This is a genomic window from Pseudorhodobacter ferrugineus DSM 5888 (assembly GCF_000420745.1).
GTDB classification, from domain to species: domain Bacteria; phylum Pseudomonadota; class Alphaproteobacteria; order Rhodobacterales; family Rhodobacteraceae; genus Pseudorhodobacter; species Pseudorhodobacter ferrugineus.
In genome coordinates this window covers 1-56,931 of sequence record NZ_ATVN01000005.1, presented here as the reverse complement: position 1 = coordinate 56,931, position 56,931 = coordinate 1, and the positions used below count along the sequence as shown (strand labels likewise).

Here is a 56,931-nt window from a genome sequence, read left to right as displayed (position 1 = left end):
TGTATCTCGGCCTCTATCTCTGCTGCTTTGTCCTTGAAACGCTGGGCCCATGCCTCTTCACTCTCGCCCGGCACCACGCGGAACCCGAACCCGAAGTGGCAATCCTTGGCGGTGATGTTTTCCGCCGTACCGCCCTGAATTTTGCCGACATGCGCCGTGGTCCAATGCGGCACAAACCCCTGCCCCAATGCGGTTGCAGGCTTGGCCGCATTTTCCGCGTTGATAATATTGGCCCAGTCAATCAGCCGCGCGGCCGTCATGATCGCGTTGACGCCGGTGTGCTGAAGTGACGAATGTACCTCAAACCCTTGCACATGTACGGCAAAGCCGTGGCCGCCCTTGTGGCCGTTGACCAGCCGCATCATCGACGGCTCGCCCACCACCACAGCCGCCGCGCGGGGCAAGGTCTTGACCATTTGCGCAATCATCGGCGGCGCACCCGTGCAACCCACCTCCTCGTCATAACTGATCGCGATTTGCAGCGGGCGTTTCACCCCTGCGGCCAGCGCCAAGGGCACGGCGGCCAGCGCCAGCGCCACAAACCCCTTCATATCGCAGGTGCCACGGCCATAAAGCCGCCCGTCCCGTTCGACCACGGTGAACGGATCGGTGGCCCAATCTTGCCCCTCCACCGGCACCACATCGGAATGGCCCGACAGAATCACCCCGCCTTCCACCTCAGGTCCAACATTGGCAAACAGCGCCGCTTTGGTGCCATCAGCGTTATAAACGCGGTACGATTTTACGCCGTGCGATGCCAAATACCCTTCTACCCAATCAATCAAATCAAGGTTGCTTACGTGGCTGACGCTGCGAAACCCAACCAGTTGGTCAAGTATTTCACGAGCGGACAAGTTCATAGGGTGCATGGCGTGGGTCCTTATTTTTCAAGCCACGCTCGGACATTCGCCCAGACAGGTCAAGATGCAAGCCAATAAACCACGCCGCCAAAACGACAAAGCCAAAGAAACCCTGTTGCGGGAGGGCAAAAAAACGATAACATCCCATCAACCAAGGCGGTCACTGGCTGACCTTGGACGATATAATTTAACGACATGGGAGTCGTCATATGCCCGATGGGGCCAAGCCCGTCCTTGATGTCCGGGGCTTGCAGACCGTTTTCCGCACCCGCGCGGGCGACGTTCATGCAGTCAATTCGGTAAGTTTTCACCTGGAACCCGGCGAATTGCTGGGGGTCGTGGGCGAAAGCGGGTCGGGCAAATCCGTGACCATGATGTCACTGATCGGCCTTTTGCCGATGCCCCCCGCCGAAGTGCTCGCGGGTGAGGTGATGCTGGGCGATGTTGATATATTGAAGGTCACGCCAGACCAGTTGCGTGATATTCGCGGGCGGCGGATTGGCTTTGTTTTCCAAGACCCGATGACCAGCCTTAACCCCGTCTACAACATCGGCAATCAGGTGGCCGAACCCTTGCGCCGCCATATGGGGATGAACAAATCACAGGCCCGTGCCCGCGCGATAGAGCTGTTGGAACTGGTGGGCATCCCAGATGCCGAACGCCGCCTTGCCGATTATCCGCACCAGTTTTCCGGCGGTATGCGCCAGCGCGTGATGATTGCCATAGCGCTGGCCTGCGACCCCGAAGTGTTGATCGCGGATGAACCCACAACCGCGCTGGATGTTACCATTCAGGCGCAGATCATCGAATTGGTTAAGGAACTGCGCACCAAGCTGGGGATGGCGATCGTCTGGATCACCCATGACCTTGGCGTGATTGCGGGCATCGCCGACCGTGTTTTGGTGATGTATGGCGGCCAAGTGGTTGAACAGGCCCCGGTCAAGGAATTGTTTGCCAACCCGCAGCACCCCTATACCCGCGCTTTGCTGAAAACCATTCCGTCCGTCACGGGCCAGCGCGAAACCCGTCTGCGGGTAATCGAAGGCCAACCGCCGATCATGGGCGCGGCCCCCGTGGCCTGCCCATTCATGCCCCGCTGCGCGCATGCGTTTTCGCGCTGTGGCGCAGAAAACCCGCAACGCCGTGCAATAGGGGCGGGCCGTGTGGGCTACGGTCATGATGTCGCCTGCCATTGGGATGCCAAAACAGGGGGGCCAGCCGATGCTTGATGCCAAGCCGGCCAAAAAACTGGTCGAGGTCAAAGACCTCAAGATGTATTTCCCCATCCATTCCGGCCTTTTGCGCCGCCATACCGGCGATGTGAAGGCGGTGGATGGCCTTAGCTTTGATATATTTGAAGGCGAAACCCTTGGGCTGGTGGGCGAATCCGGTTGCGGTAAATCCACCGTGGGCCGTGCGCTTTTGCGGCTTTATGAACTGACGTCGGGGTCGGTGACGATTGGCGATGAAGATATCGCCAAGCTGTCACCCGAAAAACTGCGCACCAAACGCCCGATGATGCAGATGGTGTTCCAAGACCCGCAGGCCTGTTTGAACCCGCGGATGACCGTGGCCGCAATCATTGCCGAACCCTTGGACGAACACACCAAACTCAGCGCCGATGAAAAGCTGGAAAAAGTGTACGAGCTGATGGATGCCGTGGGCCTGAACCGCGCTTTTGCCAACCGCTACCCCCATGCCTTTTCGGGTGGGCAACGCCAGCGCATCGGCATCGCGCGGGCCTTGGCGTTGAACCCCAAGTTTATCGTGTGCGACGAACCGATTGCCGCATTGGACGTGTCCATTCAGGCCCAAGTCGTGAACCTACTAGAGGATTTGCAAGAACAATACGGGCTGACCTATCTGTTCATCAGCCATGATCTGTCGATGGTCCGACATATCGCCGACCGTGTGGCCGTGATGTACCTTGGCCGCATTGCCGAACTGTCGCCCCGCGAACCGCTGTATGCCGACCCGTTGCATCCCTATGCCAAGGCGCTGCTGTCGGCGGTGCCCGACCCCGACCCTGAACGCGAATCTGGGCGCAAGCGCATCATCTTGCAAGGCGATGTGCCCTCGCCTTCCAACCCACCCAAAGGCTGCAATTTTTGCACACGCTGCCCCGAGGTGATCCCGATTTGCCATGAGGTAAAGCCAGATCTGGCCGAGGTCCGCCCCGGCCGTTTTGTGGCCTGCCATCTGGTCAAACCCGACAATAACACCGCCGCCGGATCAACCGGCCTGGCTGAGGACTTCGAGTACAACCAACAAGGAGAACCAAAACAATGAAACTGAAAACCGCCCTATTGGGTGCTGCCTGCGCGTTTGCTTTTGCACCCGCTGCAATGGCCGAACGTGGTGCTGACGGCAACGTCAAAGTGCTGTATTCGCAAGCCGTATCCATCATGAACGCCTATCTGTCATCCGGGACAAAAGACGTCGAAGTGGGCAGCCTTGTGCTGGAACCACTGGCAGGCTTTGATGAAGTCGGCACCATTTTCCCGCGTCTTGTCACCGAAATTCCAACACTGGAAAATGGCGGCATTTCCGAGGATCAAACTTCGGTCACATGGAAGCTGAAAGAAGGCATCCTGTGGTCCGATGGCACGCCCTTTACCGCCGATGACGTTGTGTTCACCGCCGCCTATTGCATGGACCCCGCAGGCGGTTGCGCGCAGTTGGCGAAATACGAAGGCGTAAAAACGGTTGAAGCGGTCGACCCGCTGACCGTGAAAGTCACATTTACCGGGCCAAAACCGAACCCGCTGGTTGCTTTTGTTGGCGCTGAATCGCCCATCATCCAAAAGGCACAGTTTGCAAACTGCCTTGGTGCGGCCGCGCCCACCTGTACAGATGCCAACTTCAAACCCCATGGCACCGGTCCGTTCTATGTCACCGACTTCAAGGTGAACGATAGCGTTGAATTGGCCGCAAACCCCAACTACCGCGACCCGGCAAAGCCTAACTTTGCCACGCTGTCGGTCAAGGGTGGTGGCGATGCGGCATCGGCTGCGCGCGCGGTCATGGAAACAGGCGAATTTGACTATGCCTGGAACACCCAGATCAACCCTGAACTGCAAGCACAGATGCAATCAGGTGGCAAAGGCCAGTTCGTAACCGGCTTTGGCACCTTGGTTGAACGCATCGAAATGAACATGACAGATCCATCCCCGGATCTGCCAGAAGGTGAACGGTCCACCGCGATGCACCCACACCCGATCTTGTCGGATGTGAACGTACGCAAGGCGCTGTCGATGGCCATCGACCGCAGCTTGCTGGTCGAAGTCGGCTATGGCGCATCGGGTCGCCCAAGCTGTAACCTCGTCCCTGCCCCGGCTATCTATGCCTCGCCCAACACCGATTGCATGACGCAAGACATGGACGGCGCCAAGGCATTGCTGGATGCGGCGGGCTGGGTTGTCGGCGCCGACGGCGTTCGCGAAAGGGACGGCAAGCGGTTCAAGCTGGTCTATCAAACTTCGGTAAACCCTGTGCGTCAGGATTTCCAAGCGCTGATCAAGGGCTGGTGGAATGAGCTGGGCGTGGAAGTAGAGCTGAAAACCGTCGATGCCGGCGTGTTCTTTGGTGGTGATCCGGGTTCGCCCGATACGTTCCAGAAGTTCTATGCTGACGTGGAGATGTATGCCAACAACTTCCCCGGCACAGACCCAGAACCCTATATCGTAGCCTATACCTGCGATAAGGCACCGCGCCCCGAAACCCAGTGGCAGGGCGAAAACATCAACCGCTATTGCGATCCGGTGTTTGATGAACTGGCAGCCCAGCTGATCCAGACAAAGGGCGAGGCTGAACGTGCGGCAATCGTTATCCGCATGAACGAAATGCTGACCAAAGACACCTATACCATCGTGCCATTGGTCGACCGTGGTCGTCTGTCGGCCCATTCCAACACCCTTGGCGGTGTGGTCCTGAACGTCTGGGACTCGGAAATGGGTAACGTCGAAAACTGGTTCCGCGTTAAGTAAGCTGACCTGATCTTTGGGCGGGGGGGGGCACTCTCCCCCGCCCTTTCCCCCAATACTGATGACCTAAGGCGCCGCATATGCTCACCTTCACACTCCGTCGGCTGTTATTCGCGATCCCGACGCTTTTGCTCATCAGTTTACTGATCTTTTTGCTCGTGGACCTTGCCCCGGGTTCACCCCTCAGCCAAATCCCCCTGACCGTGCCGCCAGACGTGCGCATGAAGATTATGGAGGCGATGGGCGCGAATGAACCGGTCTTTGTCCGCTATTTCTTGTGGCTAAAGCAGTTTTTTGTGGTCGAACCCTTGGTGCTGTGGGACCATTGGTGGGGCACGGCCTATTCCGCCGATATGCAGCGCATCGTCAGCTGGCAGTCGCGTTCGCCGGTTATGGATACCGTCGTCCAGCGCTTGCCCCAAACCATGACCGTGATCGGCACGTCCTACATCCTTGGCGTAATGATCGCACTGCCCATCGGGATCTATTCCGCCTACCGCCAATATTCATGGTTTGACCAAATCGGCACATTCATCGCGATGATCGGCTTTTCGGTGCCCACGTTTTTCACCGGCCTTGTGTTGATCCTTGTGTTCGCGGTCAACCTGCACTGGTTCCCGTCGATCTATGACACATCGCTGCGCGTCACCGATTGGGCCAGTTTCACCCAGCAGGTCAAACAAATGGCCATGCCGGTGATGGTGCTGGCGTTGTATAACGCGGCACAGATCAGCCGCTATATGCGCTCGTCCATGCTGGAAAACCTTGGGCAAGACTATGTGCGCACCGCCCGCGCCAAGGGGCTGACAGAACGGATCGTCGTGATGAAGCATGTCGTGCGCAACTCGATGATCCCCGTTGTCACCGTTATCGCCCTTGGCATCCCGTCCATCTTTGGCGGCGCGATCATCACCGAACAGGTGTTTCGTGTGAACGGCCTTGGCGCGCTGCTGATTGGCGCGATCCAAGGGTCGGACCTGCCTACGGTGCAAACTCTGACATTTATTTTTGCCGTGCTGATCGTGCTGTTCAACCTGATCGCCGATATTCTCTACGGACTGCTAGACCCGAGGATCCGCTATGACTGATGCCGCACCACAAGCCGTAAAACTGGCCAAACCGCGCAGTCAATGGGCCGATGTCTGGGTGCAGTTCAAATCGCACAAAGGCGCGTTGGTGGGCTTGTTCGTCTTCTTGTCACTCGCGCTATTTGTATCGGTCGGCCCGTTGGTCTGGACAAAAGACCCTACCTTCATCAATCCCGATGCGGTGACGATGATCAAAACCCGCAACAAACCGCCATCGTGGGAATTTCCCCTTGGCACCGATCAACTGGGCCGCGATATGCTGGCGCGGATGATGAAGGGCGGGCAAACCTCTATCGCAGTGGGCCTGACGGCGATGGTCATTTCCATCACTTTGGGCACGTTTATCGGCGTGATGGCGGGCTATTTCAAACGGCTTGATAACGTGTTGATGCGTCTGACCGACCTGTTCTTGGCGCTGCCCTTGTTGCCCCTTTTGCTGGTCATGGCCATGCTGTTTCGCGCGCCCTTGTCCAAGGCATTCGGCCCCGAAGGCGGAACCTTCCTGCTGATCGTGGTCGCCATCGGCCTGACCAGTTGGATGCAAGCCGCCCGCGTGGTGCGTGGCGAGGTGCTGGCCCTGAAGGAACGTGAATTCGTGTTGGCCGCGCGTTCCATCGGCACGCCCTCCCGCCGGATGATCCTGCGCCATGTGCTGCCCAACGTCATGTCACCCATCATGGTTGCCGCCACCCTTGGCATCGCCAACGCGATCATCACTGAATCCGCGCTGTCCTTCCTCGGCCTCGGCTTTCCGCCCGATTTCCCGACATGGGGCCGCCTGCTGTTTGATGGTGCCGAATATATCCAGCAATACCCCGAACGCGTGATCTGGCCCGGTGTTGCCATCTCGCTGACGGTGCTGTCGGTCAACTATATCGGTGACGGGTTGCGCGATGCGCTGGATCCACGCATTCGGGGCCGCTGATCTGAAATAAGACCACCCATCCAAGTCTTCCCGCCGCCCCTAGACAGATATTCTGTCTTTAGGGGCGGTTTGGTCTTATGTTCCAAACACCACCCCCAGATAGAATACCGTTCCTGCAAACTCCACTACAGCAAGGGCTACATCCCTTGCCACAGACCCAACCCTGAACCAGACAGAATAAAATTCTGATTGAACGGGACTCTGCAATGTTTGAAACCCTCGGCTTTGAAACCCTCACCCCGCGCGGTGCCTCGGTCATCCTTGGCCTGACCATCGGCCTTGTGTTCGGCATCTTGGCCGAGGTTACCCGTTTTTGCCTGCGCCGCGGTCTTGTTGGGCCAAGCGTTGAGCGCACACCCGCCCTCGCCCTTTGGGCTACGGCCCTTGCGACAGCGATCCTTGGCACCCAAGCCGCAGTCGCCGCAGGTTGGATCAGCTTTGACGGCCACCGCTTGCTGACCCCCGACCTGCCTTATGTAGCCATTCTGATCGGCGGGCTAGCCTTTGGTGCAGGCATGGTCCTGACACGTGGCTGCGCCTCGCGTCTGACCGTTTTAACTGGCACTGGCAACCTGCGCGCCCTGACCGTTCTGGTCGTATTCGCCATTGCCGCCCATGCGACGATGAAGGGGCTGCTGGCCCCGCTGCGCACCGCTTTGGGCGACATCACCGTGCCCTTGGGCGATGCGATCAGCCTTGGCAACCTGCCGGGTGGCGCGCCGCTTGTGGCGGGTGTTATGGCCGCCGCCGCCTTTGCCTATGCCCTATCTGCCCGTCTGCCGCTTCGCCAACTGGCCGCAGGTGTGGCCATTGGCGCACTTGTCCCGCTTGCATGGGTTGGCACCGGATTTGTGCTTCTGGATGAATTCGACCCCATCGGCATGGAAAGCCTCAGCTTTACGCTGCCCTTGTCTGAAACCCTGTTCTGGGCCATCGCGTCGTCATCCGTCGCGGCGGGCTTTGGTATTGGCTTGTTCGGCGGCTCGATTGCGGGCGCTGGCCTCTCCTCGCTAGCAGCTGGCCGCTTTCAATGGCAAAGCTTTGACACGCCAGCACAGACCGGCCGTTATCTGGCAGGTGGCGCGTTGATGGGTGTGGGCGGCGTGCTGGCGGGCGGTTGCACCTTGGGCGCAGGGCTTGCGGGCATTCCCACCCTGTCAGTTGCAGCGCTTCTTGCGCTTGCCGCCATCGCCGCAGGAGCGTTGATCACCAACCGTATTCTGGATGGAAGACCACAGGCCCAACCTGCCTTTGGCTAAACGTCACGCCTTAACCCATAAAGGCCCGCCCAACCGGCGGGCCTTTATCAATGAAACTTGTGCTTGATGCGCTGCACCATCGCCCAAACCCCTAAAATCACCACGGGCACCAAGGCGGCCATCGTCATCCCTTTCGACAGCCCAAGGCTTTCGGTCAGCGGATAGGCAACATAAGCCAGCAGGTTCACCGCGTAGTAACTGATCGCCACAACCGACAACCCCTCAACCGTGGTCTGCAACCGCAGTTGCACATCCGCCCGCGCATCCATGCTTTCCAACAGCTTTTGGTTCTGCGCCGACCGTTCCACATCGACCCGCGTGCGCAGCAATTCCGCCGCCCGCGTCGCACGTTCCGACAGGCTGCGCAACCGCGCCTCGACCGATTTCACCGTCCGCATCGCAGGATCATAGCGGCGCATCATAAACTCGCCAAAGGTTTGCCGCCCCTCAATCCGTGCCTCGCGCAGCACCGAAATGCGCTGGTTCACAATCGCCTCATAGGCCCCCGTCGCCCCGAACCGGAAACTGAACTGCACCGACAGGCTTTCCAACTCGGCCGAGATTTGCAGCAGCGTGTGCAGCACCTCTTCGGGGGAATGATCCGTGCTGTTCATCCCCGACACCAGCGCCGACAACTGCGGGTCCAAACCGTTCAGCCGCCCGCTCAACGTGCGCGCCCGCATCAGGCCCAGCATCGACATCGCGCGGTAGGTTTCCACCTCGCACAGTCGCTGCACGATCCGCCCAATCCGCCGCGCGCCAGTGCCCTTTTGCACAAACACGGCAAAGCGCATATGCCCTGCCACATCAATTCGGAAATCCCCCGCCACCACAGCGGCCCCGTCCACGACCCGCGACACCGCCAAACTGTCTGGCACAAACCACTGGTCCAGCTTGGCCAGCATCGCGGCCTCATCCTCGGGCATTTCCTCGACCCGTATCAGCACCGATGTCAGCCGCGCACCTGGGGCGTTGGCCAGCCAATCCTCGGGGAACACATCCGCCTCCATCGGGTCAAAGGCGCGCGAAGACACACCGCTGCCAAAGGCCGAATAGGTCACAAATTCCGTATGGCTTTCCCATTTCAAATCATGCCGCCCCATCTGCCCCGAAAAATGCGTGGCATCGGGCTGCGGGTGCGGTGATCCGTGGCGGTCCAGCAAGGCCAGCAAATGCCCAAGGTCCGCCGCACGGTCACGGTTCACCGCATGTTCGGGTTCCTTGATCGCCACATAAACGGCATGGCAAGGCACCGTCAGCGCCGGAAAGGGCCGCGCATGCAGCTCATTCACCAAATCATAGCGCAACGGGTGGTCGGTTATTTTGGGCATAGGATCCTCGGTCTTGCGTGCCCTTAGGAAACGAGGTGCTACACGGTTTGTAAATTCCCCAGACACCCTGCCAGCGGTGCGCAATGGTACACTGGTAAATCCGCCACGCTTGGCGCGGGCTGTGGGAAAACGCAAAACGCCCCGCCGTTGCCAGCGGGGCGCTTTATAAAACTGTATCAGCCCTTAGTCGATCAAGGGCAACAAAGCATCCAGCGACTTTTTCGCATCGCCATAAAACATCCGTGTGTTTTCTTTGTAAAACAACGGGTTCTCAATGCCGGAATAGCCCGTGCCCTGTCCGCGCTTGGACACGAACACCTGTTTCGCCTTCCAGCATTCCAGCACAGGCATGCCTGCGATGGGGCTGTTCGGGTCCTCTTGGGCGGCGGGGTTCACGATGTCATTCGACCCGATAACGATGGCCACGTCAGTAGATGGGAAATCCTCGTTGATCTCGTCCATCTCCAGCACGATGTCATAAGGCACCTTGGCCTCGGCCAGCAGCACGTTCATATGCCCTGGCAAACGCCCCGCAACGGGGTGGATGGCAAAGCGCACGTTTTTGCCCCGCGCGCGCAGTTTGCGTGTCAATTCCGACACGGCCTGTTGCGCCTGCGCCACTGCCATACCATAGCCTGGGATGATGACAATGCTGTCCGCCTCATTCAGGGCCGCCGCGACACCTTCGGTATCAATGGCAATCTGTTCGCCCGAAATTTCCATTGCAGGGCCAGTGGTGCCACCAAACCCGCCAAGGATCACCGATACGAACGAACGGTTCATCGCTTTGCACATGATATAGGACAAGATCGCACCCGATGAGCCGACAAGCGCACCAACCACGATCAGCAAGTCGTTTGACAGCGAGAAACCAATCGCCGCCGCCGCCCAGCCGGAATAGCTGTTCAGCATGGAAACTACGACCGGCATATCCGCGCCGCCGATGCCCATGATCAGGTGATAGCCGATGAAAAAGGCCAGCAATGTCATCACGATAAGCGCCATAGCCGATCCGGATTGCAGGTAAATCACCAGCATCAGCAACGATCCCAGCGCCGCACCCGCATTCAGCATATGACCACCGGGCAGCTTTTTCGCCACCCCGTCAACCTTGCCCGCCAGCTTGCCATAGGCAATCACCGATCCTGTGAACGTCACCGCCCCGATGAACACGCCAAGGAACACCTCGACCCGCAAAATCGTCAGCTCAACTGGCGATTTATGCGCCAAAATTGCTGCAAACCCTTCCAGCAGGTTGCGCTGATCCTCGGGCGTGGCAGCAACCAGTGCCGCCTCCAGATGCGCGTTATAGCCGATGAACACAGCAGCCAAACCGACCAAACTGTGCATCGCGGCCACAAGCTGTGGCATTTCCGTCATTTGCACGCGCTGCGCCACGACATATCCAATCGCGCCCCCCACGGCGATCATCAACACCGACAGCAGCCAATTGCCCGCCCCTGGCCCGATTACCGTGGCCAGCACGGCAATACCCATGCCGACAATCCCGTACCACACCGCGCGTTTCGCGCTTTCTTGCCCCGAAAGCCCACCCAGTGACTGAATGAACAGCACGGCTGCGACAACATAAGCGGCTGTTGTAAAACCATATTCCATAATATTCGCCTCCGCTTACGACTTTTGGAACATGGCGAGCATCCGCCGTGTTACCATGAAACCGCCGAAAATATTGATCCCTGCCATCAGCACCGACAAGGCCGCCAGCACCACAACCAGCCAGCTTCCCGACCCGATTTGCAGCACCGCGCCCAGAATGATGATCGACGAAATCGCATTGGTGATCGCCATCAACGGCGTGTGCAAACTGTGGCTGACTTTCCAGATCACCTGGAAACCAACGTAACAGGCCAGCACAAACACAATAAAGTGTGACATAAAGCTCGCAGGGGTGAACATCCCCGCCAGCAGAAGCAGCCCCCCCGCAATCGCCATCAACCCGACTTGGTTGCGCGTTTGCAGCTTGAACTCGGCCACCTCTTTGGCGCGCCGTTCCTCGGGCGTCAGCTCTTTCACCTTTTCCTTCGGCTTTTGCACCGCAATTGCGGCCACCTTTGGCGGCGGTGGCGGGAAGGTAATCTCGCCCTTATGCGCCACGGTCGCCCCACGGATCACGTCATCTTCCATATTATGGTTGATAACACCATCCTTGGCTGGTGTAAGATCGGCCAGCATATGCCTGATATTGTTGGAATAAAGCGTCGATGCCTGCGCCGCCATCCGACTTGGGAAATCGGTGTAGCCGACAATCGTGACGCCATTGTCGGTGACAATTTTCTCATCCATCACGGTCAAATCGCAGTTGCCGCCACGCTCGGCCGCAAGGTCGATAATAACCGATCCCGGCTTCATCATCTCGACCATATCCTTGGTCCACAGCTTGGGCGCAGGCCGGCCAGGGATCAGGGCGGTAGTGATAACGATGTCAATCTCGGGTGCCAATTCGCGGAATTTGGCCAATTGCTTGGCCTGAAATTCCGGCGTCGACGGGGCCGCATAGCCGCCCGTGGCCGCGCCATCCGGCAGCTCGCTCGCGTCAAATTCCAGATATACAAACTCGGCACCCATGCTCTCAATCTGCTCGGCCACTTCAGGCCGCACATCAAACGCGTAGGTAATCGCACCCAGCGACGTTGCCGTCCCGATCGCGGCCAAACCGGCCACGCCTGCGCCGACAACCAGCACTTTCGCTGGTGGCACCTTGCCCGCAGCCGTCACCTGCCCCGTAAAGAACCGGCCAAAGTTATTGCCCGCCTCGATCACCGCACGGTAGCCCGCGATATTGGCCATCGACGACAGCGCATCCATTTTCTGCGCCCGCGAAATCCGCGGCACCATATCCATCGCAATGACAGTCGATCCCTGCGCCTTCATCTGCGCCAGCAACTTGTCATTCTGCGCCGGCCAAAAGAACGAGATCAGCGTCTGCCCCTCGGTCAGGCGCTTTGCCTCCACAGGCTCGGGCCCGCGCACCTTAACCACGACATCGGCGGCCTTGAACAAGGCTGCGGCGGTTTTCACCACCTCGACGCCCGCGTCCGCATAGGCCTTGTCCGAAAATCCAGCCTTAGCGCCAGCGCCAGTTTCAATCACGCAGGTATGGCCCAGCTTTTGCAGCAGCTTGGCCGAATCCGGCGTCATCGCAACCCGCGCTTCGCCCTCGAATATTTCCTTGGGTGCCCCAATCTTCAACAGCTTCTCCCCCGATATTTGACGCAGCGTAAGGCGTCAGGTCCGCATTTCTGCATCCCTTAAACACCGCGCAACAATATTTCACAAGTCAGCAACGAAAGAACCGCATTCTAACGCCGCGTTTCAAACCCAGCGCCGCACCTTGGCGCACCATTCCCGGTACTCATCCCCGAACGCTTGGGTCAAATGCGCCTCTTCGCCCTCGATAAACCGCTGATTGATGACCCAGACAAACGCAGGCACCAAAGCAAAGCCCAAAACCGTATCAAACATCAGGCAAGCCCCTATTAACACTAGAGAATCGCCCAGATAGATCGGGTTGCGGCTAAACCCGAAAACGCCCGAGGTTATCAACTGGCTGGCCGCACGCCTTGGGATCACAGTGGTCCGCGCCCGCCCCATCTCCCACACCGCCATCGCCATAATGGCCAGCCCCGCCAACACCACCATCACGCCCGCCACATCGCCCACCGCGCCAAAAAGCCGCAAGGGCACCGCTTGCGCCAGCCCCCATGCGGCGGCCAAACACAGCCCCAGCCAAACCGGCGGCCAATCAAACAGCTTCAGCATAAATCGCCCTCATTCTCATCTTGAAACTCCTTCGGCAAAGCGCTTCAATGCCGCAACCCAGCCAAAGGATGCCCCATGCCAACCGATTTCGCCAGCCTGCGCAGCCAGTTTGATCTGCCCGAAGACATGATTTATCTTGATGGCAATTCGCTTGGCCCCTTGCCCAAGGCGGCGGCAGCCCGCGTGGCCCGCACGATCACGGATGAATGGGGCAAAATGCTGATTACCGGCTGGAACAAGGCAGGCTGGATGGCGCAACCCTCGGCTGTGGGCGACCGCATCGCCAAGCTGATCGGCGCCGAAGCAGGCAGCGTTGTGATGGGCGACACCCTGTCGATCAAGGTCTACCAAGCCCTCGCCTCGGCTTTGGAGATGAACCCCAAGCGCCGCGTGATCCTGTCCGATACCGGCAATTTCCCCTCTGATCTTTATATGGCAAACGGCCTGTGCCGTACCCTTGGCCCCGACTATACCTTGAAAACGGTCGCCCCCGAGGATGTGCTGGAGGCCATCGACGACACCATTGCCGTCACCTTGCTGACCGAGGTCGATTACCGCACGGGCCGCATGCACGACATGCAGGCCATTACCGACCGCGCCCATGCCAAAGGCGCGCTGACGGTTTGGGATCTGGCCCATAGTGCGGGCGCTTTGCCCGTGCATCTGGCCAAATGTGGCGCCGATTTCGCCGTTGGCTGCACCTATAAATACCTTAACTCCGGCCCCGGCGGCCCGGCCTTCATCTATGTCGCCCCCCGCCACCAAGACGCCGCCCGCCCCGCCCTGTCCGGCTGGCTCGGCCACGCCGCCCCTTTTGCCTTTGATCTCGATTATACCCCTGGCGCAGGGATTGAACGCATGCGCGTCGGCACGCCTCCGGTCCTGCAACTGGCAGCCCTTGAGGCGTCGCTTGATATCTGGGACCAAGCCTGCATCAAAGATGTCCGCGCCAAATCCATCGCGCTGACAGACCGCTTTATCAACGGGGTTGAGGCCGCCTGCCCCACCCTCACCCTCGCCTCACCGCGTGACGGCACCAAACGCGGCTCGCAAGTGTCGTTCCGCCACGCCGAAAGCTATGCCATCATGCAGGCCTGCATCGCCCATGGCGTGATCGGCGACTTCCGCGCCCCAGACATCCTGCGCTTTGGCTTCACCCCGCTTTACACCTCGGACCAAGACGTCGATGGCGCTATCAAAATCCTAAGCAATATCATGGCGCAAAACCTCTGGGACCGCCCAGACTACAAAACCCGCGCCCGCGTCACCTGATGCAAGCTCGCATTTCATCTTGGTCCAAATACCTATCCGCTCTCAGCCTCGCAAAACGGCCTGTCCAACTTGGCCCCCCTACCGGCGATAGTAGCGGCACAGTACCGCTGTGCGCCCCTTCGGCTTGGGCGGCACTGTGGCGGCGGATGTCTACCCTCTCGGTTCTGGCGGCGAAAGGCCTGTGTCACTCCTGACGCAGCATTCCCCCCGTAACCGGAGAAACCTCGATGAAATGCCCAATGAATACCCCCCTTGACCCCGCCACTGACGGCGCGGAAATGTCCTTTGACGGGCGCATGTCTTACGGCGATTACCTCGCTATTGACCCGATCTTGAACGCGCAACAGCTGCGCACCGATGCCCATGATGAAATGCTGTTCATCATCCAGCACCAAACCTCGGAACTTTGGATGCGGCTGGCCCTGCACGAACTCAATGCCGCGCGAACCTGTATCGCCGAAGGCCACGTTCGCGAAGCGTTCAAAATGCTGTCGCGTATTTCGCGCATCTTTGAACAGCTCAATTCCGCATGGGACGTGCTGCGCACCATGACGCCGTCCGAATACACCCGCTTTCGCGATGACCTCGGCCAATCCTCGGGCCTTCAAAGCCACCAATACCGTCTGATCGAATTTGCCGTCGGCAACCGCAACACGGCCATGTTGCGCCCGCATGCCCACCGCGCCGATTACACAGCGCTTTTGGTCGCCGAACTTGCCCGCCCCAGCCTGTATGATGAGGCATTGCGGCATTTATACCGCAATGGCCTGCCTGTTCCCGAAGATGTGATCAGCCGTGACCTGTCGCAGCCCTGGACCGCGCATGCAGGCGTGCAAGCGGTTTGGGAAACCGTCTACCGCGATCCCGAAACCTATTGGGAGGCGTATGAGCTGGCCGAGAAACTGGTTGATTTCGAAGACTATTTCCGCCGCTGGCGCTTTAACCACGTCACCACAGTCGAACGCATCATCGGGTTCAAGCGCGGCACCGGGGGCACATCTGGTGTCCAATACCTGCGCCGAATGCTAGAGGTAGAGCTGTTTCCAGAGCTATGGCACCTGCGCACAACGCTATAATTCGCCCTTTCGGCAAGACTCCCCAGCATTTTAAGGCAATCGGCTTTGACCCTAGGGGTTCTTTGTTCTATTTCTAGGAATAACCAAAGAATCCGCTCCGGCGGCAGTATGAAGGTATTTATATGCGCAGTTTCGGTTCCACCATCCGACTTGCGGGCCTGCCGGTCGCATTCGTACTCGCTTTGTCGGCCTGCGTTGCCCCGACACCCCAAGCAACAACCGCTGATCCCGCAGCCGCGCGCCGCTCGGCCGCCGTGGAACCCGCCGAAACTGCCTATGTCTCACGGATGGACGGGACTATCGCCGTACCCGCCATTCCCTTGGACAAACTGCCCGAGGCATATCGCCGCCAAGAGGTCGCTTATCAAACCGACCGGCCCGCAGGCTCTATTATCATCCACCCCGGCCAAAAATTCCTGTACTTTGTGACGGGCAAAAACAAGGCTATCCGCTACGGCATTTCGGTCGGCAAATCCGGTTTTGAATGGGCGGGTGAGGCTGTGGTGTCGGAAACCAAAAACTGGCCGACATGGACCCCGCCCAAGGAAATGATCGCCCGCAGCCCCAAACTGGAAAAGTGGAAAGACGGCCAACCCGGCGGCCCTACCAACCCGCTTGGCGCGCGTGCAATCTATCTTTTGTCGGGCGGCCGCGATTACGGCTATCGTATCCACGGCACCCCCGATTGGTGGTCCATCGGCAAAAACGCTTCGTCGGGCTGTATCCGCATGATCCAACAAGACGTGATCGACCTGAACAAGCGCGTGGCAACGGGTGCAACCGTTTTGGTGTTGAACGCCGATGGGTCCATGCCCAAAGGCCTGAAAATCCCGACACCGCCAAAGCCAAAGCAAACTGTGGCCAAGGCTAAAATCTTGCCCAAACCCGCCGTGCCGGAACTGGAAATCAAAACAGTGACCTATCAGGCCCCACCCCCCGGGGCTGCGCCCGTGGCATCCACTGAACCGGCCGCAACAACGACCTCGGCCGTGACGGCCCCCGCAACACCTTTGATTGTCGCGCCAGCCGCACCAACCAAAGTGACCCCATAACCCTACCTATCCGCGGCTAAAAAAGGCGTGCCCAAGCGCCCGCCTTTTTTAGCCGCCAAACGCCGCATCAGAAAATCCCGTTCGCCGCCTGAAGACTGCGTACATAAGCGACAATGCTCGTCACTTCGGCCTTGGTGATCCCGTCGACTGCAGGCATATCGCCATACGGCCAGTGATGCGCCCGCACCCCGTTCAATGCCGCCAAATGAAACGCCGCATCCCCGTGATGGGATGGCTCGTAAACCTTGTGCAAGAACGGCGGCCCCGCACCTTCAACCCCCACGCCATTCGTACCATGGCATTTTGCACATTTGGCCTCATAGGCCCGCGCTCCAATCACAGCGTCTCCTACCAACGCGGGTATCACGACATGCGGGCCCGTGGCTTTAGCAGCCGTCTTGGGCGGCACGACAGCAGGGGTCAACACCTGCCACAAGCCAATGCCTGCCACGGCCACCCCTGCCGCCAAGGCGGTCATAAAAATAGGCTTGCGCATAGAATTGTCTCCGGTTCAAACGTCATTCGAACTCACCTTAACCGCTTCCCCTTGGGGGAAGGTCAAGGCCAAACGTCAGGCCCCCGCCATTGCGCGCAGGGCGGGCCGCTCTCCCGCCGCCCAAGCAGCAGCGGCGGCACCAAAGGCCGTAAACAAGGGCCGCGATACAGGGTCATTGGCCGCATTCCATTCGGGGTGCCATTGCACCGACAGCGTGAACCCCGGCGCATCCTTGATATAAATTGCCTCGGGCGTCCCATCGGGCGCATGCCCGTCAATCACCACCCGCGCGCCGGGCCTGCAAATGCCTTGGCCGTGCAAGGTATTGGTCATCACCTCACCCGCGCCCATCAACCCTGCAAACACCCCGCCTTCGGTAAACTTAACCACATGGCGCAGCGCAAACTTTTCCTCAATCGTGCCATCCGGTGGCATACGGTGGTTCATCCGCCCCGGCAAATCGCGGATCTCGGGGTAAAGGGTGCCGCCCATCGCCACGTTCACCTCTTGGAACCCGCGGCAAATGCCCAAAAACGGCTGCCCCCGTTCCACACAGGCCCGCACCAGTGGCAGCGTGATCGCATCGCGGCAACGGTCGAAATCGCCATGCGCCGGCGTCTCGGCCTCGCCATATTCGGACGGGTGCACATTGGGTCGCCCGCCCGTCAACAAAAACCCGTCACACAGCTCCAACAGCTCGGCCACGCTGACAAAATGCGGATCAGACGGAATGATAATCGGCAATCCCCCCGCCACATCCGCCACCGCCTGACTGTTCATCGTGCCCCCCGCATGCACAGGATAGCTTTCATTCAGCAGGTTCATATTCCCGATAATCCCGATGACCGGGCGTCTGTTTGGGCTATTGCGCATCGGGCATCCCCACTAAGTCCAATATCATAAATGCAGAATAAGCTAGTCCTCGCCCAAGGTGAAGCGGATTGATACCGCCTTGCCCATTCACAAACGATTGACTTGCCTTCCCCTTGGGGGAACGTTGCATGGTCCCTAGGCTCCTCCGTTGAAAGGCCTAAAATGAAACACCTTCTCTTTGCCGTCTCGCTTGCCCTGCCCTTGCCCGCTCTGGCGCAAACCATGGACCACACTGGTCATACGATGTCGGGCGACCAAAGTCCCGCGTCGATGGCACTTGCCGCCGCGAATACCAAGATGCATGCCGATATGAACATGTCCCTGACCGGCAACCCCGATGTCGATTTTGTGCAAGGCATGATCCCGCATCACCAAGGTGCGGTCGATATGGCGCGCATCGTTTTGGAATATGGCACAGACCCGGAGGTCCGCGCCTTTGCCGAAGGCGTGATTGACGCGCAAGAGGCTGAAATTGCGTGGATGACTGACTGGTTGGCCAAAAACAAGAAATAACGTCGTGACAATCGCGTGCCCGACGTCAACAAAGGGTTACACCCAACTGGGACAAGAGGCACGCGATGATTTTCAGCTATTCCTTGCACGACGGCGTGCTGACACCGACGACAGGCGATCTTGAAACCGCCCTCTGGCTTGATCTGGACAACCCGACCGCAGAAGAAGAGGCCGCGGTCGAGGCAGCTCTGCGCTGTAACATCCCAACCCAAGCCGAGATGAACGAGATCGAGATTTCATCTCGGCTTTATACCTTTAACCATTCCACCTTTATGACCGCGATCCTGCCCGCCAATTCCGACAGCGGCGATCCGGTCATGGGGCCGGTTAGTTTTGTGCTGACGCCCAGCCATTTGGTCACGGTGCGCTATCACAACCCCCGCGTTTTCGTCTCTTTTCCGCCCCGCGCGCATGCCACGCAGATCGAAATGGACGGGCCAAGCGGGGTGCTGGTGGGCTTGATGGAGGCAGTCATAGACCGTCAGGCCGATATTCTAGAACGCGCCGCAGCCGAAATTGACGCGCAATCGCGCGGGGTGTTCCTGCCGGTAAAATGCGGGAAAAACCCTGATTATCAAAAGGTTCTGGAAAAAATAGGCCAAATGGGCAATCTTAATTCCAACATCCGCGACAGTTTGCTAACCTTGGACCGGCTTGTCACCTATCTTGGCCAAGTGCTGACAAAGCAGGATGCAAGCCCCGACCTGCGCGAACGCGCGCGCACCTTGGCGTCTGATGTGAAATCCCTAACCGACCACGCCAATTTTGTGGCGTCCAAGATTACGTTTTTGCTCGATGCCACGCTTGGCCTGATCAACATCGAACAAAATAGTATCTTCAAGATCTTCTCGGTCGTGTCGGTGATTTTCCTGCCGCCCACGCTGATTGCCTCGATGTTCGGGATGAACTTTGCCCATATGCCCGAACTGCAATGGGCCTATGGATATCCCTATGCGATCGGGTTGATGGTGACGTTTGCGGTGCTGCCGTTCTTGTACTTCAAATATAAGAAATGGCTTTAAGAACGTGCTGCAAGACTATGATATAAAGTTAAATTTTACATCATCAATAACTAAGGAATAGCGTGAGCCCTCTGTCTCGTTCGTCGCCCTTTGCAACGCGTCAGAATACAGAACATGCCAGGTTTGCAGCGCTGTGGGATGCGGCTTGGCAAAGGCGTGGCAGGTAAACACCGCCACATTCGCCGCGTGATCTGGCTGGCGCACGGACGCATAGCGCACCGCCTCGCCCCCCGCCGCGCGCAACCTGTCGGCCAACGTCAAGCAATCGGTGTAATCCTCCCCCGCAATCCAATCGCCTTGCCCCGCCCAATCCGGCGTGGTCAGGTCCAGCAAGAACGGCGTCGCAATATCGGCCCGCACGGCCGTATATTCCACCGCACGGCGCGGCAACGGCGTGCCCACAGACGCCTTGAAAAACCGCAACATGCCCCAAATCATCTCGCACATCGCGGTCAGCGGCGCCTCGGACCCGTACCAAACGCCGGGGGTGCGGCCACGCCGGCGAAACCGCGAATCCTTTGGGTAACAGCCATAACGAAACGGCGACCAGAACTGGTAATCCAGATGCAGGCATTCCGCAGGGACCACGGGCTTGGATGCCTCCAGCATCGCCTCCAGCATGTCATGTTCTTGAAATGTATCGACAATCCGTAAGGTGGATGATCTGTATTGCCCTTCAATGATCCGCCACAGCCCGCCCTTGAACGGCCGCAGTGATGCCTCAAACGGGGGCACGCGCCGCATCCAGATAGTTCATCACATCAATCAGCCCCGCTGCCGTCACAATCATATCGCGCGGGGCCGTCCCCAAATCGGTGTTATTATTGGCGATCCAGCCGCGAATAACCGCCGCCTCGCCCCCCGTCATCGCATCCAGCGCGCGAAAGACGCGGATCAGGCACAAAGACAGCTCCAACGGCTTGCCCTCCAGCGCAAACCCGCCCCCCTTCATCCGGCTGACCGACGGCTCAGACACCCCGATCACCCGCGCCAGATCACGCTGGGTCAGCCCCAATTCGCGCGCGGCATTGAAAGCCGCCTTGGCCGCGACTTGGCCAAGCGTCAATCGAGACTCAGTTTTCAGCAGATGTACAGACATTTCATTTCTCCTGAAACTATATATATCATAATTTCACAAGAAATCAAGCTGAGCGCGAGGATAACGCCCGTGTCGCCGCCATAATCCCACCAGCCCCATGCGCAATACCCAGCGTTTGCATCCCCGTCTCCATCACGGCCAGCACACCCAGCGTCATATGCGCATTCACATGCCCCATATGCGCGACCCGCAAGAACCCGTGCCAAGCCGGATCGCCAGGCAGCGCCATGCCAAGGCCAATGCCCAACGTCACACCCGCCTCGTGCTCGCACCATTCGCGCAACCGCGTGGCATCTTGCCCACCAATCCGCGCCGCTGTCACCGACCACCCCCGATCGGCAGGCTGCGCCACGTTCATCGCAATTGTCGCGCTGCCACTGGCCCAGACATCAAACGCCGCCCAAACCGCGCCTGCAAGCGCATGGTGCCGCGCCCAGACGTTTTCCATCCCTTCTTCCTCCAGCATCACCAAGGCCTCGGCCAGCCCATAAATATGGTGCGTTGGCGCTGTGCCGTTGAAATACTGCCAGAATTCGGTGCCAAAGGCCCGCGGTTCCCAATCCCAATAGGGGGTGCGCAGATCATTACCGCGACACCGTTCCCGCGCCTTGTCGGAAAACCACAAAAACCCCAATCCGGGCGGGGTCATCAATCCCTTTTGGCTGGCGGCCACGGCCACATCCACGCCCCAAGCATCCATCCGGAATTCATCGCAGCCAAGCGACGCGATGCAATCAATCGCCAACAAGGCGGGGTGCCCCACCGCATCCAAAACCGCGCGCAACGCCGCCACATCGGTCTTGATCGAACTCGATGTATCGACCTGCGTGGCCAGCAAGGCCTTGATCTTATGGCCACTATCCGCCCGCAGCGCCGCCTCGACCCGCGCCATATCAACAGGAGTGGATTTGCCGAAATCCATCACCTCGACATCCACACCAATCGCGCGCGCCGATTCTGCCCAACCAATGCCAAACCGCCCCACGGCCAAAACCAATGCCTTGTCGCCACGCGAAAACAGGTTGGCATTCGCCGCCTCCCACGCCGCATGGCCGTTGCCGATATAGATCGCGCAGTTCTGCGTGGTGCCCGCCACCGCGCGCAGGCGCGGCCAAATACCTGCCACCACATCGTAAATCTCGCCACCATAAATATTGGGTGACGCGCGGTGCATCGCACGCAACACGCGGTCGGGCATCACCGACGGTCCAGGAATAGCAAGATAAGGGCGACCAGCAGCAAGCGACACAGCAGTTTTCATTACGGGCATATCCAAATTGATTCACCGCCAATTGCTAGGCCTGCAAAAAGGCCCCGTCAACTGCCCCATCAGCTGTCCCGTCAGCGACCCCATCAACTGGCCCCGCCTTGCAGCCCCCCGCCATATCGCGCTACACCTTTGCCATCCCGTCCTTATACCGGCTCCAAACCCCGTGACCAAAACCGCCAAAGACAATCCCTACCGCTCCTCTCGCCTGTTCGGGCGGCTATGGTCGGGCTATTTGCGCCGCCACAGCGGCTTAATGGCCGTGGCTATTTGCGTGATGATTGTCGAAGGCAGCACCTTGGGAGCATTGTCCTATATGCTCAAACCCCTGTTTGACAAAGTTTTTTCAGCGGGTGGCGAAGATGCACTGATCTGGGTCGCCTTCGCCATCCTCGGGCTGTTCCTGATCCGAGCGGTGACCTCGATAACCTCAAAAACCCTGCTTACCGTTATCGCGCAGCGCTCCTCCTCGGCGATGCAGGTCGATTTGCTGCGCCATATCCTGACGCTGGATGGCGGATTTTTCCAAACCAACCCGCCGGGTGCCCTGATCGAACGGGTCCAAGGCGACACACTTGCGGTTCAAGGGGTGTGGTCAACCGTGATCACCGGCGTTGGACGCGATATTATTTCGCTGATAGGCCTGTTTGCCGTGGCCATTACCATTGATCCGGTCTGGACCTTGGCCGCGCTGATCGGTGCCCCCATCCTGATCGCACCCGCCATCATTATCCAGCGCTATATCCGCCGCAAAACCGCCGCGATGCGCAATGACGCTGGCCACCGCGCCACCCGTCTTGACGAAGTGTTTCACGGTATCCAAGCTGTCAAACTTAACCGGATGGAGGCCTATCAAGTCAGCCGGTTCGACGCGATCGTCCAACGCATCATCCGCGCCGAACTGCGCATGGTGGCGGGGCGGTCAACGATTCCAGCCTTGATCGATGTGATCACGGGGGTGGGGTTCTTTGCCGTGGTCATGCTGGGCGGCGCGCAGATTGTTGAAGGCGAGCGTACGATCGGCGATTTCATGGCGTTCTTCTCGGCCATGGCGCTAACGTTTCAACCCTTGCGCCGTTTGGGCGATATGGCAGGGTTCTGGCAAGTCGCCGCTGCCAGTCTGGAACGCCTGTTCCGGCTGTTTGATATACAGCCCGCGCCGCGTCCTCGCGCCACGGCCTGCCTTACCCACCCCGATACTGCACCGCAAATCGTGATGGATGATGTGGTCTTTGGCTACGGCGATGTGCCGGTGTTGCGGGGCCTGTCGTTCACGGCACCTGCGGGCAAAATGACCGCGCTTGTGGGCGCATCGGGGGCGGGCAAAAGCACGGTGTTCAACCTGCTGACCGCGATGGCCGAACCGCAATCGGGGCAGATAAGCCTTGATGGCACCGATATCGCCACCCTGCCCTTGCCCGATTTGCGCAGCCAGTTTGCGGTTGTCACCCAAGACGCTGCCCTGTTTGATGAAACCCTGCGCGAAAACATCACGCTTGGCACCACGCCCGACATTACAGCCCTAGCGACTGCGATGGACGCCGCCCATGTGTCGGAATTTGTGGGCGCACTGCCCTTGGGCCTCGACAGCCCCGCAGGCCCGCGCGGCTCGGCCCTGTCTGGCGGCCAGCGCCAACGCGTGGCCATTGCCCGCGCCCTGCTGCGCGACGCCCCCGTGCTGCTGCTGGATGAGGCTACAAGTGCCCTTGACGCCCAATCCGAGGCGCTGGTCGCCGATGCCCTGACCCGCGCCGCCGCTGGCCGTACCACCCTTGTGATCGCGCACCGCCTTGCCACCATCCGCAACGCCGACCATATTGTCGTAATGGATCAGGGCCGCGTTGTTGACAGTGGCACCCATGGGGAATTGCTAGCCCGCTCCGGCCTATACGCCGATCTGTGCAAGCTGCAGTTTCAGGCATAAGACCTTACCGCAAAGGACCGCCCAAATGACCACCCGCACCATCGTTTCGGTCACAGGCAAAGATGCCGCCACCTTCCTGCAAGGCTTGTTGACCAATGACATCACGCGCCTTGCCTCCGCTCCGGGCTTGGCTTGGACCGGCGTCCTAACCCCCCAAGGCAAATATCTGGCCGATTTCTTTGTGCTGGGCACAGCTGACGGCTTGCATCTGGATTTGCCAACCGCCCTAGCGGATGACCTCCTGAAACGCCTGTCCATGTACAAACTGCGCGCCGATGTGCACCTAACACCGGCCCACGACATCCACGTCACCCGCGGCCTTGGCCACCCACCCGCAGGCGCCGCATACCCCGACCCGCGCCATGCAGCGCTTGGCTGGCGGCACTATGGCCCAACCGCGGGGGCCAAAACCAACACAGACTGGGACGCCATTCGCGTGGCCCACCTGATCCCCGAAACGATGATCGAGTTGATCCCGAACGACAGCTATATCCTTGAATGGGGGTTTGAGCGGCTCCACGGCGTTGATTTCCGCAAGGGTTGCTATGTCGGACAAGAGGTGACCGCGCGGATGAAGCATAAAACCGAGCTGCGCAAGGGCATCGCCCGCGTGTCGGTTTCCGCGCCCGTCCCCGTCGGGACCGAGATCATGGCCGGGGATAAGCCCGTGGGTCAGATCTTTACGCAAAGTAACGGCCAAGCCATCGCCTACCTGCGCTATGACCGCGCCACCGATGCCATGACGGCAGGCGGCGCAGCGGTGGTGTATTTGGGGACAGGCTAACCGGCCCCCAAACCATTCAGGCGCGTTCGGAATATTCCATCAATTCCGTATGCACGATGATCTCTTCGTCCACGCCGATAAACGGCGGGATCATCACACGCACACCATTGTCCAAAATCGCGGGCTTGAAACTGTTCGCAGCCGTCTGGCCCTTTTGCACAGGCTCGGTCTCCACAATCCGGCACTTAACCTTTTGCGGCAGGCGCATCGACAGCGCCTCGTCGCCGAAATACTCCACCGTCGCCATCATGCCATCTTGCAAAAACGGCCGTCGATCGCCCAACAAATCGGCAGGCAGCTCGATCTGCTCAAACGTCTCATTGTCCATGAACACCAACATCCCGTCGGTTTCATACAAAAACTGCTGGTCCTTGTTTTCCAAAGTCACCTTCTCGACTTTGTCTTCCGACCGGAACCGCTCGTTCAACTTGCGCCCGTCGCGCAGGTTTTTCAGCTCGACCTGTGCAAAAGCCCCGCCTTTTCCCGGCTTTACGATGTTCACCTTCACCGCCGCCCACAGGCCCGCATCATGCTCCAGCACAAAACCGGCCTTAATTTCGTTTCCATTGATCTTTGGCATTATGACAAAACCTTGTCGAAAAGTTGAAGTAATCCTAACAGACCCTATATATACCACTGTTAGCGCCGACAAGCTTACAAGATACAGTGTTCCGATCCGACAGCCATGCGCAATGCGCATATCAGCCATGTCAAACAAGGGATGCCGAATCGCGTGAAAATGGTCATATTGCGCGAACGTCGAAAAACGCAAGACCAAGAATAGGACGGCCCGATGCTAGACTTCGTAGATGGAACTGCTTTCAATTTTGAACAAGGGCAGCGCGCGCGCAAGCTCTTTGCCGCCGTGGTTCTGGCGGCGCTGGATGATGCCATCGCTGACGATAAAAAATATGGCAACGGCCCTGATCAGATCGCCCGCTGGGCACGCTCGCGCGATGGGCGCGAAGTGTTGTCCTGCGCTGGAATCGACCCGAATGAACGTGTTGTCAAAGGCTTGATGGAATTCGTGTCCAAAGGGATTCGTACCTCCGTTGCTTTGTCGCGTGAAGAATCCGAGCGCCGCAATGCCCTGGAACAGGCAGAAGCAGCTTAACCCCAACACGGTTAACAAAGAAAAAACGCGCTCAGGGTCTGGGCGCGTTTTTTTCATTCCCCAAACGCAAAGCCGATGTCAGTCAAAATCGCGTGCTGTCAAAGCGCGGTTTATCTCGGCCCGCACCAATTTGCGCACATTGCGCGTGATGCGCTCGCCCAGTGTCCCGCTCAGCTCTTCGCGGATCAGGTCGCGCACCAAATCGCGCAACACTGTCTCGTCGAAATACCCCTCAGCTTCCGCAAAAATATCATCGTCCGCATCGTCTGATTCTGCCGATACTGGCTTGTCCGCAAAGGCAGGCTTGTCCGCGTCATGCTTCGCTTGGGCAGCCCGCGCCATTATCTCGGCCACGGCGGCCTCCTCGGCCAAATCGGCCATCGCTCTGCGCGCTGCAACGGTACTGGCCAATTCGTCGACCAGTTCAGCCTCTTCCACCCATTCCGGTGCTTGCCACGAAACCGCGCTTACTGTTGCGTCATCGCCTTCGTGCTCCCAATCATCCTCGCCATCGGTCACGCCTGCCGCGATTTCATGAACCACACGGCCCATCTGGGACTCTGGCTCTATGGCATCATCGGCTTGCGCCCAACCTGGATAGGTCTCGCCGTCACTGGCACGTTCCGGCAACCAATCCTCATCCTCGGCGGCCGAATCAAACGCTGTGCGGCTCACAAGCGCGTCATCGGCATCGGTTTCAGGCTCTGCATCTTCGGGCATCACATCCGCCACAGCGTCACCATGCGGTTGCGTGGGAAAGCTGTTTTGGGTGGATACAACCCGCAAAGCCGGCGTCAGCAGCAACTTACCGCCTGTATCAGGCCCCAAAGCCTTGGCTGCGGCACCACTTTCGGCGAGCGCTTTTGCTGGCCCGTCCTTGCCGGCAGGGCGCAAATCCTCGGACACAAGCCGTCTAATCGAGGACAGCACGTCCTCAATATCACCCGAACTCATTGGCTCTGACATACCACCTGCCTCATCGCACCAAACATGGCCAGATATTGACCCGCCATCGCAATTATAATCGGCGCGCACGCCTTTTATAAACTTTACCGATTCACGGCCCATATGACAAGGAATTGGGTATGATCCGGTTAACGATTTACGATTTAGTCAACAATCGTCGTCATTTAGGCGACAATACGCGGCCCGAAACGATCTGGTTCCGGGCTTGCCACTGCCTACTGGCGGCCAGATCGGTCGTAAAGCCTCTGCATCAGTTGCCGATCGCTTTCAAAACACGGTCCAAACGCTTGCCTTGCGAAGACGTCGCAGGCGCGTTTTTCACCGCATTATAATAGGCTTCGGGATCATAAGTCGGGATGCCCAGATTCAGGTGATCCACAGTCAATAGCCCCATCCGCGCCAGCACCGTGTAAACCCCGATGGAATAGCTTGCCTGCGCCGACAACCGCGCTGTTCGCGCTGCCAGCAGCTCTTGTTCCGCGTTCAGCACGTCCAACGTGGTTCGCGCGCCCAGCTTTGCCTCTTCGCGCACACCGTCATAGGCGGTCTGCGCCGACCGGATTTGCCGGTCGCTTGCTTGAATGCTCGCCTGCGCCACTTCAACCGATGACCATGACGCGCCAAGAAATTGCAGCACAACCGCCACCGATTGATTCAACCCGGCGCGCGCCTGATCACGCGCTGCCAAAGATTGGCGGTACAGCGACGAAGGCCGCCCCCCCGCATAAATCGTCTGGCTCAGCGTCACGCCCGCAGTAAAGCTGTCCGACGCTTTTTTGCGGGCGTCGGTTACATTGATATTGCCCGTCAGCGTTGGCCCCATATTCGCCTTGGCCAAAGCAATCCCTGCCTCGGCAGCTGCAACCTGATGCTGCAACTGGCGAATGCTCGGGTGGGTCCGCTGGGCCACGGCTTGTGCATCACCAAGGCTCTTGGCGGTTCTCGGCATATTAGGAAGACGCTTCAACCCCTTGGGATAATGTCCGATTTTTAATTTATACGTCTCGCGCGCGATGGCGTAATCCCCTTGCGCGGTCGCCAGTTCCGCCTGCGATGCGGCCAGCCGCGACTCGGCAATCGCTACATCGGTGCGGGTAATCTCGCCCACCTCGAACCGGTCGCGCGATGCGCGCAATTCCTGCGTAATCAACCGCAAATTCGCCTCGCGCAGCGCTACCGTGTCCTGGCGCTGTTGCAGCGTGACATAGGCCGTCACCGCATCCAGCAACACCTCTTGCTCATATCCGATCAAGGATTGCCGCGTCGCAAATACTGTTTCTTTCAGCGCCGCCACAGTCGCCGCATTCCGGCCAAAATCCAACAGCGTCATTTGCGCGACCAGCGAAACGCTTCCCGTCAATCCTTCAAACGCCGGATTATGGACATAGCTGCTGCTCGCCTGAAACGTCAAAACGGGGCGCAAAGTCGCCACCGCTTGCGCCACATCCTCATCTGCCGCCCGCAACACCGCGCGGTTTTGGTCCAGAATGTTGGAATTGCGGTAAGCCGAGATCAACGCATCGGCAAGGCTTTCGGCTACAGCGACCTGCGGCAACGCCAGAACAATACCTAATACGCCTGCCCGAAGGACTTTGCTAAACTTGGTCATCTGCCTGTCTCCGCCTGTCAAATATGCCGTCTTGAATTATCAAAGCGCAAAAGCTGCCGCCGCCTCAAAACCCTGCAAAACCGGGGCCGATGCGTTAAACGCGTAGCGCCAAGTTACACCATTTGCGCTCTTATGGCCAATCTTTGCAACCCCAAGGCTGCCTTCCATAAAGATCACGCCAATCCGGCCACCGTCTTTCAGCTGCGCGGTCAATGCCTCGGGCACCACTTGCACCGCCCCCTGGATCAAGATCACGTCATAGGGCCCGTGCTTCGCCGCCCCCGCCACCAAAGGCCCCGCAATCACCGCCGCATTGTCAACATTATGCGCCGACAGCCGTCCCTGCGCCTCTGCCACCATCGCGGCGTCTTCCTCAACGGCTACCACAGCCTCGGCCAAACGCGCCACAACGGCAGTCGAATAGCCAAAACCGCAGCCCAGATCCAACACAGCCTCATCGGGCTGCACATCCACCGCATCAAGCAGCTTGGCAAAACTGCGCGGCTCCAGGATCACCCGCCCCGGCGCCACTATCAGGTTATCGCCCGCATAGGCCGCCTCAAGCTGCCCCTCGCCAACAAACGCCTCACGCGGCACAACAAGCATCGCCTCGATGATCGGAAACTTGGTCACATCAGACGGGCGAACCTGCGTATCGACCATCATGGTCCGACGGGCAGCAAAATCGGTCATGGAAGACCCCATTGGTTTAATTTCGGTTGGAGTTGTGATGCCACAGAACAGCGGCATGGGCAACATGCCCCGCGCAGGCACAATCCGCTTTTATGTCACAGCTTGGTCCCTGATACGTCCTTCGGCGCAACACCAACCCACGCCGCCGCTTTTCCCGCCATCCCACGGAATTTATCCGACAATTTGTCCAGCTTTGCCTCCCATTCGGGGTTGGGCACCTGCCCCTCGGTCACCTTGAAAAACACCTGCAAAAGGCAAGCAATGGCAAAGGGTTCAATCAACGCCGCCTTCACGGCCCAGGCAAAGATCAGCGCAAACACCAACCCACCCGCCGACCATGCCCCCGGCATCAGATACACAATCGCCGCCGCAGGTGCCAACATCACCAAAAACACGACAAAGCTCAGAATATAAACAATCGCCGTCAACCACGCCGCGTTCACCAACATCGGCCGCGCGTTCTGCCCGTACAGCACCAACGCCTCGCGCGCGCTGGCCCAAGGCTTCACCGCACGTGTCTTGATCGCGTGGGCCAAAATCACCTCATCGACCAACCCCACCGACACCCGCAAATAGGCCCGCACCACCCCCATGATATTGCTCAGCCCCGGGATCGGCAAAATTGACATCACCCCCTGCACAATGCCGGTAATCGCTCCCACCACCCCCTTGATCACCCGATCAAGTGCAAACAGCGCCGACGCCTGCCCGAACCGCGCCGCCACAACCGATCTGGCATAGTCTATCTGGCTGCGCCCCCCAGGCACCCCGCCGCCGGTCATCACCTCAACCATCACCGCGATATGGCCCGCCTTGACGATGTACAAAAGGTAATCGCGAAAGAAAAACACCACCCCCGCCGTCAACCCGAACCCGCCAAGCGCGCCATATCCAGTGGCCGTGGCACGAAACGCCTCATCCCCGAAATGACCAATCCCCCAACCAAGCCCCGCCCCGGTGCCCGTGGCCAAAACCAGCGCCGCCGTGATCCCGAAATACACAATCACGCGAAACAGCAAAAACGGTGCTGTCCGCCGCATCAACCCCAAAGCCGCAGATATCTTGAAATCCCACATGCGCTTCTCCTGAAAACAAACCTCTAAATGCTGCAACCTTGCGCCGCAATTTCCAACCACGCAAGCGTTTCATCAGACTTGCCACCGCCGCCGCCCCGCGCCATTCTGCCCCAAATGACCCCGCACATCCCAGCTCTTTGGCCCAAAACCACCGGCGAAACCTCCTTCTGGTTCACCCAAACCGGCCGCCCGATGCCGCGCCCGGCCCTGCCAGGCCCCACGCAGGCCGATGTCTGCATCATCGGCGCCGGCTTCACCGGCCTATGGGCCGCCTATTACCTGTCGCGCGCCGCCCCCGATCTGCGGGTCATAATGGTCGAGGCCGAACACGCAGGCTTCGGCGCCTCGGGCCGCAATGGTGGCTGGCTCACGGGCGGCTTTGCATGGACCCATGATCGCTACCTTAACACCAGCACTGAACAGGCCGTGCGCGCACTGGTCCGCGCCATGTCCGGCACGGTCGATGAAATCATCGGCATTGCCGCGTCCGCAGGCATCCCCGCGAATATCCGACGCACCGACGAACTCCTTGTCGCCACCAACCCCGCCCAACATGCCCGCCTTTTGGATGAACACCGCAGCCGAACCCATTGGGGCGAAACAGATATCCAAATAATTGATGCCGCCGACCTTGCCCAACGCGTCGCCATCCCGAACGCCCGCGCCGGGCTCAAAATCCCTAATGTCGCCCGCATCCAACCCGCCGAACTCGTCACAGGCCTCGCCCGATTGGTCGAACGCATGGGCGTCCCCATCTTTGAAAACACCCGCGTCACCACCCTGCATTCGGGCCGCGTTGAAACCACGCGCGGCCCCATAACCGCCCGCACCATCCTGCGCACCACCGAAGGCTTTACCAGTCAACTGGCGGGTCACGCCCGCGACCTGCTTCCCCTCAACTCCGCCCAAATCGTCACCGCTCCTCTACCCGAAAGCGTCTGGGACAAAATCGGCTGGCAAGGCTATGAAATGCTGGGCGATTTCGCCAATGCCTATTGCTACTGCCAACGCACCGATGATGGCCGTATCGCGGTCGGCGGGCGCGGCATCCCGTACCGTTTCAACAACCGCCTCGATCAAAACGGCACCCCCGATGATGAAACCATCCGCCGCCTGATCGCCATCCTGAAACAGCATTTCCCCGCCGCCGCCAACGCACCCATCGACCACGCATGGTGCGGCACCCTGGGCGTGCCGCGCGACTGGTGCGCACGGGTCGATTTTGACCCCGTAACCCGCATCGGCTCGGCAGGCGGCTATGTCGGTGTCGGTGTCTCGACTGCAAACCTTGCAGGCCGCACCTTGGCCGACCTCGCGCTAAACCGTCAAACCGCCCTCACAGCCCTGCCTTGGGTCAACCGCCCCTTGCGCAAATGGGAACCCGAACCTTTGCGCTGGCTGGGCCTGCGCGGCATGTACAAACTCCTCAATGCCGCCGACCGCGCCGAGGCACAAGGCGCAAACCCCTCCGCCCTCGCAACCTTGGCAAACCGCATCAAAAACAGCTGATGCGTTTCGACTTTAGCTTAAAATACAACGCTTCATCTTTGCAAAAATACTCACGCCGCCGCCCGCACCACAGCCCAGGCCTTTCCCATTTCATCTTGGCAAAAATACCTAAAAAACGCATCCGCTTAAAACGACCCAACAAAGTCAAAGCCACCCTTGCACCCGCACAGCCCGCACCGATGCCCGCACCTCCATCGCAGCCACAAACGCCGACAGCTTGGGATAGGCCGCCACATCCACCCCGTCCCCGGCCAACCAGGTCGTCACCACAAACAAATAGACATCCGCCAGCGTAAAAGCCTCGCCCAGCACATAGGGCCCGCGCAAAACCTCCTGCTCCAAATAGGCACAGCCCGCCGCCATCGTCTGCGGCACCTTTGCGCGCATATCGGCAAAACTTGCCTCCAAATCCGCCCAACGATGCCCCCGCAATTTATGCGCGTGGTTCACATGCAGGGTCGACGCGATGTAATACATCACCTCGCGCATCTGTGCCGCGACAAACGCATCTTGCGGGATCAACCCCGCCGCAGGGGCAAGCGCCGCGATATACTCCAAAATCGCGCCCGTCTCGGTCAAGCGGCCGTGATCCGTTATCAAACATGGCACCCGCCCTTTGGGGTTTATCGCCAGATAGGCTGGCTTGGTCTGCTCGCCCGCCGCAAAGTCCACGACCACAGGGTCATAGCCCACCCCCGCCTCCTCCAACGTAATTGCCACCGCGATAGAAATCGTCCCCTTGGCCAAAAAAAGCTTCATCGTCCCGTCCCTCCCACTGCCCTGCGTCCGCATGTCCGCAGGTTAATATTTGGTTAAAAAATTTGTGACTTCCACATTATATCAATAGGTTACAAAAATGTCCGCGCGCGAACATTCAACGCGGAATTGGCGGCATCACTTCGGGGGGCAGCGGGCAAACATAAGGTTCTCGCGCCAGTTTTGTCGCATGCTCGGCCTTTGCCTCAGCCAAAATATCAGGCCGCGCAAACAAATCCCGCCCCGTCGCCGCCATGATTTTGGCCGCATGGGTCATCCCTTTATGGGCCGCCGGCGATTTTCCCTGCGCCGTCAATTGCCAGCTATGAAACGGCGTCCCAAGTGCGCAAGTCGTGACCCAGGCCTGAACCGTCGGCACGGCCCAAGACACATCCGCCACATCCGTAGATCCCGATCCAGCAGGCCTTTGTTCGGCCAGCGGCACCACAAAATCAGCCAGTGGCAGGCCTAGGTCAACCGCGCGGCCAACCCTGTAAAACGTGTCCTCAATATGCTCTGGCGTCAGGGTCGCGCGGATCTTTGCCGCAAATTCCCGATCCGCCCCATCAAACACAGGCGCCCCAATCGCCACAATCTGCGCCTCCATCACCCGCTCCAAAACGGGGCTGGACAGCATCGACGACACCGCCGAAACCACTTTCGCCTCGACCCGAGTTTCGGTCATCAACGCGGCCCCGTCGCCAATTTTGCGCACCCGCGCCACCAAATCGCGCAGCCCCTTATTATCGCGCGAGCGGATCAATTGCCGCACCGTGGCTTTCGATTGCACCACATTCGGTGCCTCGCCCCCTGCATCCAGATAGGCATAATGAACGCGGGCATCATCCGGCATATGCTCACGCATATAATTGACGCCAACATTCATCAACTCCACCGCATCAAGGGCAGATCGCCCCAATTCCGGGCTGCCTGCCGCGTGGGCCGCACGGCCATAAAAGGTGAAATCAATTCGCATATTCGCAAGCGCCAGCGGCGCCATAAGCCCCGTATAATCACCGGGATGCCAGGTAATCGCGGCATCCACATCCTCAAACATGCCTGCCCGCACCATAAACGCCTTGGCCGCCCCGCCTTCTTCGGCCGGACAACCATAATACCGCACACGACCCGCGGTGCCCGTCTCGGCCAACCAATCGCGCAAGGCCACGGCGGCAAGCAATGCCGCAGAACCCAACAAATTATGCCCGCAACCATGCCCCGCATAGCCCAAAGGCTGCGGTTCGGCCACGCCAGGAACCTGCCCCAACGCTGGCAGTGCGTCATATTCACCCAAGATCGCGATAACTGGACCACCCTGCCCCCATTCGCCCATCACAGCCGTAGGAATGCCTGCCAAGTTTTGGGTAATCCGCGCCCCTTCGGCCTGCAACTGGGCCAGATGGGCAACACAGGATTTCACTTCGGTATAGGCCACCTCGGGCGTGTCGAACACCTGATTGGCAAGGCGAATGTAATCGGCCTCATGCGCTTCAACCTTGGCCCAGATATCATCAGAATTGCGCATCGCGTTCCTCATTGCCGTTGCCCCAACCGAGCGGCAATGGTGGCGGCAATCGCGAACAAGTTCCAGAGGCTTTCGCCTTAAAGCGCGCCCAAAATTTGCCCGCGATGCTGGGTCAGATAAATCCGCAACCAGGGGGTAAAACGGGTGGGGTCGGTTGAGACCTCATCCACTAAGGTCCCAATTAGAACCCAGCGTACGGCCTGCACCTCATCTGAATTCAGGCTTAGCGCAAGGTTTGGCGGCGCAGAGGCTGTGAAAACCGCGACCACCTCATCCTCGACCAAGCCATTGCCAACATCGGCGCGGTACCTGACTTCGCCCACCGCTTGCAAGGCCAAGTCGGTGATCCCCAACTCCTCGGCCAGTCTGCGGCGGGCGCAATCGGCATCCGCCTCTCCCCAATTGGGGTGGGTGCAGCAGGTGTTGGCCCAAAGGTTTGGCGTGTGATACTTGGCCGCCGCGCGCTGCTGGATCAGCACCTTGCCGCCGTCGAGCACAAAGACCGACACCGCCTTGTGCTGCAAGCCCCGCTGATGCACGGCCAGCTTTTCAACGGGTTGCAGGGTGCCGTCTATCCATGCAGGGATCAGATCCATTTGGCCATCGGTGGCAGGCTCATCAACACCGCATTCGCATCATGTCCGGTTGCAAGGCCAAATTTGGTGCCACGGTCATAGACAAGGTTATATTCGGCATAAAGCCCGCGATGGACGAGCTGTGTGTCTTTGTCGGAATCAGTCCAAACAGTATCGCGGCGCTGGTCAATCAGCGGTACATAGGCAGGCAAAAACGCACGGCCGATATCTTGGGTCAGCGCGAAATCAGCAGCCCAATCGCCGGTGTTGCGGTCATCCATGAAAATGCCGCCCACCCCACGCGCGCGGTTGCGGTGCGGGATAAAGAAATACTCATCCGCCCACGCCTTCAGCTTGGGGTAAAGATCATCGCCATGCGGAGCCAGATGCGCCGCCTGCGTGGCGTGGAAATGCGCCGTATCCTGCGCGTATTCGATGCAAGGGTTCAGGTCAGACCCGCCGCCAAACCACCACGCATGCGGGGTCCAGAACATACGGGTGTTCATGTGAACGGCAGGCGCGTGGGGGTTTTGCATATGGGCCACAAGGCTAATGCCGCTAGCCCAAAAGCGCGGGTCGCTTTCCATGCCCGGCACACCGCGCGCGGCCATCGCCTTTTGCGCAGATGGGCCCAAGTCACCGTAAACCGTGGAAATATTGACCCCGACCTTTTCAAACACACGGCCACCACGCATCACTGACATCAGACCACCGCCCGCATCGGACCCGTCATCGGCACTGCGTTTGGTATCCGTCACCTCAAACCGTCCTGCGGGCAATTGGGCTGTGGGACCACTGGTTTGGCGGTCTTCCAATGCTTCAAAACTCGCAACAATCTCATCGCGCAGCGTGCGAAACCACGCGGCGGCGGTTTTGCGTTCGTGTTCCAGCATATCAGTCATCTGTCGGCCCCTTCTTTGCGCGACCGTTTAGCACTTGGGGTCAGGGACGCCAAGGGCGGCAGATCAGATCGTGCGCATCAGCCGCAGGGCGTCATAGATCGCTGCATGCGTGTTGCGCGACGACACGGCATCACCGATGCGGTAGAGATGAAACGCACCGTCGGGGTTAGGCTCAGGCGTTTGCGGATTGCTTGCAATAAACGCCTCGTAATCGACCTGCCCGAGGTTTTTCGACAAGGGTTTCAACGCAAAATAAAGGTCATCCAGTGGCACCGTGGCATTGTTGACGGTGACCTGATCGACGCGGCGTTCCACGGTCATATCGCCATAATCGGACCCGCAAAGCGCCACCAGCTCGTTGCCCTCGCGCCGCACCGACAGCACGCGCCACGTGACGGTAAAGGTGGCATTGGCCCTTTGCAGCGTGCGCATATAGGGGACAAGGTTCATCGCCATCACCTCGGGCGCAAAGCTGCGGTCGCGGGTCATGATTTCGACGCGCCCCCCCGCTGCGACCACTTTGTCGGCGGCTTGCAGGCCTGCGGGGTCGCCTGCTTCGTCATAGATCAGCACGTTGGACCCGGGGCGCGCATCACCCGACAGAATATCCCAAGTTGAGGTAACAAGGTCATTACCGCTGTCCAAAATCGCGGTTTCGGGCAGGCCACCCGTGGCGATGATAACCGCATCAGGCGCTTCGTGTGTTACTGTAGCTTCATCGGCAAAGCTGTTGAAATTAAATGTTACTCCCATTTTTTCACACTGCGCCAAACGCCAATCGATGATACCAATCATCTCGCGCCGCCGCGGGGTTTGCGCGGTCAAACGGATTTGGCCGCCAGCATTGGGCGCGGCCTCATGTACAACAACCTGATGCCCGCGCAAGGCGGCCACGCGCGCGGCCTCTAGCCCCGCAGGGCCTGCACCGATGATCAGTATTTTTTTACGCTTTGTCGCGCGGGCAATTTCATGCGGTTGTTCGACCTCTCGGCCCGTGCTGGGGTTGTGGATGCAATAGGCGTGGCCGCCTTGGTAAATGCGGTCGAGGCAGTAGTTGGCGCCAACGCAGGGTCGAATATCATCTTCACGCCCCTCGATGATTTTGCGCACCAGATGCGGGTCGGTCATGTGCGCGCGCGTCATGCCGACCATATCGAGCTTGCCCGCAGCCACCGCATGCCGCGCCGTTGCAACATCGGGGATGCGGCTGGCGTGAAATGTGGGCAGGCCCACTTCGGCGCGGATACGGCCTGCGAAATCCAGATGGGGGGCGGATTTCATGCCCATGATCGGGATCACATCGGTCATCGCGGGGTCAGTGTGGATTTGGCCACGAATGACATTAAGGAAATCGACCTGCCCCGAGTCGCGAAACAGCTTGCCAATTGCCACGCCTTCGTCGGCGTCAATCCCGCCTTTTGCCACCTCATCCGCCGTATAGCGCAGGCCAATCAGGAACCGATCGCCTACGCGTTCACGGATTGCCGCCACCACATCCAGCGCAAAACGAGCGCGGTTTTGCAATGACCCGCCATAAGGACCGTCGAGCGTGTTGGTGAAGGGCGACATGAATTGGTCCATCAAATGCCCGTAACATTCCAGCTCTATACCATCTAAGCCTGCCGCATGCATACGTTCGGCGCTATCGGCATAGTCCTTGATAATACGGGAAATATCCCAATCTTCGACCTTTTTGGGATAGGCGCGGTGGGCGGGTTCGCGGGCGTGGCTGGTAGAAACAGACGGCAACCAATCGCCCTTGTCCCAGCGGGTGCGGCGGCCCAGATGCGACAGTTGGATCATCACGGCGGCCCCGTGATCGTGGCACTCATCCGCCAACTGCTTCATCCAGCCGACCACCTCATCCTTCCAAACAAGGATGTTGTTGAAAACGGGTGGGCTGTCGCGCGAAACGGACGCCGACCCCGCCGTCATGGTCAGTGCCACGCCCGCCTTGGCCCGCTCTACATGATAGGCGCGATACCGTTCCTTGGGCATGCCATCATCAGGATAGGCCGGTTCGTGGCTGGTGATCATGATGCGATTGCGCAGGGTCAAATGTTTCAGCTGATACGGCTGCAAAAGCGGATCGTTAAGCATGATGCCTCCTGATGTTCAGGTCAGGCTAACGCCCGCGCCCGAAAAACCAATAGCAAAAGCGACATCTGGATGTCTGGCTTGGCCAGTGCTTACGTTTCGATCAACCTGCGCAGGGTTTCGACCGCTTGCGCCACCTGCCCCGCATCGCCGCGCGATTCCACGTTCAGGCGCAGTAAGGGTTCAGTGTTCGATGACCGCAGGCTGAACCGCCAGCCGCCCATATCCAGCGACAAGCCGTCGGTTTCATCCACCGCCACGGCTTGTGGCTCCATCGCCGCACGCACCCGCGCCACAGCAGCCCGCGCATCGGCCACGACAAAGTTAATCTCACCCGACGACGGGAACGCCGCCAAGCGTTCCGTGACCAAATCGGCCAGCGTAACGCCGCGCCGCGACATCAGCTCTACAATCAATAACCACGGGATCATGCCACTGTCACAGCAGGCAAAATCGCGGAAATAGTGATGCGCCGACATTTCGCCACCATAAACCGCGCCGGTATCGCGCAAGGCCTGTTTCAAATAGGCGTGGCCCGTCCTCGCCATCACGGGTTTACCGCCCAGACGGGTTACGATGTCCTGCGTATTCCAGATAATCCGAGGGTCATGGATAATGGTTGCGGCCTTCTCCTTGGCCAAGAACACCTCGGCCAGCAGACCCACGATATATTCGCCGGGAATGAAACGGCCCAGATGGTCAAACAAGAAACAGCGATCAAAATCGCCGTCCCACGCAATGCCCATATCGGCCCCTGCCGCCAGCACCGCATTGGCTGTCATCGGCTGATTTTCGGGCAGCAAAGGATTGGGGATGCCATTGGGAAAGCTGCCATCGGGTTCGTGGTTCAGGCAAATGAACGACAAAGGCGCACGTTTTTTCGACAGCGCCTCGGCCAGCGCGTCAAAGGTGGGGCCAGCCGCGCCATTGCCCGCATTGACCAGAATCTTCATCGGGCGCAGCACGGGCAAATCGACAAAGGACAGCACAGACCGCACATACGCCCCGCGCGCCGCCTTGGCCTGTCGCACTTCACCGCCCGGCTTGGCGGGCGCAAAATCGGCACTTTCGGCCAAGGCTTTGATCTTTACCATATCCGTCGCAGGGTCCAATGGCGCCGACCCCGCCTTGACCATCTTCAACCCGTTATAATCCATCGGATTATGCGAGGCGGTAACTTCGATCCCGCCATCCGCCTCAAAATACGCGGTGGCGTGGTACATTTCCTCTGTGCCGCACAGGCCAAGGTCCAGCACCTCAACCCCCGCCTCAACCAGCCCTGCTTTGACCGCTGCGACCAAGGCCAAAGACGATGCGCGCGGGTCATGGCCCACGACAACCCGTTCAGCCCCCATCACTTGGGCAAAGGCGCGGGCGATGCGCTGCGCAATGCCTTCGTTCAACTCCGCGCCCAGACGGCCGCGAACATCGTAGGCTTTGAAACAGGTAAGCGCGGTCATCATATCCTCAGGCGTTTTACGGTGCAAACTGCACCCTTGCCCTTCAAAGACCATAGGCGCGGCCAAAGGCCAAGACCTAACCTGCCGCATTTTCGTGCAAATTTCGCCCAGCGTTTCACCCCAGTCCCGAGTGAGGCAAATTCGTTGCAATCGTCGCAGATTGCGCATCAATCAGGACTGGGCGCTTTACCCGCGCGCAGGGGTCGTCTAATCAGAACAGGACACCGACAAAGGCCTGATATGCGCATTCTGATCACCAATGATGACGGCATCAACGCCCCCGGGCTTGAGGTTTTGCACGAAATCGCCACCGAAATCGCTGGGCCGAATGGCGAGGTGTGGACGGTTGCCCCCGCCTTTGAGCAGTCGGGCGTGGGCCATTGCATCAGCTACACCCACCCCACGATGATCGCCGAACTGGCGCCCCGCCGTTTTGCCGCCGAGGGTAGCCCAGCCGATTGTGTGCTGGCTGGCATTTATGACGTGATGACCGATGCGCGCCCCGATTTGGTGCTGTCGGGGGTGAACCGTGGCAATAACGCAGGGCAAAATGTGCTCTATTCCGGCACCATCGGCGGCGCGATGGAGGCGGCGTTGCAGGGTATCCCCGCGATTGCGCTGTCGCAGTTTTTGGGTGAACGCACGAACGTATTGGCCGACCCGTTTGAAGGCGCACGTGTGCATGGCGCGGCCCTTGTCGCCAAGCTGTTGGACAAGGGGCTGTGGGACACGGACGATGATTACCAGCTGTTTTACAACATCAACTTTCCGCCCTGTTCGGCTGCCGATGTAAAAGGCAGTCAGGTCGTCACCCAAGGCTGGCGGCCAAACACCTATTTCGGCGTGGAACCGCATCACGCCCCCAATGGCCGCCGGTTTTTGTGGATCAAAGGCGGGGCGCAGCAAGTCGACAGCGGCCCCGGCACCGACGTGAACGCCAATATGAACGATTACATCGCTGTAACCCCGATGCGCGCCGATTTGACCGCGCATGACCGTTTGGCCGATATTCAGGTGCGTTTGGCATGACCACAGGGCCCGAGGAAAGCGACGACGATCTGGCCGAGCGCAAGATGCGGTTTTTGTTTGCCTTGCGGTCCAAAGGTGTGACTGACGCGCGGGTTTTGACGGCAATGGAGCGGGTGGACCGTGGCCATTTCATCAAGGGTCTGTTCGCCGATAAAACCTATGAGGATATGCCGCTGCCCATCGCCTGCGGCCAAACCATCAGCCAGCCGTCTGTGGTCGGGTTGATGACCCAAGCGCTGAACGTGCAGCCCCGTGATACAGTGCTGGAGGTCGGAACAGGGTCCGGTTATCAAGCCGCAATCCTCAGCCAGCTCGCCCGTCGCGTCTATACCGTAGACCGCCACCGCCGATTGGTCCGCGAGGCATCTGAGATATTTCGTGCCCTTGGCCTGACCAATATTACGGCCTTTGCCGCCGATGGCAGTTACGGTTTGCCCGACCAAGGCCCGTTTGACCGCATCATCGTGACCGCCGCGGCCGAAGACCCGCCCGGGCCCCTCTTGGCTCAAATGAAAATCGGGGGTATCATGGTCGTGCCGGTAGGCCAGTCGGATGCCGTGCAAAGCCTGATCAAGGTCACGCGCCTTGACAGCGGATATGAGTATGACGAACTTCGACCCGTGCGCTTTGTGCCCTTGATCGAAGGTCTAGGTGCCGAATAAGGCAGTAAACCAACCCGCACCGGGGCTAACCCGGGCGAACCCAATGAGGCCGTGCATTATGAACCGTATTTCTCCTTCTTCGTTCCCGCGCATTTTGATGCTTGGTGTCGCGCTGACGGCAATGACAGCCTGTACGCAACAAGGGGGGGGGCTGGATTGGGATTTGCGCGGGTTGACGGGCGGCGGTCTGGATACCAGTGGTGCGGCACGGCAAGCCACCGAAAACCGGCCCCGCGCAGACAGTCGCGGCGTCATTGCCTATCCGGGGTATCAGGTCGCGTTAGCGCGGCGGGGTGACACGGTCGCCTCGGTCGCGGGGCGGCTGGGGATGACTGCGGATGAATTGGGGCGCTATAACGCGTTGCAACCCACTGATTTGCTGCGCGAAGGCGAGGTGATTGCCCTGCCACGCCGGATCGACTCGGCCTCCATCATCGGCTCGGCCCCACCCAGTGGCGCGATCATTGGTGGCACGATTGCACCTGCACCGATTGAAGTGACAGCCATCGCTTCGGGTGCGCTGGACAGGGTGGGCAACTCATCGGCGGCGCCGGTATCAGCCGAGCAGCCGGGCCGCCACCGGGTCAGGCGGGGCGAGACGGCCTATTCCGTGGCCCGCATTTACGGCGTCAGCGTCAAGGCGCTTGCCGATTGGAACGGGCTTGGTCCCACGCTCGATTTGCGCGAAGGCCAGTATTTGCTGATCCCAACCTTGGGTGCAGCAGCCCCCGCCACTGCGGACAACACAGCCCCCGGCGCAGGCTCGGCAACGCCGGTGCCACCATCAGCGGCAACCCCTTTACCAGCAGAACAGACCCAGCCTGCAAGCGCCAAACCAAAAGAAACCCCCACCTCGCCCGATATGGGGACAACCCGCACCGCCGCATCCTCATCCGCGTTTGTGATGCCTGCGGATGGCAAGATTATCCGGCCCTTTGTGAAGGGCAAGACCGAAGGCATTGATATTGCAGCGCCGGCAGGTGCCACCGTGCGGGCAGCGGCGGCAGGTGAAGTGGTTGCGATCACCAAAGACACCGGACAAGTGCCCATTTTGGTGATGCGCCATGATGGCAATATCCTGACCGTTTATGCCGGAATCGACGCGGTGAAGGTAAAGAAAGGCGACAAGGTGAAAAAGGGCCAAGCGATTGCCGTGGTGCAAAACGCCAACCCCGCCTTCCTGCATTTTGAAATCCGCAGAGGGGTTGAAGCGATTGATCCCATGAGCCTGCTGCAATAACACAAGGCGCGCGCGCCACTTCCGGCACGCGCGTCTCTGTTTTACAACGGGATTTGCCTTACTGAGGCAAAACCTCGCCCGAGGGCTGCGGCGTTGAAGCTGTTTCTGCCGGAAGGATTGGGTAGGTCAAAGTTGGTGCTGTACCTGTAAGACTGTCCAGAAAAGCGACAATCTGTGTGGCGCTTTCATCGCTGATTTCCTCACCCAACTGCGATTCGGCCATGATCTGCACGGCAACCTTCAAATCCCAAACCTTGCCGGAATGGAAATATGGCGCGGTCAGTCCCACATTGCGCAACGGGGCCGCACGAAACACATATTCATCATCCGCCGTTTCGGTCACGGCAAAGCGGCCCTTGTCACCCACCGGCAAGATATCCGCGCCGGGTTTTTCAATCAGGCCAAAGGGATAATAGCCCTGCCCGCCCAAGTTAGTCCCCGCGTGACATGCGACACAGCCCAGATCCACGAACTGCTGCAAACCCGCTTTCTGGACATCCGACAAGGCCGCATCATCACCGTTCAACCACGCATCAAACGGTGCAGGCGTGATCAGCGTTGCCTCAAACGCTTCAATCGCCTTGGCAAAATTGTCAAAGCTGACAGGATCGGTTTCCCCCTCGAAAGCGCCTTCGAACCACGCGACATATTGCGGCATAGATTTCAGTGTGGCGACCACATTATCGGGCGTGTTCGCCATTTCAACACCGGCCTGTACCGGGCCTTTGGCCTGTTCGGCAAGGTCTGGCGCGCGGCCATCCCAAAACTGCGCCTCGTTGAAAACAGCGTTGAAAACGGTGGGTGAATTGCGCGGCCCACGCTGCCAGCCATGCCCGATGGAAGTTTCAAGATTGTCATCGCCGCCGGTGCCCACATTGTGACAAGAGTTGCATGAAAACACGCCCGATGCCGACATCCGCGGATCAAAAAACAGCGCCTTGCCCAGATCAATCTTGGCGGGCGTGATTGGGTTGTTTTTCACTGCGGGCGTGGTCGATGGCAGGGCCTTGAACGCCTCCAACGCGGTTTCGCGCAAGACATCGGCGCTGGCGGTTCCAGCGGCCATGCACCCCATCAGGGCCAAAAGTCCAAACCGTTTCGTAAATTCCATGAAATCCTCCCATGCATACATTCACATAGGGGATTGTATCGGATCCCGTCAGAATTGACTTTGATCAAGATCAACCAAAAGTGATCCTGTGTTTGATCGGAATCTCAGACCTTCACCCCGTGGCGCGCCGCCAGATCGGTGAAAAATTGCCAAGCCACCCGGCCGGAGCGCGACCCGCGTGTGGCCTGCCATTCTATTGCTTCGGCGCGCAAAGTGTCGGCGGCGACCACCAGCCCATGCGCTGCGAGATAGCCGTCAATCATCGCCAAATAGTCGTCTTGGCTGCACGGATGGAAGCCAAGCCAGAGGCCGAAACGGTCGGAGAGCGAAACCTTCTCTTCGACCGCCTCGGACGGGCTGATCGCGGTGGAGCGTTCGTTTTCGATCATGTCGCGCGGCATCAGGTGGCGGCGGTTGGAGGTGGCGTAAAAGATGACGTTGTCGGGGCGCCCTTCGATCCCGCCATCCAGCACGGCCTTGAGCGATTTGTAATGCGTGTCATCGTGGCTAAAGCTGAGGTCATCGCAAAACAGGATAAAGCGGCGGTTTGGGGCGGCACGCAGGTGGCGCAAAAGCGTGGTGACGGTTGGCAAATCTTCGCGGCTGAGTTCAACGAGAATGAGGGGGTGATTTGCTGTAATGTCGGCGTGGATCGCCTTGACAAGGCTGGATTTTCCCATCCCACGCGAGCCCCACAGCAAGGCGTTATTGGCGGGGAGGCCTTGGGCGAAATGCAAGGTGTTTTCATGCAAAATATCGCGGGCGCGGCTGATGCCGATCAGTAGGTCGAGATCGACCCGCGACACGTTTGGCACGGGGTCCAGACGGTCGGGGGCGGTGTGCCAGATAAAGGCGTTGGCCGCATCAAAATCGGGGGCGGGCACGGGCGCTGGGTTTATACGTTCCAGCGCCTCGGCGATGCGGATCAGGATTGCGTTATCCATTACTTAACGTCCTCACCCGTATCATCCTCGTCATAGTCGTCTTCGTCGACCCAAAGGCCTTGGGCGCGCAGATCGGCTTCGCGGGTTTTTTCGACCCGTTTCACAAGGAGGATGGAGATTTCATAAAGCCCGTAGACCACGGCAAACAGGATGATCTGGGTGACGACATCGGGCGGCGTCACGATGGCTGCCAGCACGAGGATGGCCACAACGGCGTATTTGCGTACAGACCCAAGGCCGCGCGCCGAGACGAGGCCCGCTTTGCCCATCAAGGTCAGCAAGACGGGAAGCTGGAAGCATAGGCCAAAGGCGAGGATGAATTTGGTGGTCAGGGCCAGATATTCCTCCATCGAGCCTTGGAACAGCACACCGACCGAGCCTGCGGCGGCATCGGTTGCAGGGCCCATTTGTTGGAAACCGAGGAAGAAATCGAACGCCAGTGGCAGGATGGCGAAATAGGCAAAGGCAGCGCCGATGGTGAACATGACGGGCGAGGCGACGAGGAAGGGTAAAAAAGCACCCTTTTCGTTTTTGTACAGGCCGGGGGCGACGAAGCGCCACATTTGAAAGGCAATGACAGGAAAGGAAAGGATGAAGCCGCCGAAAAGCGAGATGCGAATGGCGACGAAGAAGCCTTCTTGCAGTTTGATCAGCACGAGGCTGCAATCTTGGTTGCGGTCGGCAAGGGCGGCGCAGATCGGCTGGGTCAGGAAGTTGAAAATCGGGTTCCAGACGCTGAAGCACAGGACCATGCCAACGACGAACGCTAGGACCGAGTAGATCAGGCGGTTGCGCAGTTCGGTCAGGTGTTCGATCAGCGGGGCAGAGCTATTGTCGATGTCATCCGCGCTCATACGTCACCCTTTTTGGTGTTTGGCTTTGGTGTTTTGGGCGCAGGTTTTGGTGCAGCTTTCGGGGCCGGTTTGGGCGCGGCAGCCTTGGGCTTTGACGCCGGTTTGGCAGTTGGCTTGGCCGCAGGTTTTGCAGCCGCCTTTGCGGGCGGTTTTGCAGCAGGCTCTGCCGCTTTTGCCGTGCGTTCAACGCGTTTGGCGGCTTGCGCATCGGCAAGGGCCTGGGTTGCGGGGCCTTTGGGTATGTCCAGTTTGGGTTCGGCTGGCTTTGCGGCGGCGGGCTTTGGCGCATCTGGTTTTGGCGCGGCGGGGTCTGGTTTGGCGGCTGATGATTTGGTCGATTTCATCGGATCCCAGCTTTCAAACTTGGACGCCGCCGATTTCACCGCATCCAAGCCCATCGACTTGGCCGAGGTTGCCTTGCGCAGGTCCGAGGCCACGTCTTTGACGCCTGCCTCATCCGCCGCCGTTTCCATTGCGCGGGAAAATTCGCGCGCCATGCCTTTGGCCTTGGCGGTAAAGCGGCCAAGGGTGCGGAACATTTCTGGCAGATCTTTGGGGCCGATCACGATCAGCGCCACGATCCCGATGACCATAAGCTCGGTCCAGCCGATATCAAACATGGGCGTATCCCTGCGCGTCTATCAGACCTTGTCTTTTTTCTTGGGCGTCACATCGACGGCATCCGCAGCGGTCTTGTTTTCAAGCTCTTCCGCTTCTTCTTTCACGCCCTTTTTGAAGGCGTTGATGCCTTTGCCGACTTCACCCATCAAGGATGACACTTTGCCACGGCCAAACAGAACAAGGACGACAACGGCGATCAAGATAAGACCCATTGGGCCAATATTGTTTAACATTAGACTTCTCCCCTATCGGGCCGCGGGTTGGGGCCCAGACTGTTATCCGTTTCGTTTAGGGCTTCGTGCGGACGGATCAAAGGGGGATTCTGCTTTACGGGCCGCGCTGCTGACAGTATTTTGTCAGTTATAAGAAGGAGAGGCCAAGGATGAGCCGCGACCAACGCGTTTTCGATTTGATCCAGCGGATGCGCGACGGGCGGCTGCATACGGCGCATGCGCTGGCGCGGGAATTGGGCGTGTCGGTGCGCACGATCTGGCGCGATATGGCGATGATGGCCGCAACCGGCATTCCGGTCGAAGGCGAACGGGGGTTGGGGTACATCTTGCGCGCGCCGTTGATGTTGCCACCCGTGATGCTGACGCAAGAAGAATTGGAGGCGTTGATGGAGGGGCTGGCGCATGTTGGCGCAGGCGACGGGCCACGGGCACGGGCGGCGCGGGCCTTGCGGTTCAAAGTGGCGACGCTGTTGCCGCAAGCAGGGTTAGTGCCCGACCCCGAAGATCTGGCCTGACATCAGGCGGGAAAGACAAAACAGCGGTCGCGGCGGATCATCAACCATAGCGGCGTGCCGAGTTTGGGCAAAAACACCCCCGGCACAGCGGCGGTCAGTTTGGAGCCGTCGAAATCCATGGTGAAATCGACAAGGCTTTCGTGGCCCAAAAACCGCGCGCGCGACACGATACCACGGGCAGGTGTGCCATCTTGCGGGGTTGGGTTGGGGCCACGGCCCGCGCGGTCAAAATCGATTTTCAGGTGCTGGGGCCGGATCACGATTTCGACCTTGCCACCGTCGGCATGGCCGGGGGTCAGGAAGGCGCCAAAGGGGGTTTCGGTCAGTGCGCCCCGCGACACGGACCGTATCACGTTGATATCGCTGAAAAATGCGGCGGCAGCACGATCAACCGGCGCGTTATAAACATGATAAGGTGAGCCGCGCTGCACGATTTGGCCATCGCGCATCAAGGCAATCTCATCGGCCATGCGCAGCGCCTCGTCGGGTTCATGGGTGACCAGCAACACGGCGGTGCCTTCGTCTTTCAGCACCTCTAGGGTGGTGTCGCGGATGCCGTCACGCAGGCGGTTATCAAGGCCGGAAAAAGGTTCGTCCATCAGCATGATGCGCGGGCGCGGGGCAAGGGCGCGGGCAAGCGCCACGCGCTGCTGTTCGCCGCCCGAAAGTTCATGCGGGTGTTTGCTGCCAAAGCCTGCAAGGTTGACGCGTTCCAACAGCTCACCCACGCGGGCGGCGGCGGTGGTGCTGTCGCCGGTCAGGCCAAAAGCCACGTTCTTTGCCACGCTGAGGTGAGGAAACAAGGCGAAATCCTGAAACATCAGGCCAACGCCGCGCCGTTCGGGGGGCAGGCGCAGGTGGCTGTCACAGACGGTTTCGCCGTCCATCCGGATGCTGCCACTATCGGGGTTTTCAACACCTGCGATCATCCGCAGGGTCGTGGATTTGCCGCAACCGGACGGCCCAAGCAAGCAGGTCACCTGCCCTGCCGCCACGGTCAACGACAGGTTTTTCACCACGTCGCGCGCACCGAAACGGCGGGACAGGTTTGTAACCTCTAATCTGGGTTGGGGCGAAAGCATCGGGCGCGCGGCCTTTACCTTATTAATTCAATCGGGAATGGGTTAGCAGGCGCAGCAGCGATGAGCAAGTCTGGCGGCTATTTTACCGCAGCGGTTTCCAGCCCTTGCCACGGGTGCCCAGCGACAAAGCCTGCTGCACTGTAGGTTCCGGCCCAAAAGCTGCCGCCACGGCGTTGGTCGGCGGCGCGGGTAATGGGGGTTTTGGTCAGCGCGCACCACAAGAATGTGCCAACCGCGCCATGCCCGATGAACAGAAGGTTGTCTGACACTTCAGCCATAACCTCTTGAAAGGCTTGGGTTATGCGGGCCGTGGCGGCAATGGCGGATTCCCAGCCCATCGGGCCTGTTTCGGGATGGGCGAACAAGGCATCGGCCAAGGTTTCATGCTGATCATGCGGGATATAGCCCGTGGCGCTGCGGTCTACCTCGGCCATATCAGGGTGAATGTGCAGCGGCAGGGCAAAGGCATTGGCCAACAGTTCAGCGGTTTGCTGGGCTTTGGTTTCGGGCGAGGTGACGATACGCCACCCGCGACCGGGCCAGCCGCGTGCGGTGGAGGCAATCAGACGCCGCCGCCCCTGATCCGAAAGTTTCCATTCCGGAACAGGGGTTTGCGGGTCGATGTTCACCTCGGGGTGCGACAGATACAGGATACGCTGCACGAGAGGCTAGATTGTTGCGTTGACGGCGCCGCCATCAAGCAACAGGTTTTGACCCACGATAAAGCCCGCCTTGTTGGAACACAGGAACGCGCAGGCCGCGCCGAATTCGGCGGCAGTGCCATAGCGACGGGCGGGAATGGTGCCTTCGCGTTGTTTTTTGGCGGTAGCGCGGTCGATGCCTTGGGCCTTGGCGACGCCATCATCCAAGCTGTCGGCGCGGTCGGTGGCATGGATGCCGGGCAGCAGGTTGTTGATGGTGACGCCATGTTCGGCCACCTGCCGCGCGGTGCCTGCGACAAAGCCGGTCAGGCCGGTGCGCGCGGCATTGGACAGGCCCAGTGCAGGGATCGGTGCCTTGACCGAGCCGGAGGTAATGTTGACCACCCTGCCCCATTTGCGCGCGATCATGCCTGGCAAAACCGCCTGCATCAGGGCGATTGGGGTCAGCATATTGCCATCCAGTGCCTTGATGAAATCATCGCGCGACCAATCGGACCATAGGCCCGGAGGCGGGCCGCCTGCGTTGGTAACAAGAATATCAACATCGCCCGCAGCAGCCAGAACCGCAGTGCGGCCTGCATCGGTGGTAATATCGGCGGCCACGGCGGTGACCGTGACGCCGTAGGTGGCGCGCAGATGGCTGGCGGTTTGCTGCAACGCCGCATCACCGCGCGCGTTGATGATCAGGCTCACGCCTGCTTCGGCCAATGCCTCGGCGCACCCACGGCCCAAGCCCTTTGATGCCGCACAGACCAGTGCCGTTTTCCCTTTGATCCCGAGATCCATGTTTTCGCCCCTTGGTGTTATTTCTGAAACAGAGGTAGCAGGCAGAGGAGCCAAGGGAAAGTGGGCAGGCGCGATTCGCCGAGCAGCTGGTTTTTCGCGAGAGTGCGAAACAATGCGCACAGACCTGAGGTGTTGTTTCGCGCTAATAGTGCGATAAAATCGTAAGCTGGTGAAAAAATTAAGGATTTGATAAGGTTCTGTTCTGGAATATCGGGCATATTCCACCACCTATGTATTTAGTGAAAAATGGATCTTATTGTGCAAGCGACCGTTGAACAATCCGCCCTGCCCAGACAAATCTGTCAGGTTTTCACCTCGGATGATGTGTTTGTTTCGATTGGGGTTAACCTTAATGAAGGGTTGGCGGGGCTGGATGACGCTTGCCTCGGTGATATTTACGAACTGGCGCAGGGGGTCGAGGCGCAAAAGCTGGTTTTGCAGCGCGGTGGTGACGCCCAGACCGTGGCTGAGGGGAGCGCGTTGGGCACCCCTGGTGCATTGGTCACGATTGCGGCGCGTTACACCATGATGGCACCGGACGGTGACAAAGTGGAGATGCTGGCGCTGCGGGTTTGGGCCAATGCCGGCCTTGACGGGGCTTATTACATTTTGCCGCTGTCACCGATGGGCCCGCAAATCGAATATACTTTGGTCAAGATGGAAGAGCCGCAACCGGAAGAGCGGTTGATGGACCTATTGTGCATTTCCTTTGCGCGCGGCACGATGATCACGCTGGACGATGGCACGCAGCGCCCGATCGAGGATCTGGCCGCCGGCGACCGCGTTTTGACGCGTGACCACGGGCCGCAAGATTTGCGCTGGGTCGGTCATGTGACCTTGCGGGCGGTCGGGGCCTATGCGCCGGTGATGATTACGGCGGGCGTAATGGGCAACGCGGGCGATTTGGTGGTCAGCCAGCATCACCGCATGTTTCTGTATCAACGCCGCAAAGCGAATGGCGTGCCAAAATCGGAAATTCTGGTGCAGGCCAAGCATTTGGTGAATGGCAACACCGTGTTTTTGCGCGAAGGCGGGTTTGTCGACTATTACAGCCTGGTTTTTGACGCGCATGAAATCATCTATGCCGAGGGTATTCCCGCAGAAAGCCTGATGGTGACAGAGGCGACTGTGTCACGCCTGCCCCCCGATCTGGCCGCCGAGGTTAAGAAGCGGTTTCCAGGCCTTAGCCAAAGCCAGCACTTTGGAACCGAGGCCAGCGCGCAGGTTTTGGGGGCGCTTGGCCTCGACAGGCAAAAGCGCAGTGAGGGCGGGCGTTAGGGCCGCTTGCGGACAGTTGCGAAGCGCTGAAATTACCGATATGTGCCGCCTATGTTGGACAATCGCCCCCCCCTTCCGCCCGAAATCGCCCGCCGCCGGACCTTTGCGATCATCGCACATCCGGATGCCGGTAAAACCACACTGACCGAAAAGTTCCTGTTGTTTGGCGGGGCTATTCAGATGGCTGGCCAAGTGCGCGCCAAGGGTGAGGCGCGGCGCACGCGGTCGGATTTTATCAAGATGGAGCAAGACCGCGGGATTTCGGTTTCCGCATCCGCGATGTCGTTTGATTTCCGCGAGTTCCGGTTTAACCTTGTCGACACGCCCGGCCACTCGGATTTTTCCGAAGATACCTACCGCACGCTGACCGCCGTTGATGCCGCCGTGATGGTGATTGACGGGGCGAAAGGTGTGGAAAGCCAGACGCGAAAGCTGTTTGAAGTGTGCCGGTTGCGAGACCTGCCGATCCTGACCTTTTGTAACAAGATGGACCGTGAGGCCCGCGATACATTTGAAATTATTGACGAAATTCAGGAAAATCTGGCGATTGACGTGTCCCCTGCCAGTTGGCCCATCGGGTCGGGGCGTGACTTTCTGGGGTGCTATGACATTCTGAACGACCGATTGGAATTGATGGACCGCGCCGACCGGAACCGCGTGGCCGAAACGATTGAGATTAAAGGGTTGAACGACCCCAAGCTGGCGCAGCATGTGCCCGCCGAGATGTTGGCGAAACTGCGCGAAGAGCTGGAAATGGCCAAGGCCTTGCTGCCCGCGCTGAACCGCGAGGCGCTGTTGAACGGGTCGATGACGCCGATTTGGTTTGGGTCTGCGATCAACTCGTTTGGTGTTAAAGAATTGATGGACGGGATCGCGAAATTCGGGCCCGAGCCGCAACCGCAGCCCACAGCGTCACGCAAAGTGGCACCCGAAGAGCAGGCCGTGACCGGCGTTGTGTTCAAAGTGCAGGCCAATATGGACCCCAAGCACCGCGACCGCGTGGCGTTTGTGCGGCTTGCGTCTGGGCATTTTGAGCGCGGGATGAAGCTGAACCATGTGCGCAGCAAAAAGGTGATGACGATCAGCAGCCCTGTGCTGTTTTTGGCCGCCGACCGCGAGTTGGCCGAAGAGGCCTGGGCCGGGGATATTATTGGCATCCCGAACCACGGGCAGCTGCGTATCGGCGATGCGCTGACCGAGGGCGAGGATTTGCGGTTCACGGGCATCCCAAGTTTTGCGCCGGAACTGTTGCAAGGCGTGCGCGCGGGCGACCCGATGAAGGCAAAGCACCTTGAAAAGGCGCTGCTGCAATTTGCCGAAGAAGGGGCTGCGAAAGTGTTCAAGCCGATGATCGGGTCGGGCTATATCGTGGGTGTTGTCGGCGCGTTGCAGTTTGACGTGCTGGCTAGCCGGATTGAACAGGAATATTCCTTGCCTGTGCGGTTCGAGCCATCGCATTTCACCTCGGCCCGCTGGGTGCAGGGGCCGAAGGCGGAGTTGGACAAATTCACCAACATCAACAAAGGCCATATCGCGACCGATAGTGATGGGGATTTGGTGTTCCTGACGCGCCTGCAATGGGATATTGACCGGATCATCCGCGACTATCCCACGCTGAAATTAACCGCGACCAAGGAAATGATGGCGTGACCTGCGTGGCCAATTGGCCACGTACCCGCTGAGAAGATTACCAAATTTTACATCATGCCGTAGACTGCTGCGCAATATACCGCCACATTGTTTCTAAAAAGAAAACAAACGAGGCAGTTGATGGTGAGGCAGACGACCAAGCCGCTTTCCCCGCCCACATATGTGGGGGCGCCGGACAGCTTGATCGGCCATTGGGACAAGCGGCGTGGCCCGATGCGGCCCGAAGCAGGCGAAGGCTTGCCCGATATTGATGTGGATTTGGCCGCTTTGGTCATGAAACCTGTGGTTATGCCCCCTGATTTGCCGCAAGCCGCAAGCCGCTGGGCCGCGAAAGAGCATGAACTGCGGGTTGAAATGGTTGGCGAGTCCGAACTGGTGTTTTTGCATGGCTTCTTGATTTCCCATCTGCGCAAACGCCGTTTTCCCGCCGAGGCCGTCCCACTGTTTCGCAGAATATGGGTCGAACAGTCACCCTATTTGCTGGGGGTCCTCAGCACGCGCTGGCTCATTTCGGCCGTGATTACCTTTGGTGAACATGGGGCAACCGCATCGGAGCAGGCGCTGGGGCGCGAGATGGGCATGCTGTTTTCGATGATGAAACTCTATGAATTTGAGCGGTTGCATTCGGGCAAAGCGCCGGATGAGGTGTACGGCTTGCGCCGGATTGATGCGGTTTTGCCGCTGGAGATGACACCGTTTTCGCTGGCATCGGGCGGGCTTGATATCAACCTGCTGGCCCCCGTGTGGCAGCGCGCAATGGACGAGCCGGTGATGGGGCCGCTCGCCTGCCTGCTGCTGGACAGATTGAACCAAGATTCCGGCGGGTTGTTTCGCCGGATCAGCGCAATGCGCGACAAAAAACGCGCGCGAATAGCCGCGCGAAACACATAAAAGAAAAGAGGCCAAATGACACAGCCACGCGCCATTTTGATTGCAACCGCCAAAAACGAAGCGCCCTATTTTCTGGAATGGGTCGCGCATCATCTTGAAGTAGGGTTCACGGATATCGTTATCTATCAGAATGATAGCGATGATCTGACCCATCAGACATTGGTCGCTTTGCGCAATATCGGCGCGATTGAATATTATTATAACCGCGCCGTTGCGGGCCGCCATCAGGTCAGGGCCTATACGCGCAGTGGAAATTTGCCGCAATACGCCGAAAGCGATTGGGCGATGGCCTTGGATTTGGACGAGTTTTTGGTGGTCAAGACCGGCGACGGGACGATCAAGGATTTGATGAAGGCGCTGCCCGACAGCGATTGTATTCAACTGAACTGGCGGCTTTTTGGCAATTCGGGCTATGAAACGCTGACCGACCAGCTTGTGACAGACCGCTTTCGCATGGCGAATTATCAGATGAGAGAGCCAGACCATTTTGGCGCATATAAGTGCATGTTTCGCCCGTCGCTTTTTGAACGCCCCGGCATCCATCGCCCCAACGGCCCTAAAACGCCAGAAGAGACGATCCGCTATACCAATGGCAGCGGGCTTGCGCCGGAAGACTACGCGCTGAAAAACTTTAACTCGAACGATCCAGGGGGCTGCAAATTTGCGCAGATCAACCATTACATTGTGCGCGATCTTTCCAGCTTTATGCTGAAATCGGCACGCGGGTCGGCGCATCAAAGCAACCGCGAAATCGGGCACCGCTATTGGACCATGCGGAACAAGAACTTTGAGATTGACGACAGCATGCAGCCGTTTGTGGCACGGGTAAAGGCGCGCATGGCGGCGCTGGACAAAGCGTCTGACGGGCGGCTGATGGAACTGCGCGAGGCGGCCATATTCACACATTTGGCGCGCTATTACACCATGCTGCAAGAACCAGACATGCGGGCGTTCCGGACGTTTTGCAAAGAGCACCCGAATGCGGTTGATTACCGCAAGGTGGCGTTGGAAAAGGCAAAGGCCGAAGTGGCAGCGAAGCCGAAAGACGAAAAGATTGCCGCACGTGTCACAGAGGCAACCCCGAAACGCAGCACTGCGGATACGCGGGCCAAATCTGCGGTCAAATCAAAAGCCCCTGCGCTGTCAGCGAAAAAGCCCACGCATAAGGCGACCACAATGGCTGGAACTTGACGTTATCACCAATAACGGCTAACTCCTGATCAGCCTTCGGGCTTTAGACGCCGGGGCGCCCGGAATACTTGCGTCCCATCCCACCCTTGCGGTCCGATACCGCATTCACAGGACGCACATGACCAAATTTTCTGACCTCGCGCTGGATCCCCGCGTGCTTAAGGCTGTGGCCGAAGCAGGCTATGAGACCCCTACCCCCATTCAGGCCCAAGCCATTCCGCATGCGCTGGAAGGCAAAGACGTGTTGGGCATTGCCCAGACCGGCACCGGCAAAACCGCAAGTTTCGTGCTGCCGATGATTACCTTGCTGAGCAAGGGCCGTGCGCGCGCACGGATGCCGCGCAGCTTGGTGCTGGCACCCACACGCGAACTGGCCGCCCAAGTGGCCGAGAATTTTGAAACCTATGCCAAGCATACCAAGCTGACCAAAGCGCTGCTGATCGGTGGCGTGGCCTTTGGCGAGCAAGACAAGCTGATCGACCGTGGCGTTGACGTGCTGATCGCGACACCGGGCCGTTTGCTGGACCATTTCGAGCGTGGCAAATTGCTGTTGCAAGGCGTGCAGATCATGGTGGTCGATGAGGCAGACCGGATGCTGGATATGGGATTCATCCCCGATATCGAGAAAATCTTTAGCCTGACGCCGTTTACCCGCCAGACGTTTTTCTATTCGGCGACGATGGCACCGGAAATTGAACGGATCACCAATACCTTCCTGTCGGGTGCGGTAAAGATCGAAGTTGCGCGTCAGAACTCGACCTCTGACACGATCACGCAAAAGCTGATTGAGATAAAGCCGAGCCGCAAGGACCGGACCTTTGCCGAAAAGCGTGAGGTTTTGCGCGCGATCATTCGGGCCGAGGGTGAAAGCTGCACCAATGCGATTATTTTCTGCAATCGCAAGATGGATGTGGATGTTGTTGCCAAGTCGTTGAAACAGCACGGGTTTAACGCAAGCCCTATTCACGGCGATCTGGACCAATCGGTACGCACCCGCACGCTGGACGGGTTTCGCGACGGGTCTGTACATTTGCTGGTGGCGTCGGATGTGGCCGCGCGCGGTTTGGACATTCCCGCCGTGAGCCATGTGTTCAACTTTGACGTGCCAAGCCACCCCGAAGATTACGTGCACCGGATTGGTCGCACGGGCCGGGCGGGACGTGAAGGCAAGGCGTATACGCTGTCAGTCCCGTCGGATGCGAAGTATCTTTCTGCAATTGAGCAGCTGGTTGGCAAGCCCGTCCCGCGCGGCGAATTGCCCGAAGGAATCGCCCTAAAGACCGAGCGCCCTGCGCCTGCTGCCGCAGAGGAAGAGGTTGAAAAGCCAAAGCGTAGCCGTGGTGGCCGTAGCCGTTCGCGTGGGCCAAAGGCCGAAGCGGTTGCTGACGCAGACGCGGTAGATGCGCCGCAGGTTGAGGCCGTAGTTGCGCCCCCTGCCCCGGTTGCTGCCATTGCACCAACGCCTGCAGCCGAATATCGCCGCCCACCGAGTGAAGACCGTGCGCGCAGCGAGCCCCGACGGAATGCCCGCAGCGATGATCGTAATGACAATCGTCGGGACGGTCGGCGCGAAGAGCAGAGTGATGAGCGCCGTGGCGACCGCAATACTGAGCGCCGCGATGATCGGCGGGGCGGGAATGACCGTGTTGTCGGGCTTGGCGACCATGTGCCAGACTTCATTCTGCGCAGCTTTAAGATCGAAGATAACACACCGGATGACGACGATGATGGGGTTGACGCGGCCGTGGTTGAAATTGTTGCTGCGGATGAAAGCGCAACGTAACAAACCTAGGCGTTGGGTTTTGACCTAACGCTAGGTTCTAAAAGATAAAAAAAGGTGCGCAGGGTTTCCCTTGCGCGCCTTTTTCATGTTTAAGGTAAAGCGTTAGCCGTCAGTCAAACGGCTGACCACCACGGTCACCTCGGGCTTTTTGCCGATTTCTTCCATTGCAATCTGGCGCACCACGCGGCGCACGGCTTCGTCCAGCTTTGCGTCATCCTTCAGCACTTTTTTACCGGCCTTATCCAAGAACTCGGTCAAATCGGCTTCCAACGTATCGGCAAGCACTGCGCCGGTGCGGCCCTTTTCCGGCAGGCCTTTCACCTCAACCCAAGCATCGCCCAAGGGTTCATCTGCCTCGTCCAGCAGCAGCGTGACCATGACATGACCGTTCAGCGACATGCGAATACGGTCGCGGACCACACCATCGCGGGACCCGATCATGACCGAACCGTCCAGATAGGTGCGCCCTGTCTCGATATATTCGGCCACGACTGGCGCGTCGCCTGTCAGGTCGATCATCATGCCATTTGTCACCACATCCGACATGCGGCCAGCGGCCATCGCGATGCGGGCATGTTCGCGCAGGTGACGGTGTTCGCCGTGCATCGGGATCACGATTTCGGGGTTCAGCACCTTATGCACCGTTTCCAGATCGGGGCGGTTGGCGTGGCCGGACACGTGGTAAAGCCCGCCGCTGTCATCGACGATGTTCACGCCCATTTCCGAAAAGGCGTTCATCACCGAGATTACGCCGCGCTCGTTGCCAGGAATGGTTTTCGACGAAAACAGGAACGTATCGCCCTCTTTCATTTCCAGCCCCAGATATTTCCCGCGCGACAACTGGGCCGAGGCGGCGCGCCGTTCGCCTTGCGAGCCGGTGACGATCAGCATCAGATTGCCGCGCGGCACCTCTAGGGCCTCTTCAGGGCTGACTGTGCGTGGCAGGCCTTTCAGCACGCCCGCTTGTTCCGCCGCCGAAACCATACGGCGCATCGAGCGGCCCAAGAAACACACGGTCCGGTCGGCGGCCACGGCAGCATCGGCCAGTGTTTTGAGGCGCGCCACGTTAGAGGCAAAAGTGGTGGCCACAACCATGCCGCGTTGCGCCTTGATCAAGTCACGAATCGGGTCACGCAAGGTGGATTCGGACCGACCGGCGTGCAGGGAAAACACGTTGGTGTTGATTGTCACTGAGAACTGACCCGGCATTGTCACCGCGATTTGACCCACCCATTAGTTATGTTCTCTATGTCATGATGGCGTCAATGCTGTTGCCTCCTTTCGCTTTTTCTTCGCTGTTTCGGAGCTGGCCTTGAAGCGGTAGCTGTCATTGCCAGTCTCGAGGATGTGGCAGCGATGGGTAAGACGATCGAGCAGTGCGGTGGTCATCTTGGCATCGCCGAACACGCTGGCCCATTCGCTGAAGCTCAGGTTGGTGGTGATGATGACGCTGGTGCGTTCATACAGCTTGCTCAGAAGGTGGAAGAGCAATGCACCGCCAGAGGCACTGAAC

55 protein-coding genes and 1 pseudogene (1 of these 56 only partly in view) are annotated in these 56,931 nt (G+C 59.1%); 24 read left to right on the top strand and 32 right to left on the bottom strand.

From position 1 onward, the window contains the following. Positions 1-869: the 5' portion of an acetylornithine deacetylase gene (argE, locus tag G560_RS0106100; protein WP_155947171.1), read on the bottom strand. The gene continues 298 nt to the left of window position 1, outside the view; only the first 869 of its 1,167 coding nucleotides appear in the window; the start codon lies at positions 867-869; its stop codon lies off the left edge, out of view. Positions 870-1,069: 200 nt separating this feature from the next. Here argE and G560_RS0106090 point away from each other — a divergent pair, with 200 nt between their 5' ends. The 6 genes from G560_RS0106090 to G560_RS0106065 all read left to right on the top strand — a co-directional run bounded on the left by G560_RS0106090 (position 1,070) and on the right by G560_RS0106065 (position 8,115). Further along, on the top strand, positions 1,070-2,089 hold the full coding sequence (locus G560_RS0106090; RefSeq protein ID WP_022703425.1) for an ABC transporter ATP-binding protein: 1,020 nt from the start codon (positions 1,070-1,072) through the stop codon (positions 2,087-2,089). Beyond that, positions 2,082-3,149: an ABC transporter ATP-binding protein gene (locus G560_RS0106085; protein ID WP_022703424.1), complete on the top strand. Its 1,068-nt coding sequence runs from the start codon at positions 2,082-2,084 to the stop codon at positions 3,147-3,149. The genes G560_RS0106090 and G560_RS0106085 overlap by 8 nt, the downstream gene beginning before the upstream one ends. Next, positions 3,146-4,846 (top strand): peptide ABC transporter substrate-binding protein, encoded by a 1,701-nt coding sequence (locus G560_RS0106080; RefSeq protein ID WP_022703423.1) that lies wholly within the window; start codon positions 3,146-3,148, stop codon positions 4,844-4,846. Before G560_RS0106085 ends, G560_RS0106080 begins: the two co-directional genes overlap by 4 nt. Before the next feature lie 77 nt (positions 4,847-4,923). Beyond that, positions 4,924-5,931: an ABC transporter permease gene (locus tag G560_RS0106075; protein WP_022703422.1), complete on the top strand. Its 1,008-nt coding sequence runs from the start codon at positions 4,924-4,926 to the stop codon at positions 5,929-5,931. Then, the gene (locus tag G560_RS0106070) at positions 5,924-6,856 is read left to right on the top strand and encodes an ABC transporter permease (RefSeq protein ID WP_022703421.1); all 933 of its coding nucleotides are present in this window, start codon (positions 5,924-5,926) and stop codon (positions 6,854-6,856) included. Before G560_RS0106075 ends, G560_RS0106070 begins: the two co-directional genes overlap by 8 nt. 206 nt (positions 6,857-7,062) lie before the next feature. Continuing rightward, positions 7,063-8,115 carry a YeeE/YedE family protein gene (locus G560_RS0106065; protein ID WP_022703420.1) on the top strand — a complete coding sequence of 351 codons (1,053 nt, stop codon included), beginning with the start codon at positions 7,063-7,065 and terminating at the stop codon, positions 8,113-8,115. A 47-nt stretch (positions 8,116-8,162) separates the two neighbouring features. Here the strand turns inward: G560_RS0106065 and G560_RS0106060 are convergent, their stop codons facing one another. From G560_RS0106060 to G560_RS0106045, 4 genes are all read right to left on the bottom strand, one after another. Further along, the gene (locus G560_RS0106060) at positions 8,163-9,446 is read right to left on the bottom strand and encodes a DUF3422 family protein (protein ID WP_022703419.1); all 1,284 of its coding nucleotides are present in this window, start codon (positions 9,444-9,446) and stop codon (positions 8,163-8,165) included. 183 nt (positions 9,447-9,629) lie between these two features. Next, positions 9,630-11,063, bottom strand: a complete 1,434-nt coding sequence (locus tag G560_RS0106055) for an NAD(P)(+) transhydrogenase (Re/Si-specific) subunit beta (RefSeq protein ID WP_022703418.1) — start codon at positions 11,061-11,063, stop codon at positions 9,630-9,632. 15 nt (positions 11,064-11,078) lie between these two features. Continuing rightward, positions 11,079-12,656, bottom strand: coding sequence for a Re/Si-specific NAD(P)(+) transhydrogenase subunit alpha (locus G560_RS0106050; protein WP_022703417.1), 1,578 nt, complete (start codon positions 12,654-12,656; stop codon positions 11,079-11,081). A gap of 123 nt (positions 12,657-12,779) precedes the next feature. Then, the gene (locus tag G560_RS0106045) at positions 12,780-13,226 is read right to left on the bottom strand and encodes a methyltransferase family protein (RefSeq protein WP_022703416.1); all 447 of its coding nucleotides are present in this window, start codon (positions 13,224-13,226) and stop codon (positions 12,780-12,782) included. Positions 13,227-13,301: 75 nt separating this feature from the next. On the opposite strand from G560_RS0106045, the gene kynU reads away from it, so the two are divergent. The 3 genes from kynU to G560_RS20575 all read left to right on the top strand — a co-directional run bounded on the left by kynU (position 13,302) and on the right by G560_RS20575 (position 16,626). Further along, positions 13,302-14,498, top strand: coding sequence for a kynureninase (gene kynU, locus G560_RS0106040; protein WP_022703415.1), 1,197 nt, complete (start codon positions 13,302-13,304; stop codon positions 14,496-14,498). A 239-nt stretch (positions 14,499-14,737) separates the two neighbouring features. Next, positions 14,738-15,574, top strand: coding sequence for a tryptophan 2,3-dioxygenase (gene kynA / locus G560_RS0106035; protein WP_022703414.1), 837 nt, complete (start codon positions 14,738-14,740; stop codon positions 15,572-15,574). Between the two features lie 122 nt (positions 15,575-15,696). Then, positions 15,697-16,626, top strand: coding sequence for a L,D-transpeptidase (locus G560_RS20575; protein WP_022703413.1), 930 nt, complete (start codon positions 15,697-15,699; stop codon positions 16,624-16,626). A 67-nt stretch (positions 16,627-16,693) separates the two neighbouring features. On the opposite strand, the gene G560_RS0106025 is transcribed toward G560_RS20575, so the two are convergent. Together G560_RS0106025 and G560_RS0106020 are read right to left on the bottom strand one after the other, a co-directional pair. Continuing rightward, positions 16,694-17,122: a c-type cytochrome gene (locus G560_RS0106025; protein ID WP_022703412.1), complete on the bottom strand. Its 429-nt coding sequence runs from the start codon at positions 17,120-17,122 to the stop codon at positions 16,694-16,696. 75 nt (positions 17,123-17,197) lie between these two features. After that, a complete protein-coding gene (locus G560_RS0106020; protein ID WP_022703411.1) occupies positions 17,198-17,995 on the bottom strand; it encodes a gamma-glutamyl-gamma-aminobutyrate hydrolase family protein in 798 nt (265 codons plus the stop codon). 162 nt (positions 17,996-18,157) lie between these two features. Here G560_RS0106020 and copM point away from each other — a divergent pair, with 162 nt between their 5' ends. Continuing rightward, positions 18,158-18,508, top strand: coding sequence for a CopM family metallochaperone (copM, locus tag G560_RS0106015; protein ID WP_022703410.1), 351 nt, complete (start codon positions 18,158-18,160; stop codon positions 18,506-18,508). Positions 18,509-18,573: 65 nt separating this feature from the next. Next, positions 18,574-19,530: a magnesium transporter CorA family protein gene (locus tag G560_RS0106010; RefSeq protein WP_022703409.1), complete on the top strand. Its 957-nt coding sequence runs from the start codon at positions 18,574-18,576 to the stop codon at positions 19,528-19,530. 15 nt (positions 19,531-19,545) lie between these two features. Here the strand turns inward: G560_RS0106010 and G560_RS18700 are convergent, their stop codons facing one another. The 3 genes from G560_RS18700 to G560_RS18695 are packed head-to-tail and all read right to left on the bottom strand — an operon-like array spanning position 19,546 to position 21,878. Continuing rightward, entirely contained in the window at positions 19,546-20,274 is a 729-nt protein-coding gene (locus G560_RS18700) for an RES family NAD+ phosphorylase (RefSeq protein WP_022703408.1), read from the bottom strand. Then, positions 20,252-20,629 carry an MbcA/ParS/Xre antitoxin family protein gene (locus G560_RS0106000; protein WP_028913786.1) on the bottom strand — a complete coding sequence of 126 codons (378 nt, stop codon included), beginning with the start codon at positions 20,627-20,629 and terminating at the stop codon, positions 20,252-20,254. The genes G560_RS18700 and G560_RS0106000 overlap by 23 nt, the downstream gene beginning before the upstream one ends. 43 nt (positions 20,630-20,672) lie before the next feature. Then, a complete protein-coding gene (locus G560_RS18695; protein ID WP_033419289.1) occupies positions 20,673-21,878 on the bottom strand; it encodes a pyridoxal-phosphate-dependent aminotransferase family protein in 1,206 nt (401 codons plus the stop codon). Between the two features lie 184 nt (positions 21,879-22,062). On the opposite strand from G560_RS18695, the gene G560_RS0105975 reads away from it, so the two are divergent. Beyond that, complete coding sequence (locus G560_RS0105975) at positions 22,063-23,820, top strand: ABC transporter ATP-binding protein (RefSeq protein ID WP_022703404.1); 1,758 nt, start codon at positions 22,063-22,065, stop codon at positions 23,818-23,820. A gap of 25 nt (positions 23,821-23,845) precedes the next feature. Next, a complete protein-coding gene (gene ygfZ, locus G560_RS0105970; RefSeq protein WP_022703403.1) occupies positions 23,846-24,604 on the top strand; it encodes a CAF17-like 4Fe-4S cluster assembly/insertion protein YgfZ in 759 nt (252 codons plus the stop codon). Positions 24,605-24,620: 16 nt separating this feature from the next. Here ygfZ and efp read toward each other — a convergent pair whose 3' ends face one another. Further along, positions 24,621-25,184, bottom strand: a complete 564-nt coding sequence (gene efp / locus G560_RS0105965; protein ID WP_022703402.1) for an elongation factor P — start codon at positions 25,182-25,184, stop codon at positions 24,621-24,623. Positions 25,185-25,397: 213 nt separating this feature from the next. Between efp and G560_RS0105955 the strand changes: the two genes are divergently transcribed. Continuing rightward, positions 25,398-25,718: a DUF6280 family protein gene (locus G560_RS0105955; protein WP_022703400.1), complete on the top strand. Its 321-nt coding sequence runs from the start codon at positions 25,398-25,400 to the stop codon at positions 25,716-25,718. A gap of 78 nt (positions 25,719-25,796) precedes the next feature. Here G560_RS0105955 and G560_RS0105950 read toward each other — a convergent pair whose 3' ends face one another. The 4 genes from G560_RS0105950 to G560_RS0105935 form a co-directional block, all read right to left on the bottom strand. Continuing rightward, entirely contained in the window at positions 25,797-26,684 is an 888-nt protein-coding gene (locus G560_RS0105950; RefSeq protein ID WP_155947169.1) for a hypothetical protein, read from the bottom strand. 250 nt (positions 26,685-26,934) lie between these two features. After that, entirely contained in the window at positions 26,935-28,293 is a 1,359-nt protein-coding gene (locus G560_RS0105945) for a TolC family outer membrane protein (RefSeq protein WP_022703398.1), read from the bottom strand. Positions 28,294-28,332: 39 nt separating this feature from the next. Beyond that, on the bottom strand, positions 28,333-28,986 hold the full coding sequence (locus tag G560_RS0105940; protein ID WP_028913783.1) for a protein-L-isoaspartate O-methyltransferase family protein: 654 nt from the start codon (positions 28,984-28,986) through the stop codon (positions 28,333-28,335). Positions 28,987-29,081: 95 nt separating this feature from the next. Then, positions 29,082-30,062 (bottom strand): hypothetical protein, encoded by a 981-nt coding sequence (locus G560_RS0105935; RefSeq protein ID WP_022703396.1) that lies wholly within the window; start codon positions 30,060-30,062, stop codon positions 29,082-29,084. A 114-nt stretch (positions 30,063-30,176) separates the two neighbouring features. On the opposite strand from G560_RS0105935, the gene G560_RS0105930 reads away from it, so the two are divergent. After that, on the top strand, positions 30,177-31,571 hold the full coding sequence (locus G560_RS0105930) for an NAD(P)/FAD-dependent oxidoreductase (protein ID WP_050525224.1): 1,395 nt from the start codon (positions 30,177-30,179) through the stop codon (positions 31,569-31,571). 144 nt (positions 31,572-31,715) lie between these two features. Here the strand turns inward: G560_RS0105930 and G560_RS0105920 are convergent, their stop codons facing one another. The 6 genes from G560_RS0105920 to G560_RS0105895 form a co-directional block, all read right to left on the bottom strand. Next, entirely contained in the window at positions 31,716-32,330 is a 615-nt protein-coding gene (locus G560_RS0105920) for a glutathione S-transferase family protein (RefSeq protein WP_022703393.1), read from the bottom strand. A 115-nt stretch (positions 32,331-32,445) separates the two neighbouring features. Further along, positions 32,446-33,852 (bottom strand): amidohydrolase, encoded by a 1,407-nt coding sequence (locus G560_RS0105915; RefSeq protein WP_022703392.1) that lies wholly within the window; start codon positions 33,850-33,852, stop codon positions 32,446-32,448. Positions 33,853-33,929: 77 nt separating this feature from the next. Next, positions 33,930-34,448, bottom strand: a complete 519-nt coding sequence (gene idi, locus G560_RS0105910; RefSeq protein ID WP_022703391.1) for an isopentenyl-diphosphate Delta-isomerase — start codon at positions 34,446-34,448, stop codon at positions 33,930-33,932. Further along, positions 34,439-35,329, bottom strand: coding sequence for an oxygen-dependent coproporphyrinogen oxidase (gene hemF, locus G560_RS0105905; protein ID WP_022703390.1), 891 nt, complete (start codon positions 35,327-35,329; stop codon positions 34,439-34,441). Before hemF ends, idi begins: the two co-directional genes overlap by 10 nt. 63 nt (positions 35,330-35,392) lie before the next feature. Beyond that, positions 35,393-37,429 (bottom strand): NADH:flavin oxidoreductase, encoded by a 2,037-nt coding sequence (locus tag G560_RS0105900; protein ID WP_022703389.1) that lies wholly within the window; start codon positions 37,427-37,429, stop codon positions 35,393-35,395. 89 nt (positions 37,430-37,518) lie between these two features. Continuing rightward, positions 37,519-38,886 carry a phosphohexomutase domain-containing protein gene (locus G560_RS0105895; protein WP_028913780.1) on the bottom strand — a complete coding sequence of 456 codons (1,368 nt, stop codon included), beginning with the start codon at positions 38,884-38,886 and terminating at the stop codon, positions 37,519-37,521. A gap of 240 nt (positions 38,887-39,126) precedes the next feature. Between G560_RS0105895 and surE the strand changes: the two genes are divergently transcribed. The 3 genes from surE to G560_RS0105880 are packed head-to-tail and all read left to right on the top strand — an operon-like array spanning position 39,127 to position 41,817. Continuing rightward, positions 39,127-39,915: a 5'/3'-nucleotidase SurE gene (gene surE / locus G560_RS0105890; RefSeq protein ID WP_022703387.1), complete on the top strand. Its 789-nt coding sequence runs from the start codon at positions 39,127-39,129 to the stop codon at positions 39,913-39,915. Next, a complete protein-coding gene (locus G560_RS0105885; RefSeq protein ID WP_022703386.1) occupies positions 39,912-40,577 on the top strand; it encodes a protein-L-isoaspartate(D-aspartate) O-methyltransferase in 666 nt (221 codons plus the stop codon). The genes surE and G560_RS0105885 overlap by 4 nt, the downstream gene beginning before the upstream one ends. Positions 40,578-40,635: 58 nt before the next feature. Next, positions 40,636-41,817: a peptidoglycan DD-metalloendopeptidase family protein gene (locus tag G560_RS0105880; RefSeq protein WP_022703385.1), complete on the top strand. Its 1,182-nt coding sequence runs from the start codon at positions 40,636-40,638 to the stop codon at positions 41,815-41,817. A 58-nt stretch (positions 41,818-41,875) separates the two neighbouring features. On the opposite strand, the gene G560_RS0105875 is transcribed toward G560_RS0105880, so the two are convergent. The 5 genes from G560_RS0105875 to tatA form a co-directional block, all read right to left on the bottom strand. Further along, positions 41,876-42,892 carry a cytochrome-c peroxidase gene (locus G560_RS0105875; protein WP_155947178.1) on the bottom strand — a complete coding sequence of 339 codons (1,017 nt, stop codon included), beginning with the start codon at positions 42,890-42,892 and terminating at the stop codon, positions 41,876-41,878. Between the two features lie 140 nt (positions 42,893-43,032). Next, entirely contained in the window at positions 43,033-43,872 is an 840-nt protein-coding gene (locus G560_RS0105870) for an ATP-binding protein (RefSeq protein ID WP_022703383.1), read from the bottom strand. Next, positions 43,872-44,726, bottom strand: a complete 855-nt coding sequence (gene tatC / locus G560_RS0105865) for a twin-arginine translocase subunit TatC (protein ID WP_022703382.1) — start codon at positions 44,724-44,726, stop codon at positions 43,872-43,874. The genes G560_RS0105870 and tatC overlap by 1 nt, the downstream gene beginning before the upstream one ends. Further along, positions 44,723-45,346, bottom strand: coding sequence for a Sec-independent protein translocase protein TatB (gene tatB, locus G560_RS0105860; protein WP_022703381.1), 624 nt, complete (start codon positions 45,344-45,346; stop codon positions 44,723-44,725). The genes tatC and tatB overlap by 4 nt, the downstream gene beginning before the upstream one ends. A gap of 21 nt (positions 45,347-45,367) precedes the next feature. After that, positions 45,368-45,580 carry a twin-arginine translocase TatA/TatE family subunit gene (tatA, locus tag G560_RS0105855; protein WP_022703380.1) on the bottom strand — a complete coding sequence of 71 codons (213 nt, stop codon included), beginning with the start codon at positions 45,578-45,580 and terminating at the stop codon, positions 45,368-45,370. A gap of 149 nt (positions 45,581-45,729) precedes the next feature. Between tatA and G560_RS0105850 the strand changes: the two genes are divergently transcribed. Further along, positions 45,730-46,095: a helix-turn-helix transcriptional regulator gene (locus G560_RS0105850; RefSeq protein ID WP_022703379.1), complete on the top strand. Its 366-nt coding sequence runs from the start codon at positions 45,730-45,732 to the stop codon at positions 46,093-46,095. Positions 46,096-46,097: 2 nt separating this feature from the next. Here the strand turns inward: G560_RS0105850 and G560_RS0105845 are convergent, their stop codons facing one another. From G560_RS0105845 to G560_RS20955, 4 genes are all read right to left on the bottom strand, one after another. After that, on the bottom strand, positions 46,098-47,177 hold the full coding sequence (locus tag G560_RS0105845) for an ABC transporter ATP-binding protein (protein WP_022703378.1): 1,080 nt from the start codon (positions 47,175-47,177) through the stop codon (positions 46,098-46,100). A 77-nt stretch (positions 47,178-47,254) separates the two neighbouring features. Continuing rightward, complete coding sequence (locus tag G560_RS18690) at positions 47,255-47,839, bottom strand: histidine phosphatase family protein (protein WP_022703377.1); 585 nt, start codon at positions 47,837-47,839, stop codon at positions 47,255-47,257. 6 nt (positions 47,840-47,845) lie between these two features. Then, positions 47,846-48,625 carry an SDR family oxidoreductase gene (locus G560_RS0105835; RefSeq protein WP_022703376.1) on the bottom strand — a complete coding sequence of 260 codons (780 nt, stop codon included), beginning with the start codon at positions 48,623-48,625 and terminating at the stop codon, positions 47,846-47,848. Between the two features lie 17 nt (positions 48,626-48,642). Further along, on the bottom strand, positions 48,643-48,843 hold the full coding sequence (locus tag G560_RS20955; protein ID WP_155947167.1) for a hypothetical protein: 201 nt from the start codon (positions 48,841-48,843) through the stop codon (positions 48,643-48,645). Positions 48,844-48,871: 28 nt separating this feature from the next. On the opposite strand from G560_RS20955, the gene G560_RS0105830 reads away from it, so the two are divergent. The 5 genes from G560_RS0105830 to G560_RS0105810 all read left to right on the top strand — a co-directional run bounded on the left by G560_RS0105830 (position 48,872) and on the right by G560_RS0105810 (position 55,418). Next, positions 48,872-49,903, top strand: a complete 1,032-nt coding sequence (locus tag G560_RS0105830; protein ID WP_022703375.1) for a Hint domain-containing protein — start codon at positions 48,872-48,874, stop codon at positions 49,901-49,903. A 51-nt stretch (positions 49,904-49,954) separates the two neighbouring features. Then, positions 49,955-51,553, top strand: a complete 1,599-nt coding sequence (locus G560_RS0105825; protein WP_022703374.1) for a peptide chain release factor 3 — start codon at positions 49,955-49,957, stop codon at positions 51,551-51,553. A gap of 120 nt (positions 51,554-51,673) precedes the next feature. Further along, positions 51,674-52,444 (top strand): hypothetical protein, encoded by a 771-nt coding sequence (locus tag G560_RS0105820; protein ID WP_022703373.1) that lies wholly within the window; start codon positions 51,674-51,676, stop codon positions 52,442-52,444. 15 nt (positions 52,445-52,459) lie between these two features. Then, on the top strand, positions 52,460-53,635 hold the full coding sequence (locus tag G560_RS0105815; protein WP_022703372.1) for a glycosyltransferase family 2 protein: 1,176 nt from the start codon (positions 52,460-52,462) through the stop codon (positions 53,633-53,635). Positions 53,636-53,753: 118 nt separating this feature from the next. Next, complete coding sequence (locus G560_RS0105810) at positions 53,754-55,418, top strand: DEAD/DEAH box helicase (RefSeq protein WP_022703371.1); 1,665 nt, start codon at positions 53,754-53,756, stop codon at positions 55,416-55,418. Positions 55,419-55,520: 102 nt separating this feature from the next. On the opposite strand, the pseudogene G560_RS18685 reads toward G560_RS0105810, so the two are convergent. Then, positions 55,521-56,639 (bottom strand): annotated as a pseudogene (locus G560_RS18685) (ribonuclease J); the annotation flags it as partial. A 30-nt stretch (positions 56,640-56,669) separates the two neighbouring features. Further along, on the bottom strand, positions 56,670-56,931 hold a 262-nt coding region (locus G560_RS0105800; RefSeq protein ID WP_022703369.1), incomplete at its 5' end, for an ATP-binding protein.

Bases quoted from the DNA above. Each gene is read 5' to 3' on its own strand.
- G560_RS0106090 (WP_022703425.1), top strand. From the start codon at position 1,070: ATGCCCGATGGGGCCAAGCCCGTCCTTGATGTCCGGGGCTTGCAGACC.
- G560_RS0106085 (WP_022703424.1), top strand. From the start codon at position 2,082: ATGCTTGATGCCAAGCCGGCCAAAAAACTGGTCGAGGTCAAAGACCTC.
- G560_RS0106080 (WP_022703423.1), top strand. From the start codon at position 3,146: ATGAAACTGAAAACCGCCCTATTGGGTGCTGCCTGCGCGTTTGCTTTT.
- G560_RS0106075 (WP_022703422.1), top strand. From the start codon at position 4,924: ATGCTCACCTTCACACTCCGTCGGCTGTTATTCGCGATCCCGACGCTT.
- G560_RS0106070 (WP_022703421.1), top strand. From the start codon at position 5,924: ATGACTGATGCCGCACCACAAGCCGTAAAACTGGCCAAACCGCGCAGT.
- G560_RS0106065 (WP_022703420.1), top strand. From the start codon at position 7,063: ATGTTTGAAACCCTCGGCTTTGAAACCCTCACCCCGCGCGGTGCCTCG.
- G560_RS0106060 (WP_022703419.1), bottom strand. From the start codon at position 9,446: ATGCCCAAAATAACCGACCACCCGTTGCGCTATGATTTGGTGAATGAG.
- G560_RS0106055 (WP_022703418.1), bottom strand. From the start codon at position 11,063: ATGGAATATGGTTTTACAACAGCCGCTTATGTTGTCGCAGCCGTGCTG.
- G560_RS0106045 (WP_022703416.1), bottom strand. From the start codon at position 13,226: ATGCTGAAGCTGTTTGATTGGCCGCCGGTTTGGCTGGGGCTGTGTTTG.
- kynU (WP_022703415.1), top strand. From the start codon at position 13,302: ATGCCAACCGATTTCGCCAGCCTGCGCAGCCAGTTTGATCTGCCCGAA.
- kynA (WP_022703414.1), top strand. From the start codon at position 14,738: ATGAATACCCCCCTTGACCCCGCCACTGACGGCGCGGAAATGTCCTTT.
- G560_RS20575 (WP_022703413.1), top strand. From the start codon at position 15,697: ATGCGCAGTTTCGGTTCCACCATCCGACTTGCGGGCCTGCCGGTCGCA.
- G560_RS0106025 (WP_022703412.1), bottom strand. From the start codon at position 17,122: ATGCGCAAGCCTATTTTTATGACCGCCTTGGCGGCAGGGGTGGCCGTG.
- G560_RS0106020 (WP_022703411.1), bottom strand. From the start codon at position 17,995: ATGCGCAATAGCCCAAACAGACGCCCGGTCATCGGGATTATCGGGAAT.
- copM (WP_022703410.1), top strand. From the start codon at position 18,158: ATGAAACACCTTCTCTTTGCCGTCTCGCTTGCCCTGCCCTTGCCCGCT.
- G560_RS0106010 (WP_022703409.1), top strand. From the start codon at position 18,574: ATGATTTTCAGCTATTCCTTGCACGACGGCGTGCTGACACCGACGACA.
- G560_RS18700 (WP_022703408.1), bottom strand. From the start codon at position 20,274: ATGCGGCGCGTGCCCCCGTTTGAGGCATCACTGCGGCCGTTCAAGGGC.
- G560_RS0106000 (WP_028913786.1), bottom strand. From the start codon at position 20,629: ATGTCTGTACATCTGCTGAAAACTGAGTCTCGATTGACGCTTGGCCAA.
- ygfZ (WP_022703403.1), top strand. From the start codon at position 23,846: ATGACCACCCGCACCATCGTTTCGGTCACAGGCAAAGATGCCGCCACC.
- efp (WP_022703402.1), bottom strand. From the start codon at position 25,184: ATGCCAAAGATCAATGGAAACGAAATTAAGGCCGGTTTTGTGCTGGAG.
- G560_RS0105955 (WP_022703400.1), top strand. From the start codon at position 25,398: ATGCTAGACTTCGTAGATGGAACTGCTTTCAATTTTGAACAAGGGCAG.
- G560_RS0105950 (WP_155947169.1), bottom strand. From the start codon at position 26,684: ATGTCAGAGCCAATGAGTTCGGGTGATATTGAGGACGTGCTGTCCTCG.
- G560_RS0105945 (WP_022703398.1), bottom strand. From the start codon at position 28,293: ATGACCAAGTTTAGCAAAGTCCTTCGGGCAGGCGTATTAGGTATTGTT.
- G560_RS0105940 (WP_028913783.1), bottom strand. From the start codon at position 28,986: ATGACCGATTTTGCTGCCCGTCGGACCATGATGGTCGATACGCAGGTT.
- G560_RS0105935 (WP_022703396.1), bottom strand. From the start codon at position 30,062: ATGTGGGATTTCAAGATATCTGCGGCTTTGGGGTTGATGCGGCGGACA.
- G560_RS0105930 (WP_050525224.1), top strand. From the start codon at position 30,177: ATGACCCCGCACATCCCAGCTCTTTGGCCCAAAACCACCGGCGAAACC.
- G560_RS0105920 (WP_022703393.1), bottom strand. From the start codon at position 32,330: ATGAAGCTTTTTTTGGCCAAGGGGACGATTTCTATCGCGGTGGCAATT.
- G560_RS0105915 (WP_022703392.1), bottom strand. From the start codon at position 33,852: ATGCGCAATTCTGATGATATCTGGGCCAAGGTTGAAGCGCATGAGGCC.
- idi (WP_022703391.1), bottom strand. From the start codon at position 34,448: ATGGATCTGATCCCTGCATGGATAGACGGCACCCTGCAACCCGTTGAA.
- hemF (WP_022703390.1), bottom strand. From the start codon at position 35,329: ATGACTGATATGCTGGAACACGAACGCAAAACCGCCGCCGCGTGGTTT.
- G560_RS0105900 (WP_022703389.1), bottom strand. From the start codon at position 37,429: ATGCTTAACGATCCGCTTTTGCAGCCGTATCAGCTGAAACATTTGACC.
- G560_RS0105895 (WP_028913780.1), bottom strand. From the start codon at position 38,886: ATGACCGCGCTTACCTGTTTCAAAGCCTACGATGTTCGCGGCCGTCTG.
- surE (WP_022703387.1), top strand. From the start codon at position 39,127: ATGCGCATTCTGATCACCAATGATGACGGCATCAACGCCCCCGGGCTT.
- G560_RS0105885 (WP_022703386.1), top strand. From the start codon at position 39,912: ATGACCACAGGGCCCGAGGAAAGCGACGACGATCTGGCCGAGCGCAAG.
- G560_RS0105880 (WP_022703385.1), top strand. From the start codon at position 40,636: ATGAACCGTATTTCTCCTTCTTCGTTCCCGCGCATTTTGATGCTTGGT.
- G560_RS0105875 (WP_155947178.1), bottom strand. From the start codon at position 42,892: ATGGGGTGCATGGCCGCTGGAACCGCCAGCGCCGATGTCTTGCGCGAA.
- G560_RS0105870 (WP_022703383.1), bottom strand. From the start codon at position 43,872: ATGGATAACGCAATCCTGATCCGCATCGCCGAGGCGCTGGAACGTATA.
- tatC (WP_022703382.1), bottom strand. From the start codon at position 44,726: ATGAGCGCGGATGACATCGACAATAGCTCTGCCCCGCTGATCGAACAC.
- tatB (WP_022703381.1), bottom strand. From the start codon at position 45,346: ATGTTTGATATCGGCTGGACCGAGCTTATGGTCATCGGGATCGTGGCG.
- tatA (WP_022703380.1), bottom strand. From the start codon at position 45,580: ATGTTAAACAATATTGGCCCAATGGGTCTTATCTTGATCGCCGTTGTC.
- G560_RS0105850 (WP_022703379.1), top strand. From the start codon at position 45,730: ATGAGCCGCGACCAACGCGTTTTCGATTTGATCCAGCGGATGCGCGAC.
- G560_RS0105845 (WP_022703378.1), bottom strand. From the start codon at position 47,177: ATGCTTTCGCCCCAACCCAGATTAGAGGTTACAAACCTGTCCCGCCGT.
- G560_RS0105835 (WP_022703376.1), bottom strand. From the start codon at position 48,625: ATGGATCTCGGGATCAAAGGGAAAACGGCACTGGTCTGTGCGGCATCA.
- G560_RS20955 (WP_155947167.1), bottom strand. From the start codon at position 48,843: ATGCCCGATATTCCAGAACAGAACCTTATCAAATCCTTAATTTTTTCA.
- G560_RS0105830 (WP_022703375.1), top strand. From the start codon at position 48,872: ATGGATCTTATTGTGCAAGCGACCGTTGAACAATCCGCCCTGCCCAGA.
- G560_RS0105825 (WP_022703374.1), top strand. From the start codon at position 49,955: ATGTTGGACAATCGCCCCCCCCTTCCGCCCGAAATCGCCCGCCGCCGG.
- G560_RS0105820 (WP_022703373.1), top strand. From the start codon at position 51,674: ATGGTGAGGCAGACGACCAAGCCGCTTTCCCCGCCCACATATGTGGGG.
- G560_RS0105815 (WP_022703372.1), top strand. From the start codon at position 52,460: ATGACACAGCCACGCGCCATTTTGATTGCAACCGCCAAAAACGAAGCG.
- G560_RS0105810 (WP_022703371.1), top strand. From the start codon at position 53,754: ATGACCAAATTTTCTGACCTCGCGCTGGATCCCCGCGTGCTTAAGGCT.